Source organism: Arthrobacter sp. SLBN-112, from assembly GCF_006715225.1.
GTDB lineage: Bacteria > Actinomycetota > Actinomycetes > Actinomycetales > Micrococcaceae > Arthrobacter.
On sequence record NZ_VFMU01000001.1, the window covers coordinates 228,741 to 284,276 of the forward strand.

The 55,536-nt window shown below is 66.1% G+C and carries 56 protein-coding genes (2 of these 56 running past the window's edge); 18 read left to right on the forward strand and 38 right to left on the reverse strand.

Annotated features, from left to right (window positions below; translation table 11 throughout):
• A protein-coding gene (gene paaZ / locus FBY33_RS01150) for a phenylacetic acid degradation bifunctional protein PaaZ (protein ID WP_142028926.1) crosses the window boundary here: on the reverse strand, nt 1–594 show its 5' end (the start). Its footprint begins 1,518 nt before the window's first position; the window shows 594 of its 2,112 coding nt (coding positions 1–594); it begins with the start codon at nt 592–594; the stop codon falls past the left edge of the window.
• Nucleotides 595–738: 144 nt separating this feature from the next.
• On the opposite strand from paaZ, the gene FBY33_RS01155 reads away from it, so the two are divergent.
• Both FBY33_RS01155 and FBY33_RS01160 read left to right on the forward strand, forming a co-directional pair.
• On the forward strand, nt 739–1,182 hold the full coding sequence (locus FBY33_RS01155; RefSeq protein WP_235010280.1) for a PaaI family thioesterase: 444 nt from the start codon (nt 739–741) through the stop codon (nt 1,180–1,182).
• 101 nt (nt 1,183–1,283) lie between these two features.
• Entirely contained in the window at nt 1,284–1,985 is a 702-nt protein-coding gene (locus FBY33_RS01160; RefSeq protein ID WP_142028927.1) for a DUF4397 domain-containing protein, read from the forward strand.
• A gap of 77 nt (nt 1,986–2,062) precedes the next feature.
• Here FBY33_RS01160 and FBY33_RS01165 read toward each other — a convergent pair whose 3' ends face one another.
• Together FBY33_RS01165 and FBY33_RS01170 are read right to left on the reverse strand one after the other, a co-directional pair.
• Nucleotides 2,063–4,675 (reverse strand): S1 family peptidase, encoded by a 2,613-nt coding sequence (locus FBY33_RS01165; protein WP_200831290.1) that lies wholly within the window; start codon nt 4,673–4,675, stop codon nt 2,063–2,065.
• On the reverse strand, nt 4,672–5,379 hold the full coding sequence (locus FBY33_RS01170; protein ID WP_142028928.1) for a tyrosine-protein phosphatase: 708 nt from the start codon (nt 5,377–5,379) through the stop codon (nt 4,672–4,674). The genes FBY33_RS01165 and FBY33_RS01170 overlap by 4 nt, the downstream gene beginning before the upstream one ends.
• Before the next feature lie 231 nt (nt 5,380–5,610).
• Between FBY33_RS01170 and FBY33_RS01175 the strand changes: the two genes are divergently transcribed.
• Entirely contained in the window at nt 5,611–6,456 is an 846-nt protein-coding gene (locus tag FBY33_RS01175) for an SGNH/GDSL hydrolase family protein (RefSeq protein ID WP_235010287.1), read from the forward strand.
• Nucleotides 6,457–6,470: 14 nt separating this feature from the next.
• Here FBY33_RS01175 and FBY33_RS01180 read toward each other — a convergent pair whose 3' ends face one another.
• The gene (locus tag FBY33_RS01180) at nt 6,471–7,079 is read right to left on the reverse strand and encodes a GNAT family N-acetyltransferase (RefSeq protein ID WP_142028930.1); all 609 of its coding nucleotides are present in this window, start codon (nt 7,077–7,079) and stop codon (nt 6,471–6,473) included.
• A 73-nt stretch (nt 7,080–7,152) separates the two neighbouring features.
• On the opposite strand from FBY33_RS01180, the gene FBY33_RS01185 reads away from it, so the two are divergent.
• On the forward strand, nt 7,153–7,386 hold the full coding sequence (locus tag FBY33_RS01185; RefSeq protein WP_142028931.1) for a DUF6480 family protein: 234 nt from the start codon (nt 7,153–7,155) through the stop codon (nt 7,384–7,386).
• Between the two features lie 9 nt (nt 7,387–7,395).
• Here the strand turns inward: FBY33_RS01185 and FBY33_RS01190 are convergent, their stop codons facing one another.
• The 4 genes from FBY33_RS01190 to FBY33_RS01205 all read right to left on the reverse strand — a co-directional run bounded on the left by FBY33_RS01190 (nt 7,396) and on the right by FBY33_RS01205 (nt 11,100).
• Complete coding sequence (locus tag FBY33_RS01190; protein WP_142028932.1) at nt 7,396–8,268, reverse strand: 3-hydroxyacyl-CoA dehydrogenase family protein; 873 nt, start codon at nt 8,266–8,268, stop codon at nt 7,396–7,398.
• 3 nt (nt 8,269–8,271) lie between these two features.
• Entirely contained in the window at nt 8,272–9,081 is an 810-nt protein-coding gene (locus FBY33_RS01195) for an enoyl-CoA hydratase/isomerase family protein (protein ID WP_200831291.1), read from the reverse strand.
• Complete coding sequence (locus tag FBY33_RS01200; protein WP_142028933.1) at nt 9,081–10,307, reverse strand: thiolase family protein; 1,227 nt, start codon at nt 10,305–10,307, stop codon at nt 9,081–9,083. Before FBY33_RS01200 ends, FBY33_RS01195 begins: the two co-directional genes overlap by 1 nt.
• A gap of 118 nt (nt 10,308–10,425) precedes the next feature.
• On the reverse strand, nt 10,426–11,100 hold the full coding sequence (locus FBY33_RS01205) for a pentapeptide repeat-containing protein (protein ID WP_142028934.1): 675 nt from the start codon (nt 11,098–11,100) through the stop codon (nt 10,426–10,428).
• A gap of 128 nt (nt 11,101–11,228) precedes the next feature.
• Here FBY33_RS01205 and FBY33_RS01210 point away from each other — a divergent pair, with 128 nt between their 5' ends.
• Nucleotides 11,229–11,405, forward strand: a complete 177-nt coding sequence (locus tag FBY33_RS01210) for a CsbD family protein (RefSeq protein ID WP_056328815.1) — start codon at nt 11,229–11,231, stop codon at nt 11,403–11,405.
• A gap of 152 nt (nt 11,406–11,557) precedes the next feature.
• Here FBY33_RS01210 and FBY33_RS01215 read toward each other — a convergent pair whose 3' ends face one another.
• Nucleotides 11,558–12,760, reverse strand: a complete 1,203-nt coding sequence (locus tag FBY33_RS01215; protein ID WP_142028935.1) for an IS30 family transposase — start codon at nt 12,758–12,760, stop codon at nt 11,558–11,560.
• Nucleotides 12,761–12,846: 86 nt separating this feature from the next.
• Complete coding sequence (locus tag FBY33_RS01220) at nt 12,847–13,917, reverse strand: DNA polymerase IV (RefSeq protein WP_442858306.1); 1,071 nt, start codon at nt 13,915–13,917, stop codon at nt 12,847–12,849.
• A 108-nt stretch (nt 13,918–14,025) separates the two neighbouring features.
• On the opposite strand from FBY33_RS01220, the gene FBY33_RS01225 reads away from it, so the two are divergent.
• Nucleotides 14,026–14,784: a dienelactone hydrolase family protein gene (locus FBY33_RS01225; protein ID WP_142028936.1), complete on the forward strand. Its 759-nt coding sequence runs from the start codon at nt 14,026–14,028 to the stop codon at nt 14,782–14,784.
• A gap of 113 nt (nt 14,785–14,897) precedes the next feature.
• Here the strand turns inward: FBY33_RS01225 and FBY33_RS01230 are convergent, their stop codons facing one another.
• Entirely contained in the window at nt 14,898–16,361 is a 1,464-nt protein-coding gene (locus tag FBY33_RS01230; protein ID WP_142028937.1) for an amino acid permease, read from the reverse strand.
• A 207-nt stretch (nt 16,362–16,568) separates the two neighbouring features.
• Here FBY33_RS01230 and FBY33_RS01235 point away from each other — a divergent pair, with 207 nt between their 5' ends.
• The 5 genes from FBY33_RS01235 (at nt 16,569) to FBY33_RS01255 (ending at nt 20,968) form a co-directional block, all read left to right on the forward strand.
• A complete protein-coding gene (locus FBY33_RS01235; protein ID WP_142028938.1) occupies nt 16,569–17,330 on the forward strand; it encodes a CPBP family intramembrane glutamic endopeptidase in 762 nt (253 codons plus the stop codon).
• 57 nt (nt 17,331–17,387) lie between these two features.
• On the forward strand, nt 17,388–17,828 hold the full coding sequence (locus FBY33_RS01240) for a VOC family protein (RefSeq protein ID WP_142028939.1): 441 nt from the start codon (nt 17,388–17,390) through the stop codon (nt 17,826–17,828).
• 22 nt (nt 17,829–17,850) lie between these two features.
• A complete protein-coding gene (locus FBY33_RS01245) occupies nt 17,851–18,804 on the forward strand; it encodes a 1,4-dihydroxy-2-naphthoyl-CoA synthase (RefSeq protein ID WP_142028940.1) in 954 nt (317 codons plus the stop codon).
• 12 nt (nt 18,805–18,816) lie between these two features.
• Entirely contained in the window at nt 18,817–20,010 is a 1,194-nt protein-coding gene (locus FBY33_RS01250) for an AMP-binding protein (protein WP_200831292.1), read from the forward strand.
• A 76-nt stretch (nt 20,011–20,086) separates the two neighbouring features.
• Nucleotides 20,087–20,968, forward strand: coding sequence for a 1,4-dihydroxy-2-naphthoate polyprenyltransferase (locus FBY33_RS01255; protein ID WP_142028941.1), 882 nt, complete (start codon nt 20,087–20,089; stop codon nt 20,966–20,968).
• Here FBY33_RS01255 and FBY33_RS01260 read toward each other — a convergent pair.
• A complete protein-coding gene (locus FBY33_RS01260; protein ID WP_200831293.1) occupies nt 20,965–21,276 on the reverse strand; it encodes a DUF4229 domain-containing protein in 312 nt (103 codons plus the stop codon). The genes FBY33_RS01255 and FBY33_RS01260 overlap by 4 nt on opposite strands.
• A gap of 61 nt (nt 21,277–21,337) precedes the next feature.
• On the opposite strand from FBY33_RS01260, the gene FBY33_RS01265 reads away from it, so the two are divergent.
• Nucleotides 21,338–21,727 carry a PLD nuclease N-terminal domain-containing protein gene (locus FBY33_RS01265; RefSeq protein WP_142028943.1) on the forward strand — a complete coding sequence of 130 codons (390 nt, stop codon included), beginning with the start codon at nt 21,338–21,340 and terminating at the stop codon, nt 21,725–21,727.
• A 5-nt stretch (nt 21,728–21,732) separates the two neighbouring features.
• A complete protein-coding gene (locus FBY33_RS01270; RefSeq protein ID WP_235010289.1) occupies nt 21,733–22,296 on the forward strand; it encodes a hypothetical protein in 564 nt (187 codons plus the stop codon).
• Nucleotides 22,297–22,346: 50 nt separating this feature from the next.
• Here FBY33_RS01270 and FBY33_RS01275 read toward each other — a convergent pair whose 3' ends face one another.
• The 10 genes from FBY33_RS01275 to FBY33_RS01320 all read right to left on the reverse strand — a co-directional run bounded on the left by FBY33_RS01275 (nt 22,347) and on the right by FBY33_RS01320 (nt 36,554).
• Entirely contained in the window at nt 22,347–23,840 is a 1,494-nt protein-coding gene (locus tag FBY33_RS01275; protein WP_142028944.1) for a dynamin family protein, read from the reverse strand.
• Nucleotides 23,837–25,741, reverse strand: a complete 1,905-nt coding sequence (locus tag FBY33_RS01280; protein ID WP_142028945.1) for a dynamin family protein — start codon at nt 25,739–25,741, stop codon at nt 23,837–23,839. Before FBY33_RS01280 ends, FBY33_RS01275 begins: the two co-directional genes overlap by 4 nt.
• Nucleotides 25,742–25,853: 112 nt before the next feature.
• Nucleotides 25,854–26,939: an IniB N-terminal domain-containing protein gene (locus FBY33_RS01285; protein ID WP_142028946.1), complete on the reverse strand. Its 1,086-nt coding sequence runs from the start codon at nt 26,937–26,939 to the stop codon at nt 25,854–25,856.
• Between the two features lie 165 nt (nt 26,940–27,104).
• Nucleotides 27,105–29,213: a LuxR C-terminal-related transcriptional regulator gene (locus tag FBY33_RS01290; protein ID WP_142028947.1), complete on the reverse strand. Its 2,109-nt coding sequence runs from the start codon at nt 29,211–29,213 to the stop codon at nt 27,105–27,107.
• A gap of 52 nt (nt 29,214–29,265) precedes the next feature.
• Complete coding sequence (locus FBY33_RS01295; RefSeq protein WP_142032419.1) at nt 29,266–31,383, reverse strand: Hsp70 family protein; 2,118 nt, start codon at nt 31,381–31,383, stop codon at nt 29,266–29,268.
• 215 nt (nt 31,384–31,598) lie between these two features.
• Nucleotides 31,599–32,708: a c-type cytochrome biogenesis protein CcsB gene (gene ccsB, locus FBY33_RS01300; protein WP_142028948.1), complete on the reverse strand. Its 1,110-nt coding sequence runs from the start codon at nt 32,706–32,708 to the stop codon at nt 31,599–31,601.
• Nucleotides 32,708–34,495: a cytochrome c biogenesis protein ResB gene (resB, locus tag FBY33_RS01305; RefSeq protein ID WP_142028949.1), complete on the reverse strand. Its 1,788-nt coding sequence runs from the start codon at nt 34,493–34,495 to the stop codon at nt 32,708–32,710. The genes ccsB and resB overlap by 1 nt, the downstream gene beginning before the upstream one ends.
• Nucleotides 34,495–35,250 carry a cytochrome c biogenesis CcdA family protein gene (locus FBY33_RS01310; RefSeq protein ID WP_142028950.1) on the reverse strand — a complete coding sequence of 252 codons (756 nt, stop codon included), beginning with the start codon at nt 35,248–35,250 and terminating at the stop codon, nt 34,495–34,497. Before FBY33_RS01310 ends, resB begins: the two co-directional genes overlap by 1 nt.
• A 9-nt stretch (nt 35,251–35,259) precedes the next feature.
• A complete protein-coding gene (locus FBY33_RS01315) occupies nt 35,260–35,838 on the reverse strand; it encodes a TlpA family protein disulfide reductase (RefSeq protein ID WP_142032421.1) in 579 nt (192 codons plus the stop codon).
• Nucleotides 35,839–35,873: 35 nt separating this feature from the next.
• Complete coding sequence (locus tag FBY33_RS01320; RefSeq protein WP_142028951.1) at nt 35,874–36,554, reverse strand: histidine phosphatase family protein; 681 nt, start codon at nt 36,552–36,554, stop codon at nt 35,874–35,876.
• A 216-nt stretch (nt 36,555–36,770) separates the two neighbouring features.
• Here FBY33_RS01320 and FBY33_RS01325 point away from each other — a divergent pair, with 216 nt between their 5' ends.
• Together FBY33_RS01325 and FBY33_RS01330 are read left to right on the forward strand one after the other, a co-directional pair.
• On the forward strand, nt 36,771–37,319 hold the full coding sequence (locus FBY33_RS01325) for a YceI family protein (RefSeq protein WP_142028952.1): 549 nt from the start codon (nt 36,771–36,773) through the stop codon (nt 37,317–37,319).
• Nucleotides 37,320–37,528: 209 nt separating this feature from the next.
• Complete coding sequence (locus FBY33_RS01330) at nt 37,529–38,377, forward strand: hypothetical protein (protein ID WP_142028953.1); 849 nt, start codon at nt 37,529–37,531, stop codon at nt 38,375–38,377.
• A gap of 69 nt (nt 38,378–38,446) precedes the next feature.
• Here the strand turns inward: FBY33_RS01330 and FBY33_RS01335 are convergent, their stop codons facing one another.
• Complete coding sequence (locus FBY33_RS01335) at nt 38,447–39,151, reverse strand: redox-sensing transcriptional repressor Rex (RefSeq protein ID WP_142032423.1); 705 nt, start codon at nt 39,149–39,151, stop codon at nt 38,447–38,449.
• 119 nt (nt 39,152–39,270) lie between these two features.
• A complete protein-coding gene (locus FBY33_RS01340) occupies nt 39,271–39,525 on the reverse strand; it encodes a glutaredoxin family protein (RefSeq protein WP_142028954.1) in 255 nt (84 codons plus the stop codon).
• Between the two features lie 78 nt (nt 39,526–39,603).
• Between FBY33_RS01340 and FBY33_RS01345 the strand changes: the two genes are divergently transcribed.
• Nucleotides 39,604–40,422, forward strand: coding sequence for an HAD family hydrolase (locus FBY33_RS01345; RefSeq protein ID WP_142028955.1), 819 nt, complete (start codon nt 39,604–39,606; stop codon nt 40,420–40,422).
• 142 nt (nt 40,423–40,564) lie between these two features.
• On the opposite strand, the gene FBY33_RS01350 is transcribed toward FBY33_RS01345, so the two are convergent.
• The 9 genes from FBY33_RS01350 to FBY33_RS01390 all read right to left on the reverse strand — a co-directional run bounded on the left by FBY33_RS01350 (nt 40,565) and on the right by FBY33_RS01390 (nt 50,091).
• Nucleotides 40,565–40,663 (reverse strand): 30S ribosomal protein bS22, encoded by a 99-nt coding sequence (locus FBY33_RS01350; RefSeq protein WP_003792170.1) that lies wholly within the window; start codon nt 40,661–40,663, stop codon nt 40,565–40,567.
• 151 nt (nt 40,664–40,814) lie between these two features.
• Complete coding sequence (locus tag FBY33_RS01355) at nt 40,815–41,027, reverse strand: helix-turn-helix domain-containing protein (RefSeq protein WP_043452394.1); 213 nt, start codon at nt 41,025–41,027, stop codon at nt 40,815–40,817.
• Nucleotides 41,028–41,181: 154 nt separating this feature from the next.
• Complete coding sequence (locus FBY33_RS01360) at nt 41,182–42,303, reverse strand: 3-deoxy-7-phosphoheptulonate synthase (protein WP_142028956.1); 1,122 nt, start codon at nt 42,301–42,303, stop codon at nt 41,182–41,184.
• Nucleotides 42,304–42,536: 233 nt separating this feature from the next.
• Nucleotides 42,537–43,862: a glycoside-pentoside-hexuronide (GPH):cation symporter gene (locus tag FBY33_RS01365; RefSeq protein WP_142028957.1), complete on the reverse strand. Its 1,326-nt coding sequence runs from the start codon at nt 43,860–43,862 to the stop codon at nt 42,537–42,539.
• 49 nt (nt 43,863–43,911) lie between these two features.
• Entirely contained in the window at nt 43,912–44,931 is a 1,020-nt protein-coding gene (locus tag FBY33_RS01370; RefSeq protein WP_142028958.1) for an acetylxylan esterase, read from the reverse strand.
• Between the two features lie 55 nt (nt 44,932–44,986).
• The gene (locus FBY33_RS01375; RefSeq protein ID WP_142028959.1) at nt 44,987–46,447 is read right to left on the reverse strand and encodes a rhamnulokinase; all 1,461 of its coding nucleotides are present in this window, start codon (nt 46,445–46,447) and stop codon (nt 44,987–44,989) included.
• Nucleotides 46,444–48,480 (reverse strand): bifunctional aldolase/short-chain dehydrogenase, encoded by a 2,037-nt coding sequence (locus FBY33_RS01380; protein WP_142028960.1) that lies wholly within the window; start codon nt 48,478–48,480, stop codon nt 46,444–46,446. Before FBY33_RS01380 ends, FBY33_RS01375 begins: the two co-directional genes overlap by 4 nt.
• A 6-nt stretch (nt 48,481–48,486) precedes the next feature.
• Entirely contained in the window at nt 48,487–49,653 is a 1,167-nt protein-coding gene (rhaI, locus tag FBY33_RS01385; protein WP_142028961.1) for an L-rhamnose isomerase, read from the reverse strand.
• A gap of 93 nt (nt 49,654–49,746) precedes the next feature.
• Nucleotides 49,747–50,091 carry an L-rhamnose mutarotase gene (locus FBY33_RS01390; RefSeq protein WP_142028962.1) on the reverse strand — a complete coding sequence of 115 codons (345 nt, stop codon included), beginning with the start codon at nt 50,089–50,091 and terminating at the stop codon, nt 49,747–49,749.
• 149 nt (nt 50,092–50,240) lie between these two features.
• On the opposite strand from FBY33_RS01390, the gene FBY33_RS01395 reads away from it, so the two are divergent.
• Nucleotides 50,241–51,263, forward strand: coding sequence for a LacI family DNA-binding transcriptional regulator (locus FBY33_RS01395; protein WP_142028963.1), 1,023 nt, complete (start codon nt 50,241–50,243; stop codon nt 51,261–51,263).
• A gap of 14 nt (nt 51,264–51,277) precedes the next feature.
• On the opposite strand, the gene FBY33_RS01400 is transcribed toward FBY33_RS01395, so the two are convergent.
• A complete protein-coding gene (locus FBY33_RS01400) occupies nt 51,278–51,655 on the reverse strand; it encodes a DUF7793 family protein (RefSeq protein WP_142028964.1) in 378 nt (125 codons plus the stop codon).
• A gap of 316 nt (nt 51,656–51,971) precedes the next feature.
• On the opposite strand from FBY33_RS01400, the gene FBY33_RS01405 reads away from it, so the two are divergent.
• Nucleotides 51,972–52,535 (forward strand): ABC transporter substrate-binding protein, encoded by a 564-nt coding sequence (locus FBY33_RS01405; RefSeq protein WP_142028965.1) that lies wholly within the window; start codon nt 51,972–51,974, stop codon nt 52,533–52,535.
• Nucleotides 52,536–52,630: 95 nt separating this feature from the next.
• Here FBY33_RS01405 and FBY33_RS01410 read toward each other — a convergent pair whose 3' ends face one another.
• The 4 genes in view from FBY33_RS01410 to FBY33_RS01425 are tightly spaced (at most 3 nt apart) and all read right to left on the reverse strand, a layout consistent with a single transcriptional unit that may run on beyond the window.
• Nucleotides 52,631–53,302, reverse strand: coding sequence for a DUF1961 family protein (locus FBY33_RS01410; protein ID WP_142028966.1), 672 nt, complete (start codon nt 53,300–53,302; stop codon nt 52,631–52,633).
• Nucleotides 53,303–54,043 carry a rhamnogalacturonan acetylesterase gene (locus tag FBY33_RS01415; protein ID WP_142028967.1) on the reverse strand — a complete coding sequence of 247 codons (741 nt, stop codon included), beginning with the start codon at nt 54,041–54,043 and terminating at the stop codon, nt 53,303–53,305.
• 3 nt (nt 54,044–54,046) lie between these two features.
• A complete protein-coding gene (locus FBY33_RS01420) occupies nt 54,047–54,919 on the reverse strand; it encodes a carbohydrate ABC transporter permease (protein ID WP_142028968.1) in 873 nt (290 codons plus the stop codon).
• Nucleotides 54,919–55,536, reverse strand: partial view of an ABC transporter permease gene (locus tag FBY33_RS01425; RefSeq protein ID WP_142028969.1) — the 3' portion only. The gene runs 357 nt beyond the window's last position; 618 of the gene's 975 nt are visible here — the last part of the coding sequence; the start codon falls outside the window, past its right edge — the gene reads right to left on this strand; it ends in the stop codon at nt 54,919–54,921. The genes FBY33_RS01420 and FBY33_RS01425 overlap by 1 nt, the downstream gene beginning before the upstream one ends.

A 55,536-nucleotide genomic window follows, 5' to 3' on the forward strand; every position in this document is an offset into this window, starting at 1 on the left:
GACGATGGTGGGCACGCCGGCGATGAAGGCCGGGGCGAACTTCTCCAGCATGCCCCAGACCGGGAAGTTGAACGCGTTGATCTGGACGGCAACGCCCGGGATGCGGGTGTAGATGTGTTCGCCGGCGAAGGACCCGTCCTTGGACAGCACTTCCATGGGCCCGTCCACCACCACCTGGGAGTTGGGGAGTTCGCGCCGGCCCTTGGAGCCGAAGGTGAAGAGGACGCCGATTCCGCCGTCGATGTCGATCATGGAATCCACTTTGGTGGCGCCGGTCTGGGCCGAGAAGGTGTAGAAGTGCTCGCGCCGGGCGTGCAGGTACTGCGCCAGTTCCTTGAGCTTGAGGGCCCGCTGGTGGAAGGTCAGCTTGCCCAGTTCAGATTGGCCCGTGGTGCGCCCGTAGTTTACGACGGCGGCCAGGTCCAACCCCTGCGTGCTCACCTTGGCCAGGACTTCCCCGGTGCTCGCATCACGGACAGGGACCGCCGAAGCCGACGAGCCGGCGTCGGGCGTCCACCATGCATCCATGATGAAGCTGGGCACTGTCTCCACGGTGTCGACCGTGGCCTGGGGAGCTGTGGCTGTGGTGGTCATCGTTGACGGTCCTTCCAACAAGGGGGCAGGCAAACAGGACAGGTCATTACTGACCGTCCGTTCGGTAATATATTCACCATACATGAAGTGCCGTGCTGCACACTAGAAGGCCAGGACTGAATTCGGCCACCCAAAGGAGAACGTATGAGCACCCCATCCCCCATGGAAGCTGCGGAACACCAGCCTTCCGGGCATGAGCTGTGGAAGATCACGCTGGGCGAACTGGACGAGAAAATGGGCGTGAAGATCCTGGAGGAGTCCGTGGACCGCGTGGTGGCCACCATGCCGGTGGAGGGCAACCGGCAATCGTTCGGACTGCTGCACGGCGGCGCCTCCCTTGCCGTGGGCGAGGCCGTCGGGTCCTGGGCCGCCGTCATCCACGCCAGCACCATGGGCAAGACCGCGGTGGGAGTGGACGTTTCCGCCACCCACCACCGCTCCGCCCGGAAGGGCCAGATCACCATCACGGCCACCCCCATCCACCTGGGCGGCACCCTGACCACACACGAGGTGCTGATCACCAACGAGGCGGGCCAGCGGCTCTGCACCCTGCGCATCACCAACCTGCTGATGAAGCGAAAAAACTGACACCAAAATCCGGGTACTGCATCCAAACGTGATGTTCCGGCGGTAGTAAGCGCGTAAGCATGAAACAGCCCGGTCCCCGGGCATCCTTTAAGGAGTTCGAAATGCGCAAAATAACCGTCGCCGCCGGAGCACTTTCACTTGCCGCGTCACTGGCCTTCGCTGCCCCCGCGCAGGCGGACAACCGGCATCACGACCCCGCCCTTCTGTCCGTCCTGCATGGCGTGCCCGGCCTCACCGTGGATGTGTGGGTGAACGGCGATCTCACCCTGGACAACTTCACGCCCGGCACTTTGGCCGGGCCGCTGGAACTGGCTGCCGGGGACTACCAGATCGCCATCACGGGGGCGGATGCCACCAGCGCGGAGGACCCGGTGATCGGGCCGGTGCACGTTGAACTCGACGAGGGCGGCAACTACACCGCAGTAGCGCATCTTGACGCCGAAGGCACCCCCACCGCGTCGCTCTTCACCAACGACACCAAGGCGCCCCGCAATGAGAAGAAGGGCAAGCTGACGGTCCGGCACGTAGCCGCGGCTCCCGCCGTCGACGTCCTGGCCGGCGGGTCGGCAGTGATCGAAGGACTCAGCAACCCCGATGAGGCAATCCTGAAGCTTAGGGCCGGCACCATCTCAGCGTCCGTCGCCGCAGCAGGAACCACCGACCCCGTGATCGGGCCTGCGGACATCACGGTCGAAGGCGGGAAGAACACCATCGTCTACGCATGGGGAAGCCTGGCCGACGGCACCCTGGACGTCGCCGTCCAGGTGGTTGACGGCAGGGACAGGTGCGACGACGACCACTGACCGGCGTCCTGCCTGCGGGCCAGGAATGAGCGCGAATCCGGGGCAGGGCTGCCAGATGGCGGCCCCGCCCTCGGTGGTTACCTGGCAGACCGCCGGTTCCGGCGGCGCAACAGCACCATCAGGAGGACCCCGACGGCGAGCGTTGCGGCTGCGGCAATCGCCGCGATGACCAGTCCCCCGGCCCCCGTGGCGGCAAGAGTGCCGTCCGTGATGTTCCCGGCGGGAAGCACGGACGGAGCGGCGTCGATGATGAAACTGAGCTGGGCCGGGGCAGAAGCCACACCGTCCACCGCCTGCGTCACCGCCAGGACATGGGTGCCCGCTGCCGGCGCGGCGGGGAACGGAACCTGCCAGGTTCCCCCGTCTACCAGCACCAACGGCGCAAGGACCAGGCCCATGGAACGGGATGCCTGTGCGGCACCGGCCGGCGCGGAGGAGAGCGGCTTCCCGTCGAGGGACACCGTCACATCAGCGCCGGTCAGCCCGGTACCCGCGATCGCTCCCGGCAAGGCGTCATGTTGGAGATGCTGTCCGTCGGAAAGGCTGCTTACGGCCGGCGGCGGCGGCATGACGGCGAAGGCTGCCGTGGCGGCGGGGCTGTCCGGCAGGCCGGGGTAGGACTGCACTGCCGTGACGTTCACCTTGCCGTAAGGAGCCGGGGCCTGCAGCGGAATCGACCAGCGCCCGTCATCCCCCACCAGCGCAGAGCCTGCGACGTCGCCGGAGAGCGTCACCGTGGCGCGGGGTGTCCCCGTGCCTTCCACGGCATCCAAGCTGGTCAGCGGCTGGCTGGCCGGCGTGGTGATGACCGGCGCGGGCAGGAACGATGGCGCGATGAGCAGGCTCACTGTGGCCGGACCGGAACGGCTGAATCCGTTCACGGTTTCGGCGGTAAAGGTGAACGGGCCGGGCGCCTCCGGCGCAGTGAACGACCAGTTGCCCGCGGCGTCCAAGGGAACATCGAACGGCGGCCGGCCTGCAAAGGTGATGCGGACCTTGGATCCCGCGGCGACGGCGGAGGCGGGGGCGGCCGGGACCTGGCCCGTGATGCTGGTACCGGCTTTGACCGTACTGTCCGCAGTGGTCACGAGCCCGGGCTTATTGAGGAAGAGTTCCAGCTGGTAGCCGGGCAGCACCTTGAGCGAGTCCTCCAGGGTGGCTGCCACGGCAATGTTCAGGACCCCGTCCGAGTCGCCGGCGGAATGGGTACCCACTGCGAAGTTTCCACTGATCCAGGGGCCGCCGGAGTCGCCGCCGCTGGACTGCACGTCGTAGGACAGGAACCCGTTGAACGCGCGGATGTCGTTAGCGTTGGCGGGGTAGTTGGGGCCGCCAACCAGGAAGATCCCCACCGCACTGATATGGCCGCAGGACCACCCCGTCCTCCATCCGGAACGGCAGACGGGCGTTCCGGGCACCGGGGACGCGGTGCCGATGATCTTGACGTCCGGGTCCGGCTGGGACGGGTCTCCGTGGGTGCTGGTGGCCGGAAGCGGATCCAGGCCCTGCGGGATGGTTCCAATGACGGCGATGTCAGTTCCCACATTGCCCGGATCGGCGACCGCTGTGTAGTCGGAGCCCGTGGGGGTGTTTGGGTCGAGCACCGGGGAGTTTCCAGGGCCGCCGAACTGGCTGAACTGGAAGCTGCCCAGGCGGCCCGCGGGCGCTCCGCCGAGCAGCAGGTCAGCCGTTTTAGCAGTGCCGTCTTCCGCGCAGTGCCCGGCGGTCAGGACAGTGGGCAGTCCCGCCGGGTCAAAGGCAGAGAAGCCTGTCGAACAGGTAAACCCGGTGTCGGACAGGTACCCGACCCCGCCGGGGACGTCCGTTTCCGGTTTGAGGGGGGCAGCGCCATCGAGCACGACGTTGGCGTACTTCGAGACGAATTCCGCTGGCGAGATCTTGCCAGGCGCTGCGTCAGTGGACGGCGTGCCGGGTTGGTTGGAGGCAGTTCCGGGAGCGCCGTCCTGGGTTGACTGCGCGGATGCGACGCCGCCGGTCCGGATTACGAAGCTGCCGCCGGAGGTGACCACCGCCTGCAGCCCGGCCGTACCCACCTCTCGAACGTAGGCTTGGAAGAGCTGCTCCGTGCTGGCCGCCACCTGCGGGCCGGGTGCCGGAGCGGCGGGCTCTGCGGAGGGTGTCTGTTGGGGAGCGGACGACGGCGGTGGACTGGCTGGCGTGCCGGCAGGTTCAGTTGCCGGCGGCGTGGGATTCGGAGCGGGAACGGCCGGCTCTTCAAGAGAGATACCGGGAACGGTTGCAGCCAATTTTCCGACCGCCGACTCCAGTTCGGCTCCACCGCCGGTCACAATGATCTTGTTGTCCTGGAGCCTGATGCCCACATAGCCGGGGACGGCACGCAGCTGTTCCGCTGCAGCGGCTGCCCGGCTGCCCAACTCCCCCGCCGCGGCGAACTGCTCCGGCGTGAGGCCCAGGTCCCGGAGTATGGCGGCGTCAAGGTCCGCCTGGGGAAGGCTGCGGTTCCCGGTCGTGGCTGCGGAACTGTCCGCGGCGGCGGTGCTGGCGGGACCTGCCGAAGAAGTGGCGGTGGGTTGGTTTTCGGAGCTCCCGCTCGGGTCCGTGAAGGCCCACCCGGGAGCGGCTCCGAAGGCCGCGGCAGCCACTATTCCTGCGGCCGCCCCCAATGCCAGGCTGCGCTTTCCGTGCCTGGACGCTGTGGCTGTTGTCATCGTGGTTCCTTCGCGTAGGCAGCTCCGGACAGCACCAGGACAGCGTCCAGTTCCGAAGCGCTGAGTCCATTTGCCAGGAGGTAATTCCGGGTGTCCAGGCCGCGGACAAACGCGACCACCGCGAGCCCGCGCTGCTCCAGCAGCGGCGCAAGTTCCGGCTCAGTCAGGTACCGCTCGCGGCTGTGGGGCGGCCCGTGGGTGCGGTAGCGCTCATTGATGCCGCGGGCTGCCCGCCGGTAGCCCGCGGCGATAGCCTCGTCGGAGTCGCCAGCCAGGTCCTGGACCATGGCGGCGACAAGTCCGCTGCGGTCACGGCCGGCGGCACAGTGCAGCAGGACCTTCCCGCTGGGCGCGGCCCGGGCGATGCTCCGGAAGACGCCCACCAGCTTCCCGGGGAAGAGACGGGCATTTTCGGCGTAATGGGCAGGATCATTCAAGTAGGGGCCGGTGATGGCGGTAAAGCGCCGATCGCCGGGCTCCTCCGTGGGCGCCTGAACCACGTCGATACCTGCCCAGGCAGCGGCCGGCACCACGGGATCGTTGTCCCGGCGCCGCCCCTCCGCAGCGTTGCGAAGGTCCACGACGGTGCGGACGCCGTCGTCGAACACCTGCCTCCAGCCTGCCTCAGTCAGCCACTCACGCCGGCCCATCCGGTAGACGCCCCCCGAAACGTGCCATGCGTTGACAGCTCCATCCCAGTCCATGGGCCTGCCAAGTTTGTTCACCCGGACAGCTAACCACACGCTCGGGGATGCCGCACGTCACAGAAGCAGGCGGCAAAAAGGGTACAAAGACCTCACGGCCAACGCCGATTAGGCAATACTGTTGCGACGCCAGCTACTTCATGTGACTCATGTTCAAAGGGGAACCCAATGGGAAATACTGCATTACGACGCCGGCTTCCGGCTTTCGTGGCCGGTCTCGCCAGCCTGGTCATGGCGTCGGGACTGGCGGCCATTCCAGCCGAAGCTGCATCATCCAAGGTCGACTACGTCGCGCTCGGTGATTCCTACACTGCGGGAACCGGCGCCGGACCGTTCGACTTCGGCTACCCCTGTGATAAGACTCGGGGCGGTTATGTGGACGTCGTGGGAAAGACGGGGCGGGTTAACCTCCTAGACAACGCTGCCTGTCATGGCGCCTTCTTGACCCTTGACCCTTTAAGCCCCGTTCTACACGACCTCAGAATCCCCAACGTTGAGCAGCAGATCAGCTCCCTCGCAGGTTCGTCCCTGACACCTGAAAGCGAACTGGTGAGCATTACCGCGGGCGCCAACGATGTGGGAGTGACCGGCGTCCTGCTGACCTGTCTGACTCAGCCTGCCCAAGACTGTACAGCCGCGATCCAGGCATCCGCCGCCTTGTTTCCCAGCATGCAGACACACTTTATGAGCGTTCTCCACCAGATTCATACTGCAGCACCGAACGCAAGAATTGCGGTCCTCGGCTACCCAAGGCTCTTCAACCCAACAACTCCATTCGGCCAGGCAGACCCCTCGCTGCTCTACTCCATCAACACGGCTGTGGATGGCTTGAATACTGCCATCGAAGGTGCGGTGGCAGCCTCCGGAACCGGCGCTGTATTCATCAATGTCAGCGGTGGCTTTGTGGGACATGAGGTCAATTCCGCAGACTCATGGATCTTCTTCAGCCCTCCCACGGTTAGCCCATCCGGGCCGGTTTTCGACCCAAGGAACTTCCACCCGAACAAGGAAGGGCACCGGGCATACGCCTCGGCTCTCCTGGAGGCTGTCAAACCTTCCCAGCTGGTCACCCGCTAGTTCACACGGACGTTTTAGCCGCGCCGGGCCAGCCGGTACTCAAGCCCGGCGCGGACGGCAGGCCATTCGTGGTCCAGGATGGAGAACACCACCGTGTCCCGGAGGTTTCCATCACTGGTCCGCGAATGGCTGCGGAGCACGCCGTCCTGTTTTGCGCCGAGCCGGGCAACGGCCTCCCGCGACTGGTGGTTCAGCCAGTGCGTGCGGAACTCCACGGCAGGGCAGCCGATCACCTCGAAGGCGTGCCTGAGCAGCAGCAGCTTGGAATCCGGGTTGGTGCCGGTCCCCTGTGCAGATGCCGCGTTCCAGGTGGAGCCGATCTCCACCCGCGGCGTGCCGGCGTCGATGTTCATGTAGGTGGTCATGCCAATGATGCGGCCCGGCCCTCCGCTAGCGGCGTCGATCAGCCGGGTGGTGAACGGAAGCATGGATCCCTGCTCCTGCAGGGACAGCCGCCGGCGGATCTCCGCCGCCATGGCGTCCGGAGCCGGGACAGAGGTGTACCAAAGCTTCCAGAGCCCGCCGTCGGTGGCCGCGTCCACCAGGCCGTCGTGATGCTCCTCCGCGAGAGGCTCCAGGATTACATGGCGGCCGGTCAGGGTAAGGGGTTCAAGGAAAGTCACTTCCCCAGCCTAGGCCCGCTCACCGGGCGGGTTACGCTGGGGAAGCACCACGACGTCGAGCGAGGGAGTTATTTTGTCAGGAACCAATCCGGATCCCGAGGACGACAAGGTCACCGGCCTTGAGCCTGGTGGCGGGGTTCCGCCGGGCGAAACCCCGCCGGGCGAGGCATCAACCGCTGGCCCCCAGGGTCATGACGAGCATGGCACCAGGAAGGGCACGCAGTTCCTGTGGATGGCCATTATCGGCGTCGTGGTCCTGCTGTGCCTCCTGTACTTCATCGGCTACATTGTGGGTTTCTTCGACTAGGCAGCGCTCCTAGCTGGGCCAGTCGAAAAAGCCCTTGCCCGTTTTGCGGCCCAGTTCGCCGCGGGCCACCTTGTCCCGCAGGATCTGCGGGGGCGCGAACCGCTCGCCCAGTGTGGAGCGCAGGTACTCGGCGATTCCCAGGCGGACGTCCAGGCCCACGATGTCCGTGGTCTTCAGCGGCCCGGTGGGGTGCTTGTAGCCCAGCACCATGGCGGCATCGATGTCCTCGGCCGATGCCACGCCTTCCTCCACCATCCGCATGGCCTCAAGCGCGATGGCCACGCCAAGGCGTGAGGATGCGAAGCCGGGGGCATCATTGACGACGACGGCGGTCTTGCCGAGTGCCTCCACCCACCTTTTCGCCTCCGCGGCAAGTCCGGGAGACGTTCGCTCGCCCAGCACCACCTCAATGAGGGTGGACGCCGGGACCGGGTTGAAGAAATGAAGCCCCAGGAAGTTCTCCGGCCGCTTCAGTTCACGGGCCAGGCCGTTCACGGACAGCGACGACGTGTTGGATGCGATGAAGGCGTCTTCCGCCAGCCGTTCCTCGATGCCCCGCAGCGCCGAAACTTTCAGGTCCCAGTCTTCGGGGACCGCTTCCACCACAAGGTGGCGGTCCTTAAAGGCGTCATAGTCCACCCCGACGTTAAGCCTGGACACCATCTCGTCCAGGTTTGCGTCGGTCACGCCGCGCTCAATGCTCTTCGCGGCCGCGGACTCCACCCGCTCCCTGGCCGCCTCCGCCGACTGTTCGTCGCGCTCCACCACCAGCACATCCGCGCCCTTGATCAGGAAGGCATGGGCGATGCCGGCGCCCATGCGGCCGCCGCCCAGCACGCCGACAGAAGTGGGAAGGTTGGCTGGAACTTCAAGATTGCTCATGGTCTACTTTCCGTCGGCTGGGGTGGCGGAGGCGGCGTTGGCCTTCTTCGCTGCGTTGCGGTCCAGGAATGCCTGCATGCGGTCGAACTTGGCCTGGGATTCGAACAGGATCCCCTGGGCCAGCTGGTCGATGAGCGGATGGGCTTCCGCGGGGGCGTGGAACACGGACTTGGTGATCCGTACCGCCAGCGGGTCCTGCCGGCCAATCCTGTTGGCCAGGCTGTGGGCTGCATCCAGAAGGTCTGCGGGATCGTGGATTTCAGTGATGAGGTTGGCAGCCCGGGCCTCCTCTGCGCCGAGAACCAGTCCGGCCAACAGGATCTGCTTGGCCAGCGGCTCGCCCACCAGTTCCTTGAGCCGCCAGCTGGCACCGGCAGCAGCGAGGATCCCGAGCCCTGTTTCCGGGTTGCCGATGCGGACATTGGGGGTGCCGATCCGGAAGTCCGCGGCATAGGCGAGTTCGGCGCCCCCGCCCAGGCAGTAACCGTCCAGCGCAGCGATGACCGGCATGGGGAGCTTGGCGATCCGGACGAAGATGGTGGAGTTGATTCCCTGCAGGGCGTCATCCCGGCGCCGTTCGCGCAGCTGGGCGATGTCGGCGCCGGAGGCGAAGACTCCGTCCACACCGGCGATAATCAGCACCTTGGGGTTCTGTTCCAGCGCTGCGCAGACTGTGTGGAGCTCATCCACCATCTGCTGGTCAATGGCGTTCTTCACGTCGGGCCGGTTGAGCAGCACCACCACGCGGTCATCCCGCTCCTCCACCAGCAGGGCGGCGAAGTTTTCCGGTGCCAGGTCTACGGCCATCCCCATCAGATCTTCTCCAGCAGCATCGCGGTGCCCTGGCCAACGCCCACGCACATGGTGGCCAGGCCGATCCGGGCGTCTTCGCGTTCCATCCGGCCCAGCAGGGTAATGGCAAGCCGTGAGCCGCTGGAACCAAGCGGGTGCCCCAGGGCGATGGCTCCGCCGTCGCGGTTGACGATCTCCGGTTCCAGCCCCAGGCGCCGGATACAGGCCAGGGACTGCGTGGCAAAGGCCTCATTAAGTTCGACGGCGGACAGGTCACCGACGCTCAGGCCGCTTCGCTTAAGCACTTTCTGGGTGGCGGGGACTGGACCAATGCCCATGATCTCGGGTTCACAGCCGGCGGAGGCGCCGTCGATGATGCGGGCCCGGGGGATGAGGCCCAGCCGCTCGATGGCGGCCTCGGAGGCCACGATGATCGCTGACGCGCCGTCGTTGAGGGACGATGAGTTCCCGGCAGTGACCACCGACCCGCCGTGTGCCACGGGTTTCAGTCCCGCCAGAACGTCCATGCTGGTGCCGGCACGGGGTCCCTCATCCGTGTCCACCACGGTCTCGGACTTGCGGGACTTGACCGTCACCGGGACGATCTCGTCCTTGAAGCGGCCGGCCTGAATGGCGTCCAGGGCCAACTGGTGGGAGCGGACGGCGAAGGCGTCAGCGTCCTCGCGGGAGATGCCGTCCACCCTGGCCACTTCCTCCGCCGTTTCAGGCATCGAGTACGTCATCTTCCCGTCGCGGGACAGTCCGCCGTGCTGGAAATGAGGGTTGGTGAACCGCCAGCCGATCGAGGTGTCGAAAATCTGGCCCGGCTTGGCAAATGCGGCGGTGGGCTTCTCCTGGACCCAGGGTGCCCGGCTCATGGATTCAACGCCGCCGGCGATGACAATGTCCGCGGCGCCGGCCTTGATCATGTGGCTGGCCTGGATGATGGCGCTCAGGCCGGAGGCGCAGAGCCGGTTGACGGTGATCCCGGGAATATGAAGCGGCAGCCCGGCCAGCAGGGTGGCCATCCGGGCAACGTTTCGGTTCTCCTCCCCCGCGCCATTGGCGTTGCCGAGAATTACCTCGTCAATGCTTTCGGGATCCAAACCGGCACGTTCCACGGCTTCGCGGACCACCAGGGCCGCAAGATCATCCGGGCGCACGCTGGACAGCGCGCCCCCATACCTGCCCACGGGCGTTCGGACCCCGCCTACAAGGAAAGCCTGCGGACCTGCGGTTGCAGCCATGGAAACACCCTTCACGCGATAAACAGCACTGTCATCGGCGGCCGGCGCAGCGGAATCATCCACTTACCGACCGTTCGTTCTGTAAATGGTACACGGCAGGCCGTGGGCGCGCATCCAGTTACAGGACGGTCACCCCCAGATGCGCGGCCATGAGCGGCGCGAGGAGTCCCAGCTGGTAATCGTCAATCACCATGCCGGCCAGGCTGCCGAGTCCGCTGATTCTGCGGAATTCTGTACCCCTGAGGTCGAAGTCCTTCAGCTTGGCTCCGGCCAGGTCCAGCGTTCCCACCGTGCAGTCCACGAGCTTCACGCGGGATGCCACGGCGGCCCCAAGGTCAAGTTCATTGATGATGCAGCCGGTGATCAGGACGTCCGTGAGCCTGGCGCCGCGGAGGTTGAGGAAGTCGAGCTTGCCGCCGTCGATCCGGACGGACTGCCAGCCGCTTTCGTACAGTTCCGCGGAGCCCAGGCGGGGATTCCTGAACTCCACCTCCTGCCAGGTGCTGCGGGCGCCCCTGAACACCGGCGCGTACAGCTGCGCGAGGATGCAGTCGCGGAACGACGCGCCGCGGAGCTGGGTTTCATTGAAGGAAGGGGCATCAAATTCGCATTCGGCAAAGACAGCACCGCCCAGGTCCAGGCCGTCAGCGACCGCACGGTTGAACCGGGCGTTCTCATGCCTCCCGCCCCGCCGGAACTCGAGTTCCGGAAGGTCCTCGAGGTCCTGCAGGTCCATGGGGGAAAGCCGGGGCGGGGCCACCTTTGCCGCGCCTTTGCCGCGCACTTTATCCATGCCCCGAGCCTAACGGCGGGCATGAACAAGGGACAGCATGAGCAAGCCGGGGACTTGAAATAGTAAGCAAGCTTTGCTTATCGTGAAAGGGCACGGTTGATCGACGGAAACGAAAGGAGGCCGGAACCATGGGCCTCGGAGACAAGATCAGTAACGCGGCAGAAGACCTTGGCGGCAAGGCCAAGGAAGCTGCAGGCAACGTGACCGATAACGACCGTCTGAAGGCAGAAGGCCAGGCCGACCAGGTCAAGGCAGATGCCAAGAAGGTCGGCGAAAATGTCAAGGACGAGTTCAAGCGGGACTAGTTCCTTGCTGGTGCAGCCGTAGCGAACGGCGTGCTGCAACAGCCCCACGGCGGTGGATCCAATGGATCCACCGCCGTTTCGCTGTCGAGACCCCATCGACTGCTGAGTACGTGTCGTTTTGACGCTGGAAAGTCAAGTGGTCGTTGCAACGGTTAGGCTGCTGCGGCGAGGAGGAGTTCGTTGAATTTCTGCTTGGGTGTTGCGAGGCCGAGGGTGGGGCGTGGCCGGTTGTTGAGGCTGTCCTGAGCTCGTTTGATGTCCTGGGCCGTGTGGACGGACAGGTCGGTGCTTTTGGCGAACCAGTGCCGCAGGAGCCGGTTGGTGTTCTCGTTCGTCCCGCGTTGCCAGGGCGAGTGCGGGTCGCAGAAGTAGATTTCCGCGTCGATCGCGATCTGGATTTGGGCGTAACGGGCCATCTCGACTCCGCGGTCATAGGTGAGGGTTTTGCGCAGGTCCGCCGGCAGTTCGGCGAACGCGGTGATCATGGCCTTAGCGACCTCGTCTGTGCTGTGGCCGTTGGGCAGGTGCAGCAGCATGGTGTATCGGGTCGAACGTTCCACGCAGGTTCCGATCGCTGAGTTGCTGGCGACCGAGCCGAGTATCAGGTCGCATTCCCAGTGCCCGGGAACGGCCCGGTCCTCGGCTTCAGCAGGACGTTCGGAGATCTTCAGCGCGTCCTTGAACGGACTGTTGTTCCGACCCCGGCCGCGTCCGTCGGTGACCCGTTTGGCCCGGCCGGTGCTCAGTTGCCGGTACAGGTCCTGGCGGACATGACCGCGGCCCTGGACGTAGATGGCCTGATAGATCGTCTCGTGGCTGATCTGCATCCTCTTATCGTCCGGGAATGCACCAGCCAGGACCAGCGAGCACAGCTGGGGGGACCAGCCCTCGTCCATGGCGGACTCCACGAAGCGGGCCAGCGGTTTATGGGCGAGCTTGTGTTCCTTGGGGCGGCGGGCGTTCTGACCTGCCTTTAGCTGCGCGACGTCGGACTGGTAGGTGCCGTCATCGCAGCAGTTCCGTCTGGCCTCGCGCCAGATCACTGACCGGTCCCGGCCAAGTTCCCTGCCGATCGCCGCGTAGGACCAGCCATCTCGCAGGCGCACCATGATCACCGCCCGTTCCGACAGACTCAGCCTGCCTGAACCAGGGACGCCGTCCGGAAACGGCGCCCCTGCAGGCCCTCCACGATTGCCCTTGGACATCTCCACAGGGCCCATCTTCCGGATCCAATGCAGCACCGTTGAGGACCACAGACCCGACACGCGGCACGCCTCACTAATCGACGCTCCCTGCCGCAGCAAAGCAAAAAACCCGTCCCTGACCTGATCCCCAAATACGTACCCCGCCGGCATCGCAACACCCCTTCAAATGGCCTTGTTGCAATGACCATATGAATCCGCCCGCGTCGTAAGGACAAGTACTCAGCAATCGATGGGATTCACCATCCGCTGCGGGTGGGTGTGTGTCCCTTCCGGGAATCCTCCGGCATGGTCATTTCTGCCCGGAAGCCGAGCAGGCGGATAGGGCGGTCCGGCTCGATTTTTGACGCCAGATCGAGCGCCGTCGCCAGGACGACGGCGGGGTCCGACGTCGCCGGGATCTTCCGGCCGAAGGTGGTGGTGGTAAACGGGGCATACCGCACCTTCAGCGTCAGGCCAACCACCGGCCGCCCCTCGGCAGCAACATCCTCCAGTACCCGCGCAGCCAACTCCCGGACGGCGTCCTCAATCTCTGCAGCGTCTGTCAGGTCGTGCTGGAAGGTGGTCTCTCGGCTGTGGCCCCGCGCCACCCACGGCGTATCGTCCACCACCCGCGCTCCGTCACCCCGCCCAAGCTGGGCATACCAGGGACCCATCTTGGGGCCGAACTCCGGGACCAGGTCACTGGGATCCACGGCCGCGAGCGCAGCAACGGTCTTAATGCCCAGCCTGGCCAGGCGCTGCGACACCTTGGTTCCCACGCCCCACAGATCGATCGTGGGCCGGTCCCCGATTGCGTCAAGCCAGTTGCCTTCCGTGAGCCGGAAGATACCGGCAGGCTTGCCGAACCCGGTGGCAACCTTGGCCCGGACCAGGGTGTCACCGATGCCGATGCTGCAGTGGAGGCGTGTTTCCGCCAGGACGGCCTTCTGGATATGCCGGGCGCAGGTCTCCGGATCCGCCGTCTGGACGCCAACGAACGCCTCGTCCCACCCGAGTACCTGCACGGTGGTGCCGGGCTGGGAGCGCAGCACGGCCATGACCTTCTCCGACGCCTCGAGGTACGCCTCGTGGTCCACGGGCAGGATGACCGCGTCCGGCACTTTCCGCGCGGCGATGCGCAGCGGCATTCCCGAGCCCACGCCGTAGGCCCTGGCCTCGTAGGACGCGGTGGACACTACTGCCCGTTCGGTGGGATCACCCCGGCCGCCCACGATCACCGGCTTGCCGGCAAGCTCAGGCCGGCGGAGCACCTCGACGGCAGCGATGAACTGGTCCAGGTCCACATGCAGCACCCAAGGTTCGCTCACATGCCCCAGTCTGCCCCGGGGCAGCGGCGCAGGCCACCTTTCCCACAACCTTCAGGGCTGGAACGCAAAAGGCGGGACTTCCCCGCGGCGTGCAGCTAGCCTTGCCCGATGACCATGGTTGACCTGAGCGCCGCAAGCACCGCCGCGGGCGGCTCCCCCGGCCTGCGCGGCTACCTGGCCGTACCTGAAGGACCGGGCTCCTTCCCCGCCGTCGTGATGATCCATGAGGTGTTCGGCCTCGACGACCAGACCCGCCGGCACGCGGAGCGGCTGGCCCGGGCCGGCTACCTGACCCTGGCGCTGGATCTGTTCAGCGACGGCGGCCGGCGGCGTTGCCTTGTAGGAACCATGCGTGCCATGGCGGCCCGTACCGGCCGGCCCTTCATTGACATCGCCACGGCCCGAAAATGGCTTGCGGAATCGGAACTGGGTAACGGCAGGACCGGGGTGATCGGCTTCTGCATGGGAGGCGGATTCGCCCTGCTGGTGGCGCGGGACGGGTTCGACGCCGCCTCCGTCAACTACGGGCGGCTCCCCGGGAAGCAGCAGGAGGACCTGGTGGAAGCGCTGCGCGGAGCCTGTCCGATCGTGGCCAACTACGGCGGCGCTGACAAGTCGCTGAAGGGAGCCTCCGCGCGGCTCGAATCAGCACTGGACCAGTTGGACATTGAGCACAGCGTGAAGGAATTTGCGGCGGCCGGCCATTCCTTCCTCAACGATGAAGAGCTGGGCCCGGCACTCCTCCGGCCGCTGATGCGGGTCATGGGCGTGGGCCCGGAACCTGAGTCATCGCCCGAAGCCTGGCGCCGCATTGAAGACCACTTCGCCACGTACCTGAAGGGCCAATCTCCATCGAGTGCTCCGTAGGTGCCCTTTTGAACGCTCAAAACGGCACCTACGGAGCACTCGATTGGAAAACGCCAACGGCGGGCCGCCCCACCAAAGGGGCGGCCCGCCGTCGAACTTTGTTCCAGGAAGCGTCAGCTGAAGAGCTCGCTCTTAGGCTGGTTGTTCTTGACCTTCCGCCAGCCCAGCCACAGGACCAGCGCGAAGAACGGGATGGTGGCCAGGGTCCAGAGGCCCAGGTAGAAGACCTCGCCGGTCTTGCTGGTCATGGTGTCGAAGCCGATCAGCACGGTGATGGCGAGCAGGCCAACCAGGCCTGCCCAGCTGGTCCACGGCGAGCCGGGCATCGGCAGGCTGGAGGTGACGCCGTTGCGGTGCCGCAGTGCGATCTGGCTGGCGAAGATGGAGCCCCAGCAGAAGATCACGCCGATTGAGGCTGTGTTCAGCGCCAGGTCGAATGCGTGCGAGCCGCCCAGCCAGATGTTCAGCAGGATGCCCACCAGGTAGAACGCAGCGATGGCCAGGATGGCCGCGTAGGGAACGTGCCGCTTGGACATTTTGGTGAGCCACTGTGGGGCGTGGCCGTTGTTGGCCATGGTGCGGAATACGCGGCCGATCGAGTACAGGCCCGAGTTGCAGGAGGACAGGGCGGCGGTGATGACGATCATGTTCATCACGTCACCCACCCAGCCCAGGCCCATCTGGCCGAAGACGGTGACGAAGGGTGAGGTGCCCGCCACGTACTTGTCTGAGGGCAGCAGCATGGCCAGCAGGGTGACGGAGCCGACATAGAACACCACGATGCGGAGTACGACGGCGCGGACGGCCTTGGGCACTTCGCGTTCGGGGTTCTGCATCTCACCGGCCGTGATGCCCACCAGTTCGATACCGTTGTAGGCGAAGATCACGGCGTTGAGGACCAGGACCATTACCAGTGCGCCCTTGGGGAACATGCCGCCCTCAGCGGCGAAGAGGTTGGCCACCGAGGCATGGCCGTCGCCCACCTGGGCGTTGGTGACCACCATGTACGTGCCCACCGCCAGGAAGATTAGGATGGCGCCCACCTTGAGGCAGGAGGCCCAGAATTCGAACTCGCCGAAGGCCTTGACGCTGAGCAGGTTGACGGCAACCAGCAGGACCAGGGCGGCGATGGCTGAGGCTTCCACCGGGACGTTGGGGAAGAAGAACTGGAAGTACAGGCCGATCGCGATCAGTTCGGCGATGCCGGTCATGCCCCAGTTGATGAAGTACATCCAGCCGGAGAGGAAGGCGCCCTTCTTGCCGAACATCTCGCCGGCGTAGCTGACGAACGAGCCGGAGGTCTGGCGGTACATGATGAGTTCGCCCAGGGCCCGCATGAGCAGGTAAGCGATCACGCCGGCGATCGCGTAGGAGAAGATCAGGGCGGGGCCGGTGGAGGCGAGGCGGCCGCCGGCTCCCATGAAGAGGCCGACGCCGATGGCGCCGCCCATGGCGATCATGGTCACATGGCGCCTGCCCAGCGTCTTGCTGTAGCCCTCGGCGCTGAGGGTGGGGTCGACGACGGCGGTGGATGGTGCCGTGCTGTTATTAAGGTCTGTGGGGGTACTTTGAGGCACAACTGTTCCTTGTGGGTTGGGGGTTGGCCGCATCCGGACTTCGTATGATCAAGCTCACAAAATTCGGCTTTAGGTGTCTGGACCTACAAATGTGAGCGCGGGATCCTCGAACTGCCGAAGCTTCACGCGGCCTGACCATCTTACAAGACGGTCCGGGGTGGTACGTGACGCGCACTACACAGCGGCCGGCGGCGATAGGCTGACGGCATGGCAACAGTCCACCGCTTACCGCCCCCTCCGCAGCCTCGGCTGTACCGCTTTTCGCGCCTGGACGTGGTCACCCTGGGCCTCTACGTTGCCATCGCGGGCTTTTTCGCCGTTGCCGGCGACCTGCTCGCTCCGCTCCTGCGGCAGGTTGCACCATCGGCCGCCGCCGCCTCCTACGCCGTGAACCTGCTGTTCTATGCCTCCGTGGGCATACTGGCCCTGCTGGCGGCCCGCAAGGTTGTGGTCCGCGACCTCAGGGTCCTGGCTACCCGGCCCTGGTTCACGCTGCTGATGGTGCCGGCAGCCGTGATCGCGATGATGATCCTTACCGCGGTTGTGGTGGCGGCCAACGGGCAGGTGGAGACCTCCGCAAACCAGGCGGGACTGCAGGCACTCATGCAGCAGGTCCCCGCATGGCTCATGGTTCCGCTGCTGGTGGTGGTGGGCCCGTTCGTGGAGGAATACATCTTCCGGCACCTCCTGATTGGCAAGCTCAGCAGGCGCATGAACGTCTGGATCTGCTGCGCCCTGTCCGTGGTGCTGTTCGCAGCGCTTCACATCGTGGGGCAGGAAGCGGTCACCCTCACAGCCCTGCTCCCCTACCTGGCTATGGGCGCCACGCTGGTGTTCGTATACATGTGGACCGGGAAGAACCTGATGTTCTCCTACTTCGTCCACGCCGCCAAGAACCTGCTGGCGGTGATCCTGGTCTACGCCATCCCGCCGGAACTCTTTGAGCAGATGCAGAACATCCAGGCGTAGGACTTCCCCTCTTCACAGGATCTTCCGCTTCGCCCCGGCCGCCTCTACCGTGGACGGATGGGACTGAACATCCAGATAGTCATCGATTCCGCCAGCCCGCATGAGCTCGCCGACTGGTGGGCGGAAACCCTTCAATGGGCGGTGGAACCCCAGGACGCCGGCTTTATCCGCTCAATGATCGACCAGGGCTTCGCCACGGAGGACCAGACCATGGTGCACCGCGGCAACCTGGTGTGGAAGGACGGCGCCGCCATCCGACCGCCGGAGGAGATCGAGGCCAAAGCGCCCGCACGGCGCATGCTGTTCCAGACGGCTCCCGAGGGAAAAACGGTGAAGAACCGGGTGCACTGGGACGTCAGGCTGGACGGCCGGGACAAGGACGAGGTGCGGCGCGAGCTCGAGGCCCGCGGCGCCTCATTCCTGTGGTCCGCGCGGCAGGGCCCGCATTCCTGGCACACCATGGCGGACCCCGAGGGCAACGAGTTCTGCATCAGCTGACGCCGATTACTAGACTTGGACGGTGAGCAACCAGATCCCCGCCCCGGTGTCCGACGTCTTCGATCCCACGCGCTGGCGGGTGGTCTCCGGCTTCGAGGACTTCCAGGACATGACCTACCACCGGCAGGTGGAGCGGGATTCCGACGGCGGCTGGGTGCGTGACCTGCCAACGGTCCGGATCGCGTTCAACCGGCCAGAGGTCCGCAACGCGTTCCGGCCGGGCACCGTGGATGAGCTCTACCGCGCCATGGACCACGCCCGGATGACGCCCGACGTCGCCACCGTGCTGCTCACCGGCAACGGCCCCTCCCCCAAGGACGGCGGCCACTCCTTCTGCTCAGGCGGCGACCAGCGGATCCGGGGCAGGGACGGCTACCGGTATGCCGACGGCGAGACGCAGGAAACCATCGATCCCGCACGTGCCGGCAGGCTGCACATCCTGGAAGTCCAGCGGCTCATGCGCACCATGCCCAAGGTGGTCATCGCCGTCGTCAACGGCTGGGCAGCAGGCGGCGGGCATTCCCTGCACGTGGTCGCCGACCTCACCATCGCGTCCCGGCAGCATGGCAGGTTCAAGCAGACGGATGCCACGGTGGGAAGTTTCGACGCCGGCTACGGCTCGGCGCTGCTGGCCCGGCAGGTGGGGCAAAAGACCGCCCGGGAGATTTTCTTCCTGGCGCGCGAATATTCCGCTGAGGACATGGTTCGGATGGGTGCGGTGAACGAGGCGGTGGACCACCAGCGGCTGGAGGAAGTGGCCCTTGAGTACGCCGCGGACATCGCCCGGCAGTCGCCGCAGGCCATCCGCATGCTGAAGTTCGCGTTCAACCTCGCCGACGACGGCCTGGCCGGCCAGCAGGTGTTCGCCGGTGAGGCTACCCGCCTGGCATATATGACGGACGAGGCCGTGGAGGGCAAGGAGGCCTTCCTGCAAAAACGCGACCCCGACTGGTCACGCTTCCCGCACTACTTCTAAGGCAGGACGGCAATGAACAGCGAAGAAACCCCGGCACCCGCCCCCATCGGGCCCCTGAACATCGATCCCGCCCTGAAAGCCCTCGCGGCCGCCCTCCATGGCGAGGGCCCCGCCGTCGAACTGTCCGTAGGCCCCGACGGCAGGCTGGTGGTGGGCCACGTGGAAACGCCGGGCTGCGACGACGCCGTGGCCGTGGTCCGCACCTCGGGTTCCACCGGCACACCCAAGGCAACCCTGCTGACCGTGGAATCCCTGGCGGCCTCCTCCATGGCCACGGCCCTGCGGCTCAAGGGCGAGGGGCAGTGGTTGCTGGCGCTGCCCGTCCAGTTCGTCGCCGGTATCCAGGTGCTGGTGCGGTCCCTGTTCGCCGGCACCCGGCCCTGGGTCATGGACATGTCCGGCGGCTTCACCCAGGAGGCCTTCACCGCCGCCGCGCTGGAACTGACGGACAAGATCCGGTTCACGTCCCTGGTTCCCACCCAGCTGCAGCGGCTCCTGGACGATCCGTCGCCGGACACGCTCGCCGTCCTCCGCCGTTTCAACGCCATCCTGCTGGGCGGCGCCCCCGCTCCGCCGGCCCTTCTGGCAGCTGCCCGGGACGCCGGGGTCCGGGTGGTCACCACCTACGGTTCGGCCGAAACCTCCGGCGGCTGCGTGTACGACGGCTACCCCTTGGAGGGCGTCTCGGTCCGGGTGGCCGAGGACGGCCGGATCCTGCTGGGCGGGGACACGGTGGCGGCCGGCTACATCGAGGCGCCGGACGAGGAAACCGGAACCTTTTTCGAGGAGGACGGCGTGCGGTGGTACCGCACCAGTGACCTGGGCGCCATTGACGACGACGGCCGCCTCACTGTGCTGGGCCGGGCGGACGACGTCATCATCACCGGCGGCGTGAAGGTATCCGCGGGGCACGTCCAGGAGCAGTTGGAAAAGTCCGACGCCGTCGCCTCGGCTTTCGTGGCTGGGGTACCGTCCGCGGAATGGGGCCAGGCCGTGGCGGCCTACGTGGCCCTCGCCCCCGAAGCCGCTGCCCGGCACCATGCCGGGGACCCCGCCGTCGTGCTCCAGCAGCAGTGGCAGCAGCAACTGGGGGTCCTGGCACCCAAGACCGTCCTCACCGCATCGGCCCTGCCGATGCTGCCCAACGGCAAACCTGACCGGCTCGCCATGACCGCCGAGCTCAGCGCCCTGCACGGGGGAACGTAGAGTTGGACCTGCACCACCGCGGCGGGTGCGCACGTTCCGTCCTGCCGTCTTACCGAAACAACACGAGGTACTAACCGTGGCCACAGCCGCCCAATGGATCCAAGGCGCCCGACTCCGGACGCTCCCGGCAGCGATCGCGCCGGTGCTGATCGGCACTGCCGCCGCCTACGAAATGGACTCGTTCCTCCTGCCCAACGCCATCCTCGCGGCGCTGGTAGCCCTCCTGCTCCAGGTGGGCGTGAACTTTGCCAACGACTATTCGGACGGCATCCGCGGGACCGATGATGACCGCGTGGGTCCGCTGCGGCTGGTGGGCTCCGGCGCCGCCAAGCCTGAACACGTCAAATGGGCGGCGTTCGGAACCTTCGCCCTGGCCATGGTGTTCGGCCTGGTCCTGGTGTTCCTCACCCAGGCGTGGTGGCTGATCCTGGTGGGGCTCGGCTGTGTCATGGCTGCCTGGGGCTACACCGGCGGCAAGAACCCCTACGGCTACATGGGCCTGGGCGATCTCTTCGTCTTCGTGTTCTTCGGCCTGGTGGCCACCCTCGGCACCACCTACACCCAGGCCGGCCACATCAGCCTCTCCGCGGTCATTGGCGCCATCGGCACCGGCCTGATCGCCACGGCGCTGCTCATGGCCAACAATGTCCGGGACATTCCCACGGACATGCAGGCCGGGAAGAAGACCCTGGCCGTGCGGCTGGGTGACAAGCATGCGCGTGAAAGCTACGTCCTGATGCTCGCCGTCGCCATCCTTCTGGTGGTGATCCTGGCGCCGGGCCGGCCCTGGATCCTGATCGTGCTGCTGCTCATTCCGGCCTGCCTGATGCCGGCCTGGCTGATGATCAACGGGCGGAAGCGCAAGAGCCTGATTCCGGTCCTGAAGCAGACCGGCCTGATCAACCTGGGCTACAGCGTGCTGTTCTCACTGGGGCTGATCCTCAGCCACGGGTTCTAGCCCTTGTGGTCGCTGCCTTTGGCGTTGTTGATGGTGATGTCCGGATTGGCGTCAAGCAGGGCGTCCTCGGCGTTGGCGTCCTGGACCTCGCCGGCGGAACGCAGCGGCTTGGCCTTCCCGGAGAAGCGATGCTGCAGGGCTGCTGCGGCGGCGTCGCGCTGCTTCTGAAAGAAGAGGTAGCTGATGGCAAAGGCAATGAGCGCGGCGCAGACGACGGACATCAGCACCCCCACCTGCAGAAGCGCAAACAGGGCAAACAGGGGCACGAAGATCGCCAGCCGGATCAGGGAATATTTCAAAAAGGCCACTATTCAAGTTTAGCCGCCTCCGCCAGCGGCCCCTGCGCGTCCTGACGATAGACTTAATGGCATGCTCTTCCGTGTGGCTTTGGCCGTCGCAGTCCTCGTCATCTTCGTGTATGGCCTGGTGGACGTGATTCGCACTGAGGGCCGACTGACCCGTGGAATTTCGAAACCGGCCTGGATCATCGTACAGATCGTCCTGCCCGTCCTGGGTGCCATTCTGTGGCTCGTGATCGGCAGGCCGCGCGGCACGGCGCAGCCGCGCCCCAGCTACCCGCATCCCACTGCCCCGGACGATGATCCGGATTTCCTCCGCAACCTTGAGGCCCGCCGGCGCAACCAGGCCGAGGCGGAGCGCCTGAAGAAGCTCCGGGATGAGCTGGAGGCGAAAGCCAAGGAGGACGGCGGCAACGGCCAGCGCGGTACCGATGAACACGATGCCGACGGACTGAAATAAGCCCCATGGCGTTCCAACCCGGCGGAGATGAGGGGCGCCTGCCGGCTCCCCCACCAAGGCCCGGCCTGTCCTACTCCGCGCCGCCGCCCATCCCCGTCACTCCCCTGGTGCCCCCGGTTGTCCGGACGGCCCGCACACTTTGGGTTCTCAGCTTCGCCGCTGGGCTGGCCGTCCTGCTGGGATCGTTCGTGGCCCGTGACTCCAACCTGCAGCGGCTCCGTGGCGTGGTGGCGGACATGGCGTCAGGCAGCGACGCCGAGTCGGTGGGTACTGCGGCGGAAATCGTGTTTTGGGGCAGCATCGGTGCGCTGTTGCTGGTGACCGTGCTTGAAGCAGCTTTCCTGGGCGCGGCCCTGGGCCGCCGGAAGTGGGCCCGCTGGGTCCTGCTGCTGCTGCTGGCCGCCCACGTTCCCGTCCTGCTCCTGGCATCGGCCTTCCTGGTCCCCAGCGGCGCCGAGGGCAGCTACGTGGTGATGGCGTGGGGCGCCGGCCTGCTCCTTGCGGCCGCCGGGATCGTCCTTCTGTTCCTGCCGGCTGCCGGAGCCTGGCTGAAACGGAACCCTGCCTAAAACGGAACCTTGCCGGAAGCGTGAGCCCAGCAGGGTAGGGACTCCGCTCCCTACGCTGACCGGGCCTGGCTGTCCCTGCCCGCCAAATCCGCCAGGACACCCTCGCAGCTGCGGATCACTACCCGGCAGGCTTCAAGTGCGGATCTGGGAGTGAGCGGGCTTTCAGCAACCCTGCGCCAACGTGCCAGGCAGCGCCGCGCCTCGGCGGCCAGCAGATGAGGGCTGGAGTCTCCCGCCAGGCCCAGCCGCAGATCCGGAGCCGTGCCGTGACCGCCGATGAGCCGTTCAGCTTCCGCCGCCAGTTCCGGGGCAAGGTCCACCCCAGTGGTCCGGAGGGCTGCCAGCAGCCGGAGCTCACGGAACTCATGCGCGTTTGCCTGGAGCCGCTCCAGGGACGCCGCCAACCGTTCCGATCCCTCGCAGGGGCGGCTGTCCAGGAGGTTCCCCACCGCAACCAGTGCAGTCCTGGCCTTGAGCGCCTCGGCCCGCGCCTGGAACTGCCGGTCCAGTACGTCCAGCAGAGGATCCAGGCCGCTGCGGCGGGCCAGTTCATGGGCCAGCGGCGTTGGTTCCGGGTATCCGTTGCGGATGAGGACTACGGCCAGCCGGATACCGAAAAGCCCGTAGCGCGCCAGCAGTGAGGAGCGTGCTTCTTCCGTCAGTCCCTCAGGTTCCTCGGATCGGCGGAACCTGTCGGCCGAAAGCATCATCCGTTCCCGCGCGGCCCGGTCCAGGGTGGCCAGCAGTTGAAGGGCCTCGAAGTCCGGCTGGCGAAGGGTGCGGGCGCTTTGGGCGAGCAGTCCGGCGACGGGGACAACGCCCAATGCCAACTTCCGGAGGTTGGGGTCCCGGCTGTACCTTTCCGCGATGGTGCCGGCGGACAGCAGGGAGTCGATGCGGCCGGCCCCCACCTCGTCCGCCCGGGACAATACCGCGAGGGCGTTGACGGTACCCGAGCGGCCCGTTCCGGTGTCCTGGAAGGATTCCAGGAACCGGAGGTCGGACGCATGCAGGTGGCGCATCAGGTAGATGACCGCATCAGCTTCCGACGCCGAATCCTCCGGGGTCAGGAACCTCAAGGACCGCGCTGACACGTCCTGGGAGAGGGAGGCGATGCCAGGGGTGTCAATCAGCGTCATGGCCTGCAGGGCCGGCACGGGCCATTCGACGTCCAGCCGTTCCACGTCTTCTGCCTGGACGCCGTCAAGGACGAAGACCAGGCGCCCGTCCACGCGCTTCAACGGCAGGTTCCGGGGCTCCCCGGTGATGGGGTGAAGGGTGATGCGGGGACTGTGTCCGTGCCGGTACCACGTGACGATCCGGGTGCATTCGCCGGTGTCAGTGGGTGCGATTTCCTCACCGATGATGGCGTTGAGGAGCGTTGACTTCCCTGCCTTCACCATGCCGGCAACGGCAATCCTCAAGGGCTCCGCCAGGCGCCGCGCATAGCCGCGCAGCGCGGCGGCGGCCTGCGGGTCGTCGGCGTAAACCTCCAGCGCTTCCCGGATCAACGCAGCTGCCCCCGCGGTAGTGGACGGCGTCATCCAACCTCCGCCCCACTGCGGGTCCCGGCGGCAAGCACCTCTGCGGCCGCGGCCTTCGCGGCGCGGTGCAGCGCATCCACCTTTTTGAGTTCGGCCCTGATGTCCCGGATGCGTCCTTCCTTCTCCTGGGCATACGATGTGGCAGCCTTCTGGGCCGCGGCCACGGAATCCGACAACGACCTGTGGTACTCGTCCGCGATCTCGGTGAAGTGGTCGCGGATGGTCCGCTGAACCAGGCGCAGCCTGTCCTTCAGCTGCTTTCCCACCTGGAACGTCACGTCGTCGAGCTGGCGCCTGACCAGCGCTTTCGCCTCGCCCTGGCGCCGCTTGAGCCGTGTTTCCTTGTCCTCGCGGTAGGCTTTGCGCCCCAGCAGCAGCCCGGCGCCCACCGAGAGCGGATTGATCAGGGCCATCCCGAAAATTCCCGTCAGGAGGCCAAACATCAGGACGCCGCCATAGGACCCGCGCATGCCGATCAGGACTTTCTGGACCGGGTTCACGCGCCCCGGATCCAGTCCCGGCATCTGGTCCACCGGGTCCAGCGCGTCCCCTGAGTCGGCCACGTGCAATACGGGCAGCGATACTTCGTCGGCGGCGAAGTGTTCGGCCACCTGTGTGGCCAGCCATTGCGACCGCTCGCTGGTCCAGACGAAGGTGTCGGAGACGGCGGCGGCGACGCACTCTTCGAGCCACTGGGAGAACTGCGGCCAGACCGGTCCGGGATCGCCCTGGTCTATGGCCGTCTCGGCCTCCCGCTGGATCCGGCGCAGGCGGTCCCGGAGGTCGTACTCCATGTCGGCAATGAGGTCGTTGATGCCGTCGCTGAGGGTCAACTGCCAGCGGGCGGACCGTTTCCGCATGTCGTCCGCCTCTGTCTTGGCCCGCTCAAGGTCCGCAAGCATCTGCGGCGTACCGGCAGGGTTTTCCAGGGCCTCAAGCTCGGACTGCAGGGACAGCCGCAGGTTGTCCGTCACGGACAACAGGTCCTGGCTGACGGACCGGCGCTGGATGCGCTGTGCCTTGCCCACCACATCGTTGCGAAGGTGGGCCACCAGGGCGGGGAAGCCCGATTCTGCGTTGAGCTCGCTGTCCTGGAGCCGTGAGGCCTCAAGGCGGAGGTCCGCGGACAACGGGAACAGCGGAATCTCCGGCGCCACCTGGTCCAGGTGTGTCCTGTCCAGCTCCTCCACCCGGCGCCATTCCGGGTAGAGGTCCGTCTTGGAGAGGACGGCTGCAACGCTGGGGGTGATCCGCATGGCCTGGCGCAGGAACCGCAGTTCCGGCTCCGTGTATTCCTGGGAGGCGTCCGATACCAGCAGCATGGCGTCGGCGGTGGGCAGGGCGGTAAGGGTGGTGAGGGTATGGGTGGAGCCCATGCCGCCCACGCCCGGGGAATCAATGATGCTGAGGCCCCCGGTGAGGATCCGCCGGGGCAGGCAGACCTCCGCGGCCATGAGTTTCCTGCTGTTGCCCGGGTTGCCCTGCTCCGAGACGAGCGCCGGAAGATCTGCCAGGTCGACGGGCCGGCGCTCAACGCTGTTGTCCCCGCCGTCACCCGCAGCCTCGCCGGCAGGTTGTTCCGCCGCGGGGACCAGCACCGCGGCTGAGGCCGGATCCCCGTAGCGGACGATGGTGGGCACGGAGGTGGCAATGTCGTCGTCCACCGGGCACACGGGTGCGTTCACCAGGGCATTGATGAGCTTGCTTTTCCCCTGCTTGAACTCCCCCACCACAATGACCCGGATGCTGGGGTCCTGCAGGCGGGCCATGGCCTGGGCCAGCCTCCTGCGCAGGTCCGCACGCTCTCCGGCGCCCACCAGTTGCAGGCCCTCCTCAACGAGCCTCACCAGCTGGCCGGCCGTTGTTGGCCCCGGTGCCCTTGCCGGTCCTGCTTCTGCCACAGCGGTCCCCTTTTTCTGTGCGCTGTCGGTACTACGGGAACAGCCCGGCAGGAGGTATGTGCCTCCTGCCGGGCGGTTTACGTCCCGGACGTAGCGTGTTGGAACCAGCGTGTTACAGCACGGTGGAGTCGTCAACCACCGAATCGTCGATGGTGGTGTCGTTATCGAGGTCAATATCGGTGTGGCTGGAGTTGTCCTCCGTGAAGTCGAGCTGGTTGTCCGCGACCACCACGCTGTCCTCCACATTGCTCGTGGCCGAGTTGTCCTGGAAGGAGTCTTCCACGTCGACGTCGACATCCACCGCTGTGGCAGTGGAGTTGTCCTGGTTGAAGGAGTCCTCCACCGCCGTCGTGGTGGAGCTGTCCTGGTTGAAGGAGTCCTCCACCTCCACAGTGTTCTGGGTGGAGTTGTCCGAGTTGTCGTTGAACGAGTCGCGGACATCGAGGTCCGTGTCAGTGCTGACGGAGTGGTCCGACTGGTCCGAGTTGTCGTTGAAGGAGTCGTCCAGGTCCAGGTCCGTGTTGAAGGAGTCGGCGATGTCCGTCTCCTCGTTGCCGATGTTGACGTCTCCGCCGGCCCGGATGGAATTGTCCGTGGACTCGTCGGTGGAACGGTCGGTGTTGTAGGAATCCCTGATGTTGTTCGAGTCCTGGAGATCGGCGTCGTCGCCGGCGGCCACGGCATGGTCCCCGGCTGCCACCACGGCGTCGTTGTCGAACCACTGCTCCACGTCTCCGTCCGCCCAGATGTTTTGGCTGACCGACTGGTCCGTGACGGTGTCCCGGTCGTCCACCATGGTGGTGCTGGTGGTATAGGAGAAGTGGTTTACCACGTGGTGCAGTTGCTGTACCGCGTGGGCGTGGTCGTCCTGGTCGTAATTCCTGCCGCCATGTGCGGCACCCTGGCTTCCGCTGTGGACAGCTGATGCACCCACGGCATGGCCCGCCGAGGCGCCTGCTCCCGCCCACGCGTTGCTGACGCCGGTGTTGTATTCGCGCTCGAACGACGGGGCGTTGACGCTGATGGGTGCATAGTCGAGGACCACAGGCATTGCAGCGTCAACGTCAGCCAGGCACACGTTCCCCAGGCCGTGTTCGGATAACGCCCTCTCCGGGTCATCCAGGAAGGCCTGGAAAGCCTTGCGGTTGCCAAAGAGGTGCATCAGGAATTGAACAAGGTCGTTTGCGAGTGTTGGCATATGCGTGGTCCTCACATCTTCGTTGAGTTACGGATCATCCGGCGGAACGTGTCCGGCTGCTTCAAACCTAGGTTCGCTGCCGGAGACAGGGCATCGGGCGCATTCCCCCTACCGGTTGGATCCGGCCCGGGGCGCTCCCGCCTCCGCTGCTAGGGGCATTAGGGACTACTCCTGTTGCGGGTTCATGTGCTGGTTATTCTCAACGCCGAGTGCCACCCTCAAACGGGCCAGCAGGTCGGACCGGTTTTCAGCGCCAAGGCGGCGACGAATCCGGGCAATGTGATGTTCTGCCGTCCTGGGCGAAATGTAGATGGCTTCGCCGATCTCCCGGTAGGTTTTGCCCTCAAGGACCAGCCTGGCCACTTCCTTTTCCCGTTCACTCAGTCCGGAGCCGTCCGGCTGGTGCGCCCTGCCGCCGTTCTCGGCAGGAGTCCCGGTTTGAATCCCGGCCCCTGACATGCCGCCGGCCGGGCTGCCCTGCGGGTGAAGGTCCCGGGCGCAGGAGAGCAGGCGCATCATGTCCCGCCGCTCGTCGGCACGCGCGGCGGCGTGACCGGCCAGCCTTGCGCCCTCCCAGGGCATTCCAACAGCACCGAGCAGCCTGGCCGCGCCCTCCACGTCGGAGGTGCGGAAGCGGCCGGCGAGCACCGATACCCAGGCTTTTCCCGCCGTGGCCAGGACTGCGGCAAGCTGGCTGTGGGCAGAGGCCCGTGCCAGCGCCGTTGCATGCGGGGCAAGATCGGCGGGGCTTTCATTGAGCAGTGCGGCCTGGACGGCGGCCCAATGCAGGGGAACGGCCCACAGGGCGGGTTCGCCCAGGCGGCCCAGCAGCTTCCATGCCTCTTCCAGGTAGTGCACCACGCGCCGCGTCTCCCGCAGGCGGGCAGCAGCGATCAGCAGTTCCCCCCACGGCAGCAGGTTGTAGAGGTCCACCGAGGTATGGAGCATGGCCTCGCGCGCCCGTTCCCATGCCCTGAGGAGTTCCGGAACGTCGCCGTTCCGCCGGGCGAGGCCCACCTCGAGTGCAGCGCACATGAACTCGTCGCGCGGGACCAGCGGCCAGTGGTTAGCCTTGGCGGCTTCCGTGGCGGCCAGCCGGGCATCCTCGAGTTTGTCCTGCATCATGCACGCCCAGGCCTGCAGCAGCAGGAGCCTGGGCTGCGCGGCATTGCCTCCCTGCCCGGCAGCGGCAGCAGCCCTGCAGACGGTTTCCGCCAGGTGTGGCTCACCGGTGTGCAGGGCCAGCAGGGCTGCCAGTGCGGCTGGTGTTTCCGGCAACGGAAGTGATGTTCCTGCCGAGTTCAGCGTGTCCGACGCGTGGATCAGCACGGAGATGCCCTGTTGCGGTTTCTCGCCCAGGGATGCAAAGACGCCCTGGCCAGTCTGGACCAGGGTGGCGGCAAGCAGGGTGGGTGACGCTGCCGGCGCCCCGGGCTGGAAGAATGCCTCCGCACCGTCCCGGTCTCCCACTCCTATCAGGACGACGGCGGCGAGGGGCGCTGATACGCCCACCCGCTCCGGGCCCAGCCAGCTGTAGACATCGGCTCCGCGGGCAAGCATCCCCCGTTGGGCCCAAACGGAGGCGGCCACGTCCGCACCCCGGCGGGCATCCTGCGGTTCCGTGCTGACCAGGAGCGTGTCGATGGTGCGGGCAGCGGCATCAAGTTCACCATCGCCGGCTGCCGCCTGCGCGCGCCGTGCTGCCGTCGCCACCGGATCGGCGCCGGCCAGGAGGGCCTCCTCGTAGAGCTGCGACGCGAGCCTGGGGTTATGCTCCAGTGCATTGTCCGCTGCCAGCTCGAGTTCCGCGGCCACCCGGGCGTCAGTAAGTCCTCCCCGGGCAAGCTCGCGGGCAAGGTTTCCCAGCCGCTGTCCCGTCGAGGTGAACACATCCACGAGCTCACGCTGGAGCGCGTGAACCTTGGCAATGGGTGTGGCGGCCAGCAGTGCGTGCTGCGCCGTGCCCACCACAGTACCGTCCGGCCCCAGCAGCCCTGCGGCCTCTGCCCGGTCCACCAGGGCATCAAGGTCCTCCACCCCGCCGTTGCCGAACTTCTGCTGCAGGCCCGCAGGCAGCGGCCCCGGCAAAGCGAAACCCACTGACAGCGCCATCAGCAGTTCCCGCACCACGGCGTTGGTGCCCTTCAGCTGCCTGGCCATTAGCTCTGCGGCGTGCAACGGGTGCCCCTGGTCCTCCGGTCGCGCGGACGCGGCCTCCAGGTGTTCCTCCCGCTGAAACTGCACGTCCTGATACTGCCCGTCCTGATTTTGCATGTCCTGATGCTGCATGTCCTGAAGCTCCGCTCCCTGGATCTGCCCGTCCATATCAGGCCGCCGGAGAGGTGGTCGGGGCCGTTTCAACGGCTGCTTCAACAGAAGGGGAGGCGGGCTCCACCGGTGTCTCTTGCGACAATGACGTAGCTTCCACGGCCACCTCCGTTATGGTCGTCGAGGGATTAGGGGCAGGTGTCGAACTTGTGTTGTCCGTCGGGGTGGGCGAGGTCGTTCCCTCAGTGGGCGGATCAGTCGCGGGAGGAGTGGTAGTGTCCCCTGTCCCGGAATCGGTTGGAGTTTCGGTGTCTGAACTCCGAGTGGGTTCGGCTGAACCGCCGGGCTGCTGGGTGTCCGAAGGGGTGTCCGACGGGGTCCCGGAAGGAGTGTCCGAAGGAGTCCCGGAAGAGGTGTCCAACGGGGAGGTGGGATCCACGGTAACGGCTCCCGGAACAGTCCCTGCGCCGTCCGGCGTCCCCCCGGAACCAGCGAGTGGATCGGCGGCGGCAGCTTCGCCTGCCACAACAGGTCCGTCCGCAATGGCGCTGCTTCCTGGCCCCGGGCCTTCGCTGCCGGCTTCCTGCGCGGCGGGGGGTGCGGCAGCTGCTTCCAGCCCGGGCCCTGGGGCAAGGGGTTGCTTGGCGCTGGCCTCGATGCCTGCGAGTGGTTGAGGGACCCCGGCAGCGCTGGCTGCATCCCCGGCACCGGCCGCGTCGGTACCGGCTGCATCTGAGCCGCCTGTAGTGCTGGCACCGGCCTGGGGCACGAACATGGCTGTCAGGCTGCCGAAGCCGTCCGGGCTTTGGGCGGCAGTTGCCGTGAGGACCGTCAGGAGAGCGGCGGCTGCGGCAACAGCGGTCACGCGGACGGTGGGTTTCGGGGCGTGCGCGCCCCCTGCCCCGTGCCGGGCACCGCGGACGGTGCCCGGCCCTGCAGGCGCGCCTGCCGCCGTCGTATATTTGCGCGACCAGCTGGGCATGGCCGGGCCGGTTGGCGCAGGCGGTACTTCAGAGAGTACGACGGCGGGCGGAGCCTCCGCTGCGGTGACTACCGCCTGGGATTCCGCTGCTTCAGCTTCTGCCGCAGCTGCGGCGTTGGCAAGGACGGCCGCTACGGCGGCCCCCAGGCAAATGGAGGACTTGGGGTCGGCGTCCACCGCGATGGGCCGGTCCAGCTCCTCCGACACCACCTGGGCCACCAGGGGAATCCGGGACGAGCCCCCGATCAACAGCACCGTGGACAGGTCTGCCGGCTCCAGGTGGAGTTGGGCCAGGGAATGCTCCAGGGCCTCCACCGTTTCCCGCACGGGCTCTTCGATCAGCGCCTCGAACTCTGAACGGACCAGGCGGACCTGCTGCTGGACGCCGGGCAGCAGCACCGGAATGCTGGCCTCACTGTCCGCAGAGAGCGCTTCCTTGGCCTCCACGCATTCCCGCCGGAGCCGCGTCAAGGCTCCCAGCACCGCCGGATCGCTGGTGTCCAGATCTTCCAGCGCGTTCCCTGTATGCGTAACCACGTACCGGAATACGGCGGCGTCAAAGTCGGCGCCGCCCAGGTCTTCGATGCCCTCCGGGCGCCCCAGGAGCTCAAAGCGGCTGCTGCCGGACTTCCTCAGCACGGCGGTATCGAAGGTGCCGCCACCGAGGTCGTACACGGCAATGGTGCTGCCTTCCTCCACCCGCACCTGGGATGCGTAGTGCAGGGCTGCGGCCTCGGGTTCGGGAAGGAGGGTGACGTTCTCCAGGCCATGCGCGGCGAGGGCATCGCGGATCACTGACAGGCGGTGGTTGCCCCAGGCTGCGGGGTGGGTCAGGAAAACGGCCGACGCCGGGCCCCCCTCGCGTTCGGCGGCCCGGTCCGCCACCCAACGGGCCATGGTGGCGAAGACATCTTCCGGCTGCAGGGCCAGGGTGCCCAGGACGAAGGGGACGTCGTCGCCGATCCGGCGCTTGAATTCCCGCACTACGCGTTCGGGCGAATCCAGTCCGCGGCGTTCCGCGGCCTCGCCCACCAGGACGGGGCCTTCCTCGGGGTAGTACACCACGGAGGGCACGGACGCTCCACGCGCGCCAAGGGGCAGGCACTCAGGCACGGCGGAGGGACCTTGGTGGAAACGAACAACGGCAGCTGCCGTGAAACTGGTCCCGACGTCAACGGCGAGAGCGTAGCTCATGGGTACCTCGGAAAGCTGGTGGTCCACCTGCAAGCTTCATCACAGGGAACGTCACCAACGTAGCATTACCCAAGGACCGGGGAACACCCCTGTTGCTACATCGAATGGTTATTTACCGGGCAGTAGCCGCAACTGAGTGCCGTCACCCGTTTTGGGGTCCTAAAATCCCGGTTTTTAGGGCCGGAAGGCCCTGTTCGAGCGGCCTGCTGATCCTCTTAGAGGCCCGAGTAGGAGTGGAGCCCGTTGAAGAACTGGTTCACGATGGTGAAGTTGAAGATCACGCAGAGGTAGCCCACGATCGACAGCCAGGCGGCGCGTGTTCCGGTCCAGCCGCGGGTGGCACGTGCGTGCAGGTATCCGGCGTAGACAACCCAGATCACAAAGGTCCATACCTCCTTGGTGTCCCAGCCCCAGAACCGGCCCCAGGCTTTCTCGGCCCAGATGGCACCGAACATCAGGGTGAAGGTCCAGCCGATGAAGGCGATGGCGTTAATGCGGTAGGAGAGGTTTTCCAGGCTCAGCGCGGACGGCACCAGGCGCATGAAGCCGAGTTTGTCGGCGCCGCCGGCGGCCACGGTCTTCTGTCGGTGGGACTGCACCAGCTGCAGTGCGGACATGGCAAAGGTCAGCGTGAACAGCGCGGAAGACAGCACCGCGATGGAAACATGGATGACCAGCCAGTAGCTCTGGAGGGCGGGAACCAGGTGGCCCACCGGGGTCCAGAACGCCACCGAGGCAGCCACCAGCATGATGACCACCAGGCCCACCACGAAGGTGCCCAGGAAGCGGAGGTCGCGCCGGATCAGCGAGAGCAGGAACACGGCTGCCACCAGGAACGCGCCTGTGGTGAGGAATTCGTACATGTTGCCCCACGGCACCCGGCCTGCGCCCAGGGCCCTGGTGACCACGCCGGCGCCGTGGATGACGGCCGCAAGGGTGGTCAAGGCTACGGCGACCCGCGCCGGGACCCGGCGCTCCGCGGCGTACTTCATGTCGCCGTCGGCTGTCACGACGCCGCCGGTTCCTGCCCGGCCCGTTTTGGCAGTGGACGACGACGGACGCTCGGCCCGGCCGGCCGGCCCGTCCAGGCGGGACTCAATGCCGGATCCTTCGCGCTCCCCGGCCCCGGCAGCAACACCGGCGACTACGGGAACCTTCGCGGCAGCACTTGCCTGGGCGGCCTTGAGGTCCACGGCGCGCAGCGCCTTGCTGCTCTTGGCCAGGTCCCAGGCGAAGGCGATGAAGGCCACGGTGTAGGTACCCGCCGCCAGCAGCATGAAGAGTTCGCTGTACTGGCCCATGGTTTCGTTGATTCCAAATGGCATTACTGGTCCTTTTCGGGCCCGGTGGGGCCTGCTGGGGTGGTGACGGGGCCTGCGGCATTGTCGACGGAGCCTGCGACATTATGGCTTGCCCGGCTGGGAGTTCGCTGGGACTGGGCGGTGATTTCAGAGGCAGTGCCTTCAGACGCGCTGTCTTCGGTGTCTTCCGGCAGCTGCCACTCGGTGGCGAAGAGTTTCCGGAGGGCTGCTGCCTCACCGGCCAGGCGGTGGTCCTCACCGCGGGCCAGGAGTCCGTATTCCACCATGGTCCGGCCGTCCCCAGCAGTGCCAGTCCGCACCCAGACGCGCCGGCGGTTGACGTAGAGCGAGAGGATGAGGCCAGCCACGGCCAGCAAAGCGAAGACCAGGGCGTAGGCCTGTCCGGGGTTGTGGTGGATGTCCACGCCGATGTACCGCTTCACGCCGTCGAAGCTGATGGTGCCCTTGCCGTCCGGCAGGGTGTAGGTGGAGCCCGGCGCCAGCGTGATGCCGCCGGCGGCCAGGTTCCTGGCGTTGAGCGGGGTCAGGTTCTTGACGTCCAGCTCGAAGACGTTCTGCGGTGCGCCGCTGTTCAGGCCCAGGTCCCCGTAGTAGGAGTTCAGGGTCAGCTGGGGGTTGAACAGCTCCGGGTCTGCACTGAATGAGACGTTCTTGTCGGTCACGAACGCGGTGGGGAGGAAGAAGCCCACAAACCCCAGCTGGTCCGGCTGGGCGTCCGGCACTTTGATGACCACGGAGGAGTAGTAGTTATCGCCCTGCAGTTTGGCCACCACAGGGCCCTGCATGGCCACGTTGCCGGCCCCGTCCCGGATGGTCACCACCGGTGCATAGCCGTTGCCGGTGAGGTAGATGCTGGTCCCGCCCAGGGTCACGGGATCGTTGACCTTCAGGATCTCCTGCTTGGGTGGGGCGTCCGGGTTTTCCTTGGTGGTCACGGTCGCGGCGAAGTCGATGGGCTGGCCGAACTTGCCCCTGGATTCGCGGTCGAACGTGATGTTGAACTTGTCCAGCTGGAGCGAGTACGGCTGCAGCTGGCTGGACTGGAAGTTGGTGCCCGGGTTGAACTGGTCGTAGCCCACCAGGGTGTTCACGAAGGTGTCGCCTTCCACCAGGATGCGCTGGCCGCTGTACCCGAACAGGCCGCCTGCGGCCACCGCCACCAGCACGCCGATCAGCGAGGTGTGGAAGACGAGGTTGCCCACTTCCTTCATGAAGCCGCGCTCGGCCCCCAGGGACGGGCGGTCGCCGTCGGCGTCCCGGACCTCAACCCGGTAGCCGCGCTTCCGCAGCAGCCCCGCGGCACCGTGGATGGCGTCCGACGCCGGGATCCGGGCTCCGGCAGGAATCACCAGGGTGCCGTATTCCGGCAGCCGGGAGAGGCGCTGGGGCGTGCGCGGGGGCTGGGAGCGCATGGCTTTGTAGTGGGCGATGGCGCGCGGCACCACGCAGCCGATCAGCGAGATGAACAACAGAAGGTAGATCGCTGAGAACCAGGCCGAAGAGTAGACATCATAGAGCTGCAGGGAGTCCAGCAGCTTGCCGTAGTCCGGGTGGTCCTTGATGTACTGGGTCACCACGGCCGGGTTGGCGGGCCGCTGCGGGAACAGCGAGCCGGGGACGGCAGCGACGGCGAGGAGCAGCAGCAGGAACAGCGCGGTGCGCATGCTGGTCAACTGCGTCCAGGCCCATCGAAGCATGCCCCTTGGGCCCAGGGCCGGAAGGGCTGCCTGGGCTTTTGCCTCTGCAACAGGGGCGGACTGCTTCTTTTTTACGTTCACACGCTCGCTCATCAGATTGGCAACTTCACGTCGGTTTGGAACCAGTACTGCAGCCCGGTCACCCAGGTCCCCCAGACGCCGGTGGCCATCAGCAGCCCAAGCACCACCAGGATTCCGCCGCCGGTCCGCTGGATGGCCAGCCGGTGCTTGCGGAAGAACGCCATGACGCCCATCCCCCGGCGCAGGGCCAGCGCGATCAGCAGGAACGGAATGCCCAGTCCCAGGCTGTAGACAAACGCCAGGAAGGCGCCCTTGGCGGCTGAGGATCCCCCGGAAAGGCTCAGCAGCTGGACGGCCGAATAGGTGGGGCCGATGCACGGCGCCCAGCCCAGCCCGAAAGTCAGGCCCAGCAACGGCGCGCCCCAGAGTCCTGCCGGCGGTTTGGCATGGATCTTCGCGTCCCGCTGGAGCCAGCTGAAGCCGCCCATGAAGACGATGCCCATGATGATCACCAGGACCCCCAGGAGCTGGGTGATCCAGGCGTTCTGGCTGCCGGTGATCAGGGTGCCCAGCTGGCCGAAGGCGCCGCCCAGCAGGACGAAGATCACCGAGAAGCCCAGGACGAACAGGCCGATCCCGGCCAGCATCCTGCCGCGTTTTTGCTTTTGCAGGTCCACGCCGCTCAGGCCCGTGACGTAGCCGAGGTAGCCGGGAACCAGTGGAAGGACGCAGGGGGAAAGGAAGGAAACCAGTCCGGCGAGCAGTGCCACCGGAATGGCCAGCAGGATGGAGCCGCTGAGGATGGCTTCAGCAAAGGGGCTGTTCACGGTCCCGCCCTACTCGGCCACGGCGGCGCTGATGAGGGCCTTCAGGGTGCCCTTTTCAATCTCGCCGAGGACGCGCGAGGCCACCCGTCCCTGCTTGTCCAGGACCAGGGTGGTGGGTACGGCGCCGGGCGGTACCAGGCCGGATACGGACAGCAGGACGCCGCCGTCCTTGTCGTCAAAACTCGGGTAGGTCAGGTTGAAGGTCTTCTCGAACGCCTCCGCCGTGGGCTTTTCGTCCCGGAGGTTGACGCCGAAGAACTGGACGCCCTGGTCCTTGAACTCCTGGTGCAGTGCTTCCAGGAGCGGCGCCTCCACCCGGCAGGGGGCGCATGCGGCGAACCAGAAGTTCAGGACGCTGACCTTGCCCTGGAAATCCGCGGGGGTCACAGCGGTGCCGTTGAAAAGCGCACCTTGGATCTGCACGGCGTCCTTGCGGTCCCCGGCAGCGAACTCGGTCACGGAGCCGTCGCCCGCCACATAGTTCTTGTTGTCCCCCGCCTTGGCCTGCTTGGCCAGTGCGTCCTCCTGGGCACAGCCGGACAGGCCCAGGGTCAGCGCGGTGAGGGCCATGCCGCCGGCAGCGAGCATGCTCCGGCGCGAGGGAAGGTTGTTGCTGCTCACGGTCAGGCTCCGGGGGTGCTGGCGGCACCGGGAAGAAGGGACGCCGCGGGTTCGCTGTACTCGACCCGCAAAAGCGAGCCGTCGTCGTCGAACACCAAGGACGTAACGGATGTCAGGGTGCACTCGCGCTTGCGCGGATCGTGCCACAGGGGCCGGCCTTCGGCGCTCAGCCGGGCGGTCCAGATGGGCAGCTGGTGGCTCACCAGGATTGCCTCGGGCCCGCGGGGGCCAAAGTCGCCCGCAGCGAGTTCAATGGCCCGCAGCCGGGCGTCCTGCGCAGCCGCGGCCACCCTTGCGGCCTGCTGCTTGTACGGTTCGCCCCAGGACGGGCGCAGCGGGTTGACCAGGCGCGGCCAGTGGCGCGGCCGCCGGAGCTCGGCCTTGGTGACCTTCATGCCCTCGAAGTAGTTTTCGGCTTCGATGATCCGCTCATCGGTGTGGATCTGCAGGCGCAGGGCTTCCGACGTCGGCCGCGCAGTCTCCTGCGCACGGTCCAGCGGGGAGGCGGCCAGGTAGGTGATGCGGGCGCCGAGCTCGGCGCGCTGCCGGAAGTGTTCTGCGAGCGTCCGGGCCATCTCCTGTCCCAGTTCGGAGAGGTGGAATTCGGGAAGCCGCCCATAGAGAACGCCGTCGGGATTATGGACCTCGCCGTGGCGGAGCAGATGGACAGTGGCTTGGGGCATGTTTACCAGTTTCTCAAAGATGGCGTGCGATCCGAAATCTCCCGCACATGCTTTCTACAAACAGTAGAACTGAAGTTTTTGAAGAAATGTTCCGGGACCGGGAACAAAAGATGCAAATGCATGTTTATACTGGATGCAGCAAGTTAGTTGAGGCTTCAATAGATGAAGGTTCAACGGCAGTACAGCAGCCCGCATACCTATACAAGGAGCAACATCATGGCACTTCCCGCAGACGCCACCACCGGCACCTGGACCCTGGACAACTCCCACAGCGAGATCGGCTTCACCGTCCGCCACGCAGGCATCAGCAAGGTCCGCGGCCAGTTCAAGGAAGCCGCCGCCACCCTGGACCTGGCCCAGGACGTTGCAGACTCCACGATCAACGCCACCATCCAGACCGCCAGCTTCGATTCCGGCGACGCCAACCGCGATGGCCACGTCAAGGGCGAGGACTTCTTCGACGTGGAGAAGTTCCCGGAGATCTCCTTCGTGTCCAACGGCCTGGTGGCCAAGGGCAACAGCTACGAGCTCACCGGCGACCTGACCATCAAGGGCGTCACCCGTCCGGTGACCCTGGAAACCGAGTTCAACGGCGTAGCCGTTGATCCGTTCGGCAACACCCGCGCCGGCGTCTCCGCCGAGACCACCATCAGCCGCAAGGACTTTGGCCTCACCTGGAACGCGGCCCTGGAAGCCGGCGGCGTGCTGGTCAGCGACAAGGTTGCCATCAACCTGGAACTCGCCTTCATCGCTCCCGCAGCGTAATTCCACCCCGCCAGGGCACACCCCGGCACTAGGCCTTCCCGGCCTGGCGCCGGGGTCCCTTGTTTAACGGCAACCACCTGCGGCAATAGCGGTGGAATCACCCACAACGCCGCCTGCCGGGGGTACGGTGGACTTAAGCCATGCTGGGGGGAAGGCAGAGGACCGATTCCCGGCAGCCTACCCGGATCCCAACCTGCAGAAGGAACGCCATGAGTACTCCTCCCGTCCCGCCACCCGCGCCCCAGGACCCCCATTCCGGCAACGGCCAGCCCGGGCATGACCAGGCCGGCAACCAGTCCGGAGACCAGCAGCCCCGCTACGGCCAGAACGCGCCGCAGTATGGCCAGAATGCCCCGCAGTACGGCCAGAACGCGCCGCAGTACGGCTCCCAGCCGCCGGCAGCGCCGCAGTACGGCCAGAATGGCCCGCAGTATGGGCAGAACCCTCCGCAGTACGGCTCCCCGTACGGCCAGAATGCATCCCAGGCCCCGGGCTACGGCCAGAATGCGCCCCAGTACGGGCAGTCGCCGTACGGGCAGTCCCCCTACGGCCAGTACCCTTCCGAGCAGCCGCAGCCCGTTGGCAGCAACGGAATCCCGCAGCTGGTGAACATCTCCTTCTGGCTGCTCATCGCGTCAGCCGTGATCTTCGTCGTCGCCATGCTCACCGGCCTCACCCAGCTGGACGACCCCGCCTACCGGCAGGCCTTTGAGCAGCAGATGGAGGCCGGCGGCGCTACCGGAGTCACCTATGACGACATCCAGGGAGTCATTGCCGGAACCCTGGTGGTGTTCGCGATCATCGGCGTGGCCCTCTACCTGCTGGTGGCCTTCTTTGTCCGTAAGGGCAAGAACTGGGCGCGCATCCTGGGCACGGTGTTCGCTGCGCTGTCAGTACTGGGCCTCTTCGGTCCCCCGAGCCTGGGCACAATCGGAACGCTCCTGGGAATCGCGGCCATCGTGCTGCTCTACCTTCCCGGAGCGGCCCCGTACTTCCGGAAGCAGCAGCCGTTCGCCAACCCGTACTCGGGCGGCTTCGGCAACCCGTACGGACGGTAGCGGTACCAGCGCCGACACGCAGGCGGCCCGGGATGCAGCATCGCATCCCGGGCCGCCTGCTTTAACCTGCTAGGCCGTCTGCCCGGGCGTCTGGGCCCGTTGGGCGTGGTAGGCCAGGATCTGGAGTTCGGTGGCCATGTCCACCTTGCGGAGGTTCACGCCTTCGGGGACCTGCAGCATCACCGGTGCGAAGCTCAGCACGCTGTGCACTCCTGCTGCCACCACGCGGTCACAAACGCCCTGGGCCACCGCGGCGGGAAGGGCCAGCACCACCATATTGGCCCCGGTCCGGTGCAGGACGGTTTCAAGGTCTGCCACGTCGCTCACGCGCAGCCATCCCACCTCGTTGCCCACCACCATCTGGTCGGCGTCGAAGATGGCCACCACGTCGAACCCCCGCGATTCGAAGCCGCCGTAGCGCGCCAGTGCCTTGCCCAGGTTGCCGGCGCCCACTATGGCCACTTTCCAGTCGTGGGTCAGTCCCAGGGCAGCGGCAATGTGGCGACTGAGGTACTGCACCTCATAACCAACACCCCTGGTCCCGTAGGACCCCACATGGGACAAGTCCTTGCGCAGTGTCGAGGAACTGACACCGGACGCTTCTGCCAGGGATTCGGAGGAAACGCGCTCCACGCCCTCGGCCAGCAAGGTATTCAGGGCGCGGAGGTAAATGGTCAGCCGGGCCACCGCGGCAGGAGGTATCTGCTTGGCGAGTGCGCCCGTGGCATCCGGAAGGTCCGGGACAGACTGGGGCGTTGAACCCAGGGATGTCACCCGCACCTCCCTTGCGTCGCGTTGTGAGTCCACTCTAGGTCCCTGCCGCTCATGCCTTCAAAACCCGGGCCGTCGAGACCCATGACGTCCGGGCCTCTGATGTCACTGGCGCCACTGCCCTACTGGGCCATGGCGCGCTGCAGCACGCGTTCCAGGCGGGCCTCGTCGATCTTCCAGAAGTCGCGCTGCACGCCGTCCACCAGCACTACGGGGATTTCCTCGGCATAGCGTTCACGCAGGTCGGGCTGGTTGTCCACCAGCTCTTCGCTCCACGTCAGGCCCAATGAGGCAGTGACCCGGCCGACGGCGTCGCGCGCCTCCTCGCAAAGGTGGCAGTCAGCTTTGGTGACCAGGACGACGCGGGGTGTAGCCATGGCTTAACGGTATCGCCGTTCGCGGCGTGCACGCGACGCCGACGGCGGCCGGCCAGTGGATTGACTAGACTCGAGTCCATGCCCGAGGAGAAATACGTCGCCGTAGTCACGCGCCCGGTTGCTGCGCCGCAGCCGGGCGAGGCGGCGTTTTTCGATGTGGACAACACCTTGATGCGTGGCGCCAGCCTCTTCCACGTAGCGCGGAAGATGCACCAGCGCGGAGCCTTCACCCTGAGGCAGGCGGCCGGTATGGCCTGGCAACAGTTCAAGTTTGTGGCCCGCGGCGAAAACATGGATGATGTCCACGCCGTCCGGGACTCGGCCCTGACCCTGGCAGTGGGCATCAGCGTGGACGACATCAAGGCGCTGGGCGAAGAAGTCTACGACGAAATGATTGCTTCACGGATCTGGCCGGGCGCCAAGGCCCTGGCCGAGCAGCACCTGAGGGTAGGCCGCCGCGTCTGGCTGGTGACGGCCACGCCCATCGAAGTGGCCACCGTGATCTCCACCCGGCTGGGACTGACCGGGGCCCTGGGAACCGTGGGCGAGGTCTCGGAGGGCATGTACACCGGCAGGCTGGTGGGAGACATCCTGCACGGCTCAGCCAAGGCCGTGGCCGTCCAGGCCATCGCCGACGAGGAGGGCCTGGACCTTAAACGCTGCTGGGCCTACAGCGACTCCTACAATGACGTCCCGCTGCTTTCGCTGGTGGGCCACCCGGTGGCCATCAACCCGGACGCCAAGCTGCGCCGCCACGCCCGCGACCGCAACTGGCCGGTCTACGATTTCCGCGCCGGCCGGCGTGCCGCCACCTTTGGCCTGAAGGCGGCCACCTTCGGCGGAGCCGTTTACGGCCTCTGGAAGGGCTTCGCCCGCATCCGCGGCCCGCGGGTATAAGAATCCAGCGAATCCTAAGTTTGTCCGCGAATCCGAACCTTGACCGTCAGGATCTGCGAACAAGACCGGGCGCACTAACAGGAAACAGAAATGCCCGCCGCCTTGGAAGGCGACGGGCATTTCCACGCTGTTGGAAGTATGTCTACTTCTTGTTACGGCGCTGGTGACGGGTCTTGCGAAGCAGCTTGCGGTGCTTCTTCTTGGCCATACGCTTGCGACGCTTCTTAATAACTGAACCCACGAAAGTTCCTTACAAACTAGATGCAGTACCTGTCTGATGGAGAATGTCCGTGGACAGAGCTACGAACTGAACAACTGACAGATTCTTACAATGACGTAAAACGTTCCTTAACAGGGTACCGCTTATCGGGAGCGGCTCAGGACAGGCCGCCTCAGGCGGTCTCGGTGTGGCCGTCCACCACAGCACCCTTGAGGTACTGTTCGACGGCGTTTTCGGGGACCCGGTAGGAGCGGCCAAAGCGCACTGCCGGCATTTCGCCGGAGTGGACCAGGCGGTAAACAGTCATTTTGGAGACTCGCATGACCTCGGCTACTTCAGCCACGGTCAGGAACTTCGCGTTGGAGAAGTTCTGTTCTGCCGACATTTCCCTATTTTCCTTTGCTGACGGATGGACAACAGTGACCCCAGGTACGTGCCAATGCGGTGTTCCGATGCTGAGCCATCCACCAACCACCTAAACAGATACTCTAGATGTTCCTGTGGCAGATGTGAAAGTAGTGCTTCCCCTATTTCACCCCCTAATTTGACTGCCGCCGCTTCCGTGCCGATGCCGCCAGCTGCTCAAGGACGGACGCGGAAACGTCCCAGTCCATGCAAGCATCCGTGACGCTTTGCCCGTAGACCAGCTCCGACCGCCCGGCTGCATGTTCGGCAACATCCAGGTTCTGCGCGCCGCCCACCAGGAAGCTTTCCAGCATCACGCCGGCCACGGCCCGCGCCGCAGCACCGCCTTCCTCCAGCTGGGCTCCGATTTCCAGGGCAACTTCAGCCTGCCGGTGGTGGCTCTTGCCGCTGTTGGCATGGCTCGCGTCCACGATCAGGCGGGGGTTCAGTCCCTTCCCAGCCAGTTCGCCGGAGGCCCGTTCGATATCGGCCGCAGAGTAGTTGGGCCCCTTCCGGCCACCGCGCAGGATCACGTGGGTGTCCGGGTTTCCGGCCGTTGCCACCAGCGCAGCCCGGCCGTCGCCGTCGATCCCCAGGAAGGCCTGGGCAGCCGCCGCGGCGCCGCACGCGTCGATGGCCACCTGAAGGCCGCCGTCGGTCCCGTTCTTGAAGCCGATGGGCATGGAGAGTCCGGAAGCGAGCTGGCGGTGGATCTGGCTTTCGGTGGTGCGGGCGCCGATGGCACCCCAGGAGATCAGGTCCGCCATGTACTGGGGGCTGATCGGTTCCAGGAACTCGGTGGCGGTGGGCAGGCCCAGCGCGGTGACCTGCTGCAGGAACTGCCGGGCAGTCCGGAGGCCCGTGACCATGTCGTGGCTGCCGTCAAGCCGCGGATCGTTGATCAGGCCCTTCCAGCCCACCGTGGTGCGGGGCTTTTCGAAGTAGGTCCGCATCACGATCAGGAGGTCTTCCCGGTGCTTCTCCGCCTGGCTGACCAGCCGGCGGGCGTATTCCAGGCCGGCCTTGGGGTCGTGGATGGAGCAGGGGCCAACGATGACCAGCAGGCGGTCATCAACACCGTCCATGATGGCGCGCACTTCGTCGCGTCCGCGTTCGACGACGGCAGCAGCCCGGGCGTCCAGGGGCAGTTCGGCGAGGAGGTCGGAAGGAGCGGGCAGCGGAGTGAATTCGCTGACGCGCAGGTTCGAAGTGGACTTGGTGTCGCTGGCGGGCGCTGCAGCTGTTGCGGTGCTCATTGTCGGGTCCTGTTCCAGATGGGAAGCGGGCCCGGATTTCAGAACCCGCCGGAGAAACGGCGAAGGGCAGAGAATGATCTCTGCCCTGTTGGCTCTGAAGGAATGTGGATGCGTGTCAGTTAGACGCGGGCCCCTCCAGAGCCAACGAAAAATACGCATACCAACGGTTAGTCATGGAAAAGACCATAAGCCCGGGCCGCGCCGGGCGCAAAATCAGCGTCCGTCACATTCTGTTACCGCCGGTTTTGGAGCCCGGCCACCAGTTCTGCGTGCTTCCGGTCAGTCAGGCGGTACCAGTACATGATGCCAACCGCTGCCAGCACCAGGACGGCGGGCAGCAGTCCTGCGGCGGCCCGGATGGCCATGACCGCCGGGGCAGCCTGCTCCTGGCTGCCCGAGGAATACCCGCCCCACGCCAGCGCAAAGGCCACCAGTCCGCCGCCGAAGCCCATGCCCAGTTTTCGGGTTGCCGCCAGGAGCGCATAGTTGATGCCCTGGACCCTGACACCCGTCTTCCATTCGCCGTATTCCACCGTGTCCGCAATCAGGGCCCAGGTGAGGATGCTGACCGTCGCGGCGGACAACTGCGCCACGACCATGCCGGCCACCGCCAGCCAGTGCACTCCTGCGGGCGCCAGGAAGACCACCATCCCGCCCGCGGTGCCGAGCAGGCAGCCCAGGGTGAAGACAGCCTTCTTGCCCCACCGGGCCACCGGGCGCGGCATCAGGACGGCCAGCGCCAGGGTAATCACCACCTGCGTTGCCGCAAGCAGGGGAAAGAGATCCACACGGGCAAGGACGTCCCGCAGGTAGTAGAACTGGGCGGCCACGGTGGCGGAGTTGCCGGTCACCAGCAGCACGGAGCTGAGGCACAGGACCACCAGCGGCGAGTTGACCTTGAGCGCCGCCACGGTTTGGCGCCAGCTGATCCTGGGAACGCTGCCGGCCACCTGTTCCCGGCATGCGGTTCCCGTGAACACGTAGAGCCCGGAACCGATCACCGCGAAGGCCAGCGTCAGCACGGTGAAGATCTGCTGGATGTCCCCGCCCCCACCCAGGAGGGGGGCCACGAAGAACCCGAGCACCGCCCCTGTGGACAGCCCGCCGATGGTCCGGGCGCCGGCCAGCCTGGCCCGTTCCCCGGGGTCCTGGGTCATGGCCCCCACCAGGCAGCCGTAGGGGACGTTCACCAGGCTGTAGGCAAGGCAGACCAGGCCGTACGTGCAGTAGGCGTAGAAAAGTTTCAGCGATGGTTCGACGTCGGGCACGTGGAACACCGCGATCCCCAGCACCAGCGGAACAAATCCGAAGACGAGGAAGGGCCGGAACTTTCCCCAGCGGGGGCTGTGGAAACGGTCCACGATCCGGCCTGCGGCAATGTCCGTGAAGGCATTGAACACCCGCGCCACCACCAGGAGCGTGCCGGCAGCGGCGGCACCGATCCCGGCAACATCGGTGTAGTAAACCAGCAGGAACATGTTGGCGGTGCTGATGATCATGCTGTTCGCCGCGTCGCCCGCACCGTAGCCCACGATGGCGGCCCTGTTCAGTCGCGTCATTTCTCCTCGTCCACGGAAGGAGAAAACGTTTTCTCACCCCATGGCGAACCTACCCCAAAATCTTGCGGAGAAACACCAGTTGCCGGATCCAGTGGTGTTCCTGGCCGCCTTCGTGGTTGTTGAACCGGTACACCTCGATCTCCTTCTCCGTCCCGCTGGCGGAGGACGCGGACATCCCGGAGCCGTAGGCGTTGAAGCTGGCGAAGACGGTGGACGCCGGGCAGATGTCGTCCATGAGCGCCGCTGAGTACAGTGCGGGCGCGCTGGCGGAGCGGGCCAGGTTCACGCCGTCGAAGTAGGCGAGGACGCCAAGCGTGGACTCGTAGCTGTCCCGGTGCCGAGCCAGGAACTGGGCGATTTCCGGGTAGGGCCCCCGGGGGGTGATGTCGATGGCGCGGGGGAAGTCCTGGAGGAAGGGGACGTCCGGCAGCGCGGCGATGACGCCGTCGAGCCTTCCTGCCGTAAGCCCTGCCGTGGCCACCACCAGTCCTCCGCCCTGGCTGACTCCGGCCAACACCACCTTGGACGGATCGACGGCGGGATGGGCCTGGGCGGCCTCCACCGCGCGGAAGGCGTCCACATAGACCCGGCGGTAGTAATAGTCCTCCCGGGTGGCGATGCCCCGGGTCATCAGGCCCGCGTGCGCCACATCGCCGGCGGAGGGGTGGGGATCCGCGGTGTGCCCCAGGGTGCCGCCATACCCCTGGCCGCGGGTGTCCATGATGAAGTGCGCGTACCCGGCCTGCGCCCAGCGCGTGTCCTGGTTGACCAGCCCGCGGCCGCCCGAATAGCCGATGTAGTTCACCACCACCGGAAGCCGTGCGCCGTCATCCCGGTTGGCGGGAAGGTGCAGCCAGCCTTTAACCGGTGCGCCGCCGAAGCCGGCGAAGGTGACGTCGAAGGTGTCGATCACGGTGAGGTAGTTCTCCACCGGCTCAAAGGCCGCGTCCAGCGGGAACGCACGCGCCTCCGCCAAGGTGGTATCCCAGAACGGGCCCAGGTCCTCCGGCGGGGTGATGCCGGAGGTGTAGCTGCGCAGCTGGGCCAGGGGAAGGTCGAAGAGGGGCATCGTTGTCCGTCCTGCTTTCAGTTGTTGGTGGGCCTCACGTGGAGTTCCTCTATTACTACTGCACGTACCCCTGGTGCGCGGTGATGAGTGGTTCGTAGCGGCGAAGGCTGGTTCCGGCGGCAATAATCCCGCGCAGGAGTGGCAGCTCGCCGGTGGCGGCACCCGCGGCGCGGGCCTGGACAAGCACGTTGCCCAGGGCGGTGGCTTCGACGGGACCGGCGACGACGGGCCGCCCGGCGGCATTGGCGGTGAGCTGGCAAAGCAGGGTGTTCTGCGAGCCGCCGCCCACCACGTGCACCACGTCCACCTCACGGCCGGCCAGGCGTTCTGCCGTCGCGATCGTCTTGGCGTATGCGGCGGCGAGGCTGTCCATGATGCAGCGGGTGATGGCTGCCGGATCATTTGGCAGGACGTCACCTGTACGCCGTGCCGCCGCCCGGATCCGCTCCGGCATATTGCCCGGGGCGATGAAGTAGGGATCGTCGGCGTTGACCTGGGGACCGCCGGCAGGCAATGCCGCGGCGGCCGCGAGCAGTGCGGCCAGGTCCGGCTGGAAACCTTCGCTGGCCCAGGTCCGCTGGCATTCGCTCAGGAGCCACAGTCCGCCCACGTTGCGGAGGTACCGGATGGTGCCGTCCACCCCCCGTTCATTGGTGAAGTTGGCTTCCCTGCTTGCTTCCGTCAGGACCGGATCCTGTAGTTCGAGCCCCACCAGGGACCAGGTGCCGGAGGAGATGTAGGCAAAGGCGTCATCCCGGGCAGGAACGGCCACGACGGCGGAGGCAGTGTCGTGCGAGCCCACCGCCACCACTGTGGTTTCACGGGGCAGTCCCACGGCTGCGGCTATATCCGGCAGGAGGTTTCCGTAGGTTTCCCCGGGCTGGATGAGCGGCGGGAACAGGTCCTTCCGCAGCCCCAGCGCCCTGAAGAACTCGGTGGCCCACTCCCCCGCCACGGCGTCGAACAGCCCGGTGGTGGAGGCGTTGGTGGCCTCGGTCCGGCGCACCCGGGTCAGCAGGAACGCGATCAGGTCCGGGATCAGCAGCGCCTTCACCCCGTCCAGGTGACGTTCGGTGGCCAGCTGGTAGATGGTGTTGAACTGGAGGAACTGCAGCCCCGTGGTCTGGTACAGGCGCGCCGGGTCCAGTTTTGCGTGGACAGGGGCAATAGCTGCCCTGCTGCGGTCGTCGCGGTAGCTGAAGGGCTGTGCCACCAGCTTCCCCGACGCATCCACCAGGCCATAGTCCACTGCCCAGGTGTCGATGCCGATGCTGGCGATCGTCTCACCCTGCACGGCCGCCACTGTGGCCGCGGCGCGGAGGCCGGCCAGGACCTCCGCGAACAGGGCGTCGAAGTCCCAGCGGAGGCCGCCGTCGAGCTCCACCACGCCGTTGGGGAAGCGGTGCACTGTCTCCAGCGATACCCCCGCCCCGGTAACGCGGCCCAGCATCACGCGCCCGGAGGAGGCACCAATGTCGACGGCGGCAAACACGCCGCGGGCAGGAACCGTGCTCATCGCAGGAAGGCTGCGGCCACTCCGGCGTCCACGGGGATGTGCAGGCCGGTGGTGTGGGACAGTTCGTTGCTGGTGAGCACGGCGGCGGCGTTGGCCACGTGCTCGGGCAGGACCTCGCGCTTGAGCAGGGTGCGCTGGGCGTAGTACTCGCCCAGCTTTTCCTCGTCCACGCCGTAGACGGCGGCGCGCTTGGCGCCCCAGCCGCCGGCGAAGATGCCGGAGCCGCGGACCACGCCGTCGGGGTTGATGCCGTTGACCCGGATGCCGTGCTCGCCCAATTCCGCCGCGAGCAGCCGTACCTGGTGGGCCTGGTCTGCCTTGGTGGCCGAGTAGGCGATGTTGTTCGGGCCGGCGAACACGGAGTTCTTGGAGGAGATGTAGATGATGTCCCCGCCCATGCCCTGGGCGATCATCACCTTCGCCGCGGCCTTGGCCACCAGGAAGGAGCCCTTGGCCATGACGTTGTGCTGCAGGTCCCAGTCCTTCTCGGTGGTTTCCAGCAGCGGCTTGGAGATGGACAGGCCGGCGTTGTTGACCACCAGGTCCACGCCGCCAAAGGCCAGGACCGCGGCATCGATCGCGGCAGCCACCTGGGCTTCGTCCGTCACGTCGGCCTGGACACCAACAGCAACGTCGGGGCCGCCGAGCTCCTCGGCAACCTTCTGCGCGTTCTCCAGGTTCAGGTCAGCGATGACCACGCACGCGCCTTCCGCGGCCAGGCGGGTGGCGATGGCCTCGCCGATGCCCGACGCCGCGCCGGTGACCAGTGCGATGCGGGTGGCGTGGGACTTGGGCTTGGGCATCCGGGCCAGCTTGGCTTCCTCCAGCGCCCAGTATTCGATCCGGAATTTTTCCGATTCCTCAATGGGGGCGTAGGTGGAGATGGCCTCGGCGCCGCGCATCACGTTGATGGCGTTGAGGTAGAACTCGCCGGCAACGCGGGCGGTCTGCTTGTTGGCGCCGAAGGAGAACATGCCGACGCCGGGGACCAGCACAATGGCCGGGTCCGCGCCGCGCAGGGCCGTGCTGTTTTCGTCGGCGTGGCGGTCGTAGTACGCCTGGTAGTCCTCGCGGTAGTCCGCGTGCAGTTCGTGCAGCCGGGCAATGGAGTCCTCAATCGAGGCGTCGGCGGGCAGGTCCAGGATCAGCGGCTTGACCTTGGTGCGCAGGAAGTGGTCCGGGCAGGAGGTGCCCAGGGCGCCAAGGCGCGGGTGTTCGGCAGCTTCGAGGAAGTCCAGGACGACGGCGTCATCACTGAAGTGCCCCAGCTGCGGCTTGTCCGTGGAGGCCAGGCCGCGGATCACGGGTGCCAGGGCTGCGGCCTTGGCTTTCCGCTCTTCCTCCGGCAGGGCGCCGTAGCCGGGCAGCTTGGGCCCGAAGGGCTCGGCCTTGCCGTTGTCCTTGATGTACTTCTCGGCCTGCTCAATGATCCACAGCGTGTTCTGCTCTGCTTCTTCGCTGGTGGCGCCCCAGGCGGTGATGCCGTGTCCGCCCAGGATGGTCCCGATGGCCTGCGGGTTGGCGTCCTTGATCGCGGCGATGTCCAGGCCCAGCTGGAACCCGGGCCGGCGCCAGGGCACCCACACCACTTTGTTGCCGAAAATCTTGGTGGTCAGCGCCTCGCCGTCCACCGCCGTCGCAATGGCAATGCCGGAGTCCGGGTGCAGGTGGTCCACGTGCGCGGCGTCCACCAGGCCGTGCATGGCCGTGTCGATCGACGGCGCCGCGCCGCCCTTGCCGTGCAGGCAGTAATCAAACGCGGCCACCATCTCGTCTTCACGCTCCACGCCCGGGTAGACGTTCTTCAGGGCGCTCAGCCGGTCCAGGCGCAGCACCGCCAGGTTTTCCGCCTTCAGCGTGCCCAGGTCCCCGCCGGAGCCCTTGACCCAGAGCAGCTGGACGTCCTCGCCCGTCACCGGATCCTTCTCGGTGCCCTTGGCGGAGGTGTTGCCGCCGGCGAAGTTGGTGTTCCGCTTGTCCGCGCCCAGGCGGTTGGAACGGGAAATCAGGTCTTCAACAGTCTTATTGGTCATAACTAATCAGGCGCCCCATCCGGCTTGCTGGCCGCCCACGCGGTCCTCGTTGATCTTCTTCTGGTAGCCGCTGGCCTTGAAGGCGGCCAGCGGGTCCGCGGGCAGGCCGCGGGATTCACGCCACTCGGCCAGGATGGGCCGGACGTCGGTGTAGAAGGCATCGTTGAAGATGCCATTGGCGGCCAGGACATCCCCGGCGCGCTGCGCTTCGGCCAGGGCTGCGGTGTCCACCAGCAGGGCACGGGCCGTCATTTCCTGGACGTTCAAGACCGAACGGATCTGGCCCGGGATCTTCTCCTCCAGGTTGTGGCACTGGTCCAGCATGAGGGCAACACCCGAATCCTTGCCGAAGCCGCCGCCCCGGATCACCTCGTGCATAATGCGGAAGAGCTGGAACGGGTCGGCCGCACCCACGATGAGGTCGTCGTCGGCGTAGAAGCGCGAGTTGAAGTCGAAGGAACCCAGCTTGCCCAGGCGCAGCAGCTGCATCACGATGAACTCGATGTTGGTGCCTGGAGCGTGGTGGCCGGTGTCCAGGCAGACGAACGCCTTCTCGCCCAGCGCGAGGGTCTGGGCGTAGGAGGTGCCCCAGTCCGGGACATCGGTGTGGTAGAAAGCCGGCTCGAAGAACTTGTACTCGAGCACCAGGCGCTGTTCGTCGCCCAACGCGGCGTAGATCTCCTGCAGGGACTCGGCCAACCGGTCCTGGCGGCCGCGCATGTCATCCTGGCCCGGGTAGTTGGTGCCGTCCGCCAGCCAGATCTTCAGGTCCTTCGAACCGGTCTGATGCATGATGTCGATGCAGTCCAGGTGGTGGTCGATGGCCCGGCGGCGCACGGCCGCGTTGGACGACGTCAGTGAACCGAATTTGTACTCGTCGTCCTGGAACGTGTTGGAGTTAATCGTTCCCAGGCCAACGCCCAGCCCCGCCGCGTATTCCTTCAAAGCGGCATAGTCATCCACTTTGTCCCACGGAATGTGCAGGGCCACGGTGGGCGCCAGGCCGGTCAGCTCGTGGACTTTCGCCGCGTCTGCCAGCTTCTCCTGCACGGTCCGCGGCGTCCCGGGTGTGCCAAACACCTTGAACCGGGTGCCTGAATTTCCATAGGCCCACGAGGGGACCTCGATGGCAAGCTCCCCGAGCCTGCCCAGCGCCGTTGCTACGTCATTCATGATGGTTCTTTCCGGTGTTTGATGATCAGTCTGATGCGTTTGTGGTGGTTGCCCCGCTGCAGGAGCCGTGCCGGTCGCGCCTGGGTTTATCACTCAGCCCGCGGAGGACTGTGCTGCCAACTGGCTGTCGAGGTTGAAGACTTCTTCCAGGACCTGGAACCCTTCGTCGGGCGCCTGGCCGGAATCTTGAAAGAGGGTTGCCATCTCCGCCTGCCAGCGGGCGTTGACCTCCGTGAGGGCCATGCGGGCACGGACGGCATCGAAGTCGTCACACTCCACATAGCCCACCAGGAGCCCGTCCCCGGCAAGGAAGAGGGAGTAGTTGTGCCAGCCTGCCTCCTTTAGGGCACGCAGCATTTCCGGCCATACCGCCGCATGCCGGCGGCGGTATTCGTCAATCAGCGCCGGCTGGACCGAGGAACGGAAACACACCCTCATCCGGAATCCTTTCAACTTCAAAAGTTTTGAATCGTTTCATTGGTACGATTCAAAGTACTCTTGGACTTGAGCAGGTGTCAAGCAATAGCAGAAACTTTTGATCTCCCGCACGGAACCCAACCGCGGCGGCATATCAGCACGGAGGGTCGATGAACCGCACAGCCAGTATTAAGGACGTGGCCACCCACGCAAGCGTGGCCGTGGGGACGGTATCCAACGTCCTGAATTACCCGGACCGCGTGTCGGACCGGACCAAGGAACGGGTTCTGCGCGCGATCGACGAACTGGGCTTTGTCCGCAATGACGCCGCACGGCAACTCCGGGTGGGCCACAGCCGCACCATCGGGCTCATTGTCCTGGACGTCGGCAACCCCTTCTTCACTTCCGTGGTCCGGGCCGCCGAGGACGCCGCGGCATTGCAGGGCAGCGCCGTCCTGCTGGGCGACAGCGGCCACAATGCCAGCCGGGAGGCCAACTACATCGACCTTTTCCAGGAGCAGCGCGTCCAGGGCCTCCTGATCTCCCCCGTGGGGGATATCACGGACCGGCTGGACCTCCTCCGCGAGCGCGGCGTGCCCACGGTGCTGGTGGACCGGCTGGCTGACGAGTCCAAGTTCAGCTCCGTGGCGGTGGATGACGACGCCGGCGGGTACCTCGCTGCCCGGCACCTGCTGGACACCGGCCGCCGTCGGCTGGCCTTCGTTGGCGGCCCCACATCCATCCGGCAGGTTGCGGACCGCCTCCAGGGCGCCCGCCGCGCCGTCAAGGAGGAACCGGATGCCACGCTCGAGGTGCTGGACGCGGAAGGACAGACAGTCCTTGCCGGACGCAGCCTGGGTGACATGCTGGTGGGGCGGGGCCGGGCTGAGTTGCCGGACGGGATTTTTTGCGCCAACGACCTCCTGGCCCTGGGTGTCATGCAGTCGCTCACCATGACCCACACGTTCCGGATCCCCGAGGACGTGGCCCTGATCGGGTATGACGACATCGATTTTGCGGTGTCGGCCGTGGTTCCGCTGTCCTCCATCCGCCAGCCCACCGAGCTGCTGGGCCGGACGGCCATCGAGCTTTTGTCCGAGGAAGTGGAGTCCCAAAATCCCGTCCACCGCTCAGTGGTGTTCACACCGGAGCTGGTGGTCCGGCAGAGCACGGCCACACCCCCCGCCGGCTGACCCTTCCGGCAGGGTTAATTCCCGGACTGCTGCAGCCACTTCATGGACTCGGTCCGGGAGGTGAAGAAGCGGGTGGGGCAGGGCGGAACGTGGACGCCCAGGAAGAAATTCGCGAGGATCCGGTCCACCGGGCTTGCCCCCAGCAGGGCGATGCGGTTGGCCGCACAAGGGATGGAGAACACCGAGCGCGCCTGGATGCTCACATTCTCGGTGGTGGCCATGTCCACCAGCATGGGATAGCTGCTGGCGCCGGCCACCAGATTAACAGTGGCCATCGCCGCCTGGGCATCTTCAACCTCTATCCGGACGCTCGGTTCCCAAATAAGGTGGATGACCCCGTCAGCGCGCAATTCCACGGTGCCTTTGCCGCCGTCGACCGTTACGGGCTCCATGACCCCGCCTCCCTCCAGTGGGCAGTTCCTGAACCCCTCCATCTTGCCCCAGCATGGATAGCCCCGCCGCACGCCGCTCCCCCACCAGCATGGATAGCCCCTCAGGCCGGCTTGACTAGTCAGTATGCTTACTAATATGTTGGTCGACGTGCCCGTGGCCTGGATCACCAGTCCAACGCCACGTGTCGCGGCCCGCCAGGGCTGCAAATGAAATGAACTGCATTTGAAATAAACAGTTCCGCCGGGGTTCTCCATGGGGGCGGAGCCTCGGAGGATTCACTGCGCCGCAACCCGGCGCTGAAAGGATTTACCGAAAATGCGCACCAAGGTCTCAGCTTCAGTAACCGCCATTGCCCTCTCCGGCGCCATGCTCTTCGGCATGGCAGGCCCGGCGACCGCAGCGGCACCCGCGGCTCCTTCCGCCGCCTCCCAGTCCTCACAGGTTGCCAACGTAACGGGCACCATCAACCAGACCATCGACGGCGTAGGCAGCTTCGTTGGTTCCTTCACCCCCACCGGCTTTGATGCCCAGGGCGGCCAGCTCATGGTCACCGGCCTGGTGCAGGGAACCTTCACCGACCTGGCCGGCAAGGCCACCCAGGTAAGCCAGACGGTAACCACAACCGCTGCTGCGGCACCCACCACCATGGCCGGCGGCGGCGGGGGCGGCTGTGACGTGGTGAACCTTGTCCTCGGCCCGCTCCACCTGGATGTCCTTGGACTCAACGTCGACTTGAACCAGGTGGTGTTGGACATCGTGGCGCAGTCCGGCGCAGGCAAGCTGGTGGGCAACCTCCTGTGCGCCATCACCGGACTCCTGGACGGCGGGGCAGGCCTGAGTGGCCTGGCCAACCTGCTCAACCGGGTCCTGGGACTGTAGTTTCCTCAGCGCTTCAAGAACCAGGTATTGCCGAAAGCGGGCGGCCCGTCGAGGCCGTCCGCTTTTGTGCTGTCCCCAAAGTTTTTGCCCTGCCCTTAAAGCTTCTCCACCACCAGGTTCCGGTAGGCAGACCGGAGCGGCGCCATCTGGCGGAAACCAATCCGGCCGCCGCCAAGCACCTTCTCCGAGGCATCCTGCCACTCAAAAAGGAGCAGCCCGTTGATCGAAAATGCCACCCGGGCCCCGTCCTTCACCACTTCCAGCCGGTAGAAGCCGGCCGCGTCCTCCGTGGGCGGCAACGGGTCAGCGCCCTGCGCCACAAGCTCGAAACCCGCGCTCTTGCGAAGGTTGCAGGTACGGAAGGCACGCTCAGATGGGTACTTGTGCCGGAAATAGGAGACGTGCAGGGCGTCGATATCGCCCGAGTGGTACTGGGGATAGTAGCCCGTCCGCGCGGCCAGGCCAGGGCTGAAGAGGTCCAACCCGTGGTGTCCCCCGGCTGCAAAGAACAGCATGGCCAGGCCGGGCTCCGCGAGCGGCAGGAAGTCCCAGCTGATGCGGATACCGTCCGGGAATTCCACCGGGCACCAGAACGTCCAGTGCGCGTGGTCGCCGAATTCCTGGTCATCCAGTGCGCCGGAAAGTTCCAGGGCTCCTTGGTGGCTTCCGACGCTTACCGGTCCTTCGGCCACCCATCCGGTCACGTCACCAGGTCCTGCCAGCGGGTTGCTGTAAAGGATGCCCTTCTCCAGGCGTGGTGCGCCCACCTAGCCGCGTCCCGCCGTCGTGCTCAATTCTTTGGTGCCGGTCTCTTTGCCGCCGGCCTCTGCGCTGGAACCGCCGTACCCCAAGGCGCCAAGCTGCCTGGCCACCTCACCGGCAACCAATGCGGCACCATGCTGGGAGAAATGGGTGTCGTCGGCCAGGCCCTCAGGCCAATGTGCGTGATCCCCGGGCGCGAAGTGGCAAAAGAGCCCGCGGGATCTGTCCGGCCCCAGCCGGACGTACAGGCTCCGGGTCCAGGCATTCAGGTCCACCACCGGGACCGCCAACTCCCGGCCGAGTTCGCGGACCACCTCCGGATAGTCCTCCAGGCTTTCTTCCAGGACAGCGTCCGACGCCGGGAGGGCGTTGGGGTGCCTGCCGGCCAGGAAGTGCCGCCTTTCCACGGAGGTGCACAGCACCGGAGCGGCGCCGGCAGCGCGCACCTCCCCCACCATGATGCGCAGGTTGGCCGCGTACCCCGCGCGGGCAGCGAGGTGGTGCTTTTTCTGGTCATTGTGGCCGAATTGAACCAGCACCAGGTCGCCCGGACCGGCCTGGGCGAGCAGGTCCGCCCACAGCCCCTCATGGCGGAAGGATTCAGTGCTTGCCCCGCCCTTGGCGAAGTTGTGCACAGCGCCCCACCGATAGGTGAGCGGGGCCAGGTGTGCACCCCAGCCACTCATGGGGAACTCCTGCGTGGGGCAGTTGGCCACGGTGGAGTCTCCGGCCAGCAGGATTTTCATGGGTCAGCCTTTCACGGAGCCGATGAGCATGCCCTTGGCAAAGTGCTTCTGCAGGAACGGATAGAAAATAAGGATGGGCAGGGTTGCCACCACGATCACGGCGAACTTGATGCCCTGTTCCGGCGGGATGTAATTGGGGTCCACGTTGCCGGTGCCCAGCAGGTCGGAGGCGGCGGTGACCTGGCGGAGGTACATCTGGAGGGTCCATTTGGAGTTGTCGCTGAGGTAGAGCAGGGGCGACATGAAGTCGTTCCAGATGCCCACGGCGTAGAAGAGGGCGAACGTGGCCAGCACCGGCTTGGACAGCGGCAGCAGGATCCGCCAGAGGATACCGATCTCGGTGGCGCCGTCCATCTTGGCTGATTCCTCAAGCTCCGCGGGGAGTTCCTGGAAGAAATTCTTGATGATGATCAGGCTGAACGGGTTGATGGCCGCGGGCAGAATCAGCGCCCAGTAGGAGTTGAGCAGGCCCAGGTCCTTGACCAGCAGGAAGGTGGGGATCATCCCGCCGGAGAAGACCATGGCGAAAACCACCAGGGACAGGATGACGTTCCTGCCCCGCAGCGTCTTCTTGGCCAGCGGGTAGGCCATGGTCACGGTGAAGGCGAGTTGGATCAGGGTGCCCACCGCGGTGACCAGGATGGTGGTCACCAGGGCCCGGACGAACGCGGGCGTGGCGAAGATGTACTCGTAGGAGCCCAAGGTGAACCGTTCCGGCCATACGAAGAACACCCGGCGGGTGATCTCGGCTTCGGTGGCAAAGGACCCAGCGAAGACGTAGACGAACGGCAGCAGCGTGATGATGCCAATCAGGGACAGGAAGGCGTAGTTGACGGCGTCGAAGATCCGGCCGCCGCGGGTGTTGTGAATCTTCATTAGAACAGTCCGCTCTGGTTGAATCGCTTGGCCAGCCAGTTGGTGCCGAAGATCAGCACGATGCCCACCAGGGATTTGAACAGGCCCACGGCCGTGGAGTAGCTGTAGGCGCCCTGGGTGATGCCTACGAAGTAGACGTAGGTGTCAAAGACGTCGGCCACCTCACGGTTCAGCGCATTGGTCATCAGGTAGATCTGTTCGAAGCCGGTGTTGAGCATCTGCCCGATGGCAAGGATCAGCATCACGATGATCGTGGACCGGATCGCCGGAAGGGTGATGTGCCAGACGCGGCGGAACCGGCCGGCGCCGTCGATGATGGCCGCCTCATACTGGTCCTGGTCCACGGTGGACAGCGCGGCCAGGAAGATGATGGTGCCCCAGCCGGTGTTCTTCCAGATTTCCTGCAGCACGATCAGCGGCCGGAACCAGGCAGGGTCGGACAGGAAGTCGATGTTGGTGCCCATGACGCTGTTCAGGAGCTGGAACAGCGGGCCGATGTCCAGGGCGAACAGCAGGAAGCTCAGGGACGCCACGATGGTCCAGGACAGGAAGTGCGGGATGTACACCAGCGTCTGGACCGTGCGTTTGAGGATGGACAGCCGCACCTCGTTGAGCAG

Bases quoted from the DNA above. Each gene is read 5' to 3' on its own strand.
- FBY33_RS01155 (WP_235010280.1), top strand. From the start codon at position 739: ATGAGCACCCCATCCCCCATGGAAGCTGCGGAACACCAGCCTTCCGGG.
- FBY33_RS01160 (WP_142028927.1), top strand. From the start codon at position 1,284: ATGCGCAAAATAACCGTCGCCGCCGGAGCACTTTCACTTGCCGCGTCA.
- FBY33_RS01165 (WP_200831290.1), bottom strand. From the start codon at position 4,675: ATGACAACAGCCACAGCGTCCAGGCACGGAAAGCGCAGCCTGGCATTG.
- FBY33_RS01170 (WP_142028928.1), bottom strand. From the start codon at position 5,379: ATGGACTGGGATGGAGCTGTCAACGCATGGCACGTTTCGGGGGGCGTC.
- FBY33_RS01175 (WP_235010287.1), top strand. From the start codon at position 5,611: ATGGCGTCGGGACTGGCGGCCATTCCAGCCGAAGCTGCATCATCCAAG.
- FBY33_RS01190 (WP_142028932.1), bottom strand. From the start codon at position 8,268: ATGAGCAATCTTGAAGTTCCAGCCAACCTTCCCACTTCTGTCGGCGTG.
- FBY33_RS01195 (WP_200831291.1), bottom strand. From the start codon at position 9,081: ATGGGGATGGCCGTAGACCTGGCACCGGAAAACTTCGCCGCCCTGCTG.
- FBY33_RS01200 (WP_142028933.1), bottom strand. From the start codon at position 10,307: ATGGCTGCAACCGCAGGTCCGCAGGCTTTCCTTGTAGGCGGGGTCCGA.
- FBY33_RS01205 (WP_142028934.1), bottom strand. From the start codon at position 11,100: ATGGATAAAGTGCGCGGCAAAGGCGCGGCAAAGGTGGCCCCGCCCCGG.
- FBY33_RS01210 (WP_056328815.1), top strand. From the start codon at position 11,229: ATGGGCCTCGGAGACAAGATCAGTAACGCGGCAGAAGACCTTGGCGGC.
- FBY33_RS01215 (WP_142028935.1), bottom strand. From the start codon at position 12,760: ATGCCGGCGGGGTACGTATTTGGGGATCAGGTCAGGGACGGGTTTTTT.
- FBY33_RS01225 (WP_142028936.1), top strand. From the start codon at position 14,026: ATGACCATGGTTGACCTGAGCGCCGCAAGCACCGCCGCGGGCGGCTCC.
- FBY33_RS01235 (WP_142028938.1), top strand. From the start codon at position 16,569: ATGGCAACAGTCCACCGCTTACCGCCCCCTCCGCAGCCTCGGCTGTAC.
- FBY33_RS01240 (WP_142028939.1), top strand. From the start codon at position 17,388: ATGGGACTGAACATCCAGATAGTCATCGATTCCGCCAGCCCGCATGAG.
- FBY33_RS01250 (WP_200831292.1), top strand. From the start codon at position 18,817: ATGAACAGCGAAGAAACCCCGGCACCCGCCCCCATCGGGCCCCTGAAC.
- FBY33_RS01265 (WP_142028943.1), top strand. From the start codon at position 21,338: ATGCTCTTCCGTGTGGCTTTGGCCGTCGCAGTCCTCGTCATCTTCGTG.
- FBY33_RS01270 (WP_235010289.1), top strand. From the start codon at position 21,733: ATGGCGTTCCAACCCGGCGGAGATGAGGGGCGCCTGCCGGCTCCCCCA.
- FBY33_RS01275 (WP_142028944.1), bottom strand. From the start codon at position 23,840: ATGACGCCGTCCACTACCGCGGGGGCAGCTGCGTTGATCCGGGAAGCG.
- FBY33_RS01285 (WP_142028946.1), bottom strand. From the start codon at position 26,939: ATGCCAACACTCGCAAACGACCTTGTTCAATTCCTGATGCACCTCTTT.
- FBY33_RS01290 (WP_142028947.1), bottom strand. From the start codon at position 29,213: ATGCAAAATCAGGACGGGCAGTATCAGGACGTGCAGTTTCAGCGGGAG.
- FBY33_RS01295 (WP_142032419.1), bottom strand. From the start codon at position 31,383: ATGAGCTACGCTCTCGCCGTTGACGTCGGGACCAGTTTCACGGCAGCT.
- ccsB (WP_142028948.1), bottom strand. From the start codon at position 32,708: ATGCCATTTGGAATCAACGAAACCATGGGCCAGTACAGCGAACTCTTC.
- resB (WP_142028949.1), bottom strand. From the start codon at position 34,495: ATGAGCGAGCGTGTGAACGTAAAAAAGAAGCAGTCCGCCCCTGTTGCA.
- FBY33_RS01315 (WP_142032421.1), bottom strand. From the start codon at position 35,838: ATGCTCGCTGCCGGCGGCATGGCCCTCACCGCGCTGACCCTGGGCCTG.
- FBY33_RS01320 (WP_142028951.1), bottom strand. From the start codon at position 36,554: ATGCCCCAAGCCACTGTCCATCTGCTCCGCCACGGCGAGGTCCATAAT.
- FBY33_RS01325 (WP_142028952.1), top strand. From the start codon at position 36,771: ATGGCACTTCCCGCAGACGCCACCACCGGCACCTGGACCCTGGACAAC.
- FBY33_RS01330 (WP_142028953.1), top strand. From the start codon at position 37,529: ATGAGTACTCCTCCCGTCCCGCCACCCGCGCCCCAGGACCCCCATTCC.
- FBY33_RS01340 (WP_142028954.1), bottom strand. From the start codon at position 39,525: ATGGCTACACCCCGCGTCGTCCTGGTCACCAAAGCTGACTGCCACCTT.
- FBY33_RS01345 (WP_142028955.1), top strand. From the start codon at position 39,604: ATGCCCGAGGAGAAATACGTCGCCGTAGTCACGCGCCCGGTTGCTGCG.
- FBY33_RS01355 (WP_043452394.1), bottom strand. From the start codon at position 41,027: ATGTCGGCAGAACAGAACTTCTCCAACGCGAAGTTCCTGACCGTGGCT.
- FBY33_RS01360 (WP_142028956.1), bottom strand. From the start codon at position 42,303: ATGAGCACCGCAACAGCTGCAGCGCCCGCCAGCGACACCAAGTCCACT.
- FBY33_RS01365 (WP_142028957.1), bottom strand. From the start codon at position 43,862: ATGACGCGACTGAACAGGGCCGCCATCGTGGGCTACGGTGCGGGCGAC.
- FBY33_RS01370 (WP_142028958.1), bottom strand. From the start codon at position 44,931: ATGCCCCTCTTCGACCTTCCCCTGGCCCAGCTGCGCAGCTACACCTCC.
- FBY33_RS01375 (WP_142028959.1), bottom strand. From the start codon at position 46,447: ATGAGCACGGTTCCTGCCCGCGGCGTGTTTGCCGCCGTCGACATTGGT.
- FBY33_RS01380 (WP_142028960.1), bottom strand. From the start codon at position 48,480: ATGACCAATAAGACTGTTGAAGACCTGATTTCCCGTTCCAACCGCCTG.
- rhaI (WP_142028961.1), bottom strand. From the start codon at position 49,653: ATGAATGACGTAGCAACGGCGCTGGGCAGGCTCGGGGAGCTTGCCATC.
- FBY33_RS01390 (WP_142028962.1), bottom strand. From the start codon at position 50,091: ATGAGGGTGTGTTTCCGTTCCTCGGTCCAGCCGGCGCTGATTGACGAA.
- FBY33_RS01395 (WP_142028963.1), top strand. From the start codon at position 50,241: ATGAACCGCACAGCCAGTATTAAGGACGTGGCCACCCACGCAAGCGTG.
- FBY33_RS01400 (WP_142028964.1), bottom strand. From the start codon at position 51,655: ATGGAGCCCGTAACGGTCGACGGCGGCAAAGGCACCGTGGAATTGCGC.
- FBY33_RS01405 (WP_142028965.1), top strand. From the start codon at position 51,972: ATGCGCACCAAGGTCTCAGCTTCAGTAACCGCCATTGCCCTCTCCGGC.
- FBY33_RS01415 (WP_142028967.1), bottom strand. From the start codon at position 54,043: ATGAAAATCCTGCTGGCCGGAGACTCCACCGTGGCCAACTGCCCCACG.
- FBY33_RS01420 (WP_142028968.1), bottom strand. From the start codon at position 54,919: ATGAAGATTCACAACACCCGCGGCGGCCGGATCTTCGACGCCGTCAAC.